The following is a 57,671-nucleotide window of genomic DNA, read 5'->3' on the forward strand; positions in this document are numbered from 1 at the left end:
GAGAGTAGCCTCCCACGCAGTCCCTCGGTCGTAAAAGCCCAGTTCCTCGAGTTCCAGCAACTCGAGGATGGTAAAGGCGTCGTGGATACACGCGACATCGACAGCTGCTGGCTCTAGCCCGGCCGCCTCAAACGTTCGCTCGCCGGCGTGGCGGACACTTGCAATTTCGATTGGGTCGGATCGGTCAGCAATGGCGTGCGTTCCTGTTGCACTGCCGACGCTTGCAATATGCACACTGTCGGCTGTTGGTTCGGCGCTCAGTACGAGCGCTGCCGCGCCATCGCTCATCGGACAGCAATCGTACAATCGCAACGGATCAGCAACAAGTGGTGAGTCACGAACGCCCTCGACGGTGATCTCCCGTTGTAACTGTGCGACGGGATTGGACGCTGCATTGGCGTGATTCTTCACTGCAACCGCAGACAGTGCCTCGCGTGGCGCGTCGTAGCGCTCGAGGTACTGTCCTGCGGCGAGTCCGGCGAATGACGGGAGCGTCAGCCCCTGGTCGTACTCTCGCTCGTGGACCAGTCGGCTCATGGCCTCAGTCACATCAGCGGTTTCGCCGAGTGACATCTTTTCGACGCCGACAACAAGCGCCGTCTGGGAGGAGTCACTTGCGACCGCGTCGACGGCTCGATGGACAGCGCTGGCTCCACTCGCACTGGTGTTTTCGACGCGGTCGGCTCGCACGCCCTCGAGACCAAGACTGGCTGTGACCGCGTTTGCGATGCCACCTTGCGTCTCGAGTGCTTCAGGAAGCGCCGCCCCAACGTGGAGCGAGGTTGCCTCTGAGGGCTCGAGACTGGCATCTTCGAGCGCCGCCACTGCCGCATCCGTCGTGAGTTCAACGACCGACCGATCTGCGCTCGCAGTGAACGGTGTCATCCCGACACCAGTGATGGAAACGCCAGTCATCGATCTTACGTCTCGTCCTCGTTCGTTGAGCCGAAGACGCCTGCAGCTTCTAACTCATCAAGTTCTGCCTCTGAGTAGCCGCGGTCACGAAACACCGCGCGGTTGTGCTCGCCGAGCAACGGCGGTGCCGACTCGAAGCCGCTCTCGACCCCATCGAACTTCAGCGGATGTTCGATCACCGGAACCGTACCGAGTTCAGGATGTTCGATTTCGGTGACGGCCTCTCGGGCTTCGATCTGTGGGTTCGTCAGCGCCTCATCAACGCTGTAAACAGGGCCAGCCGGTACGCCACCCTCTTCAGCGATAATCTCGATCCACTCATCCGTTGTTCGATCAGCCAGCGTCGCTTCGATTTCTGCTTCGAGTTCCTCGAGATGGTCGACGCGGTCAGCGTTCGTCTCAAAACGCTTATCAGCGGGCAGATCCGGTCGCTCGAGTACTTCACACAGTTCCATCCAGAGCTTTTCGTTCAGAATGCAGATGTTGATGTAGCTGTCTTTGGTCTCGAACGTCTGGTACGGTGCAAGCACGGGATCTTTGGTTCCCATACGCGTTGGCTCCCTATCAGCGAAGACCTGTCCCGCCTGTTTCGTCAGCCACGGGAGTGTGGACTCGAGCATGCCGAGGTCGATGTACTCTCCCTCGCCTGTTTGTTCGCGACGATAGAGCGCGCTCATCGCACCGAACCCGGCCCACATCGACGTAATGAGGTCCGTGATCGGCAGACCAACTTTGACGGGTTGTCGATCAGCCTCGCCTGTAACACTCATGATCCCGCTCATTCCCTGAATAAGAAGGTCGTAGCCAGATCGCTCTCGCCACGGACCAGTTTGCCCGAACGCCGAGATGGCGAGGTAGATGATGTCCTCGTTGTGCGACGTGATCGTCTCGTAATCAATATCCAGGCGTTCGGCTGTTCCCGGTCGGTAGTTCTGAATGAAGACATCTGCATCTGCAGCAAGGTCGTACAGCGCGTCCTTTGCGTGTGGATTCTTTAGATCGAGTTCGATGCTTTGCTTGCCGTAGTTGACCGTCCAGTAGTACGGCGATTCACCGTTGATAAACGGCGGGCCGGAATGACGAATTGCGTCTCCGTATCCCGGTTGTTCGACTTTGATAACCTCTGCACCCTGATTCGCGAGCATCGCGGAACAGAACCCCCCAGTCACGAACGTTGAGAGGTCAAGCACCGTTACGCCATCGAGTATTTTGTCTGTGTCTGTCATACGTGTGCGTCGATTCCCAGTGGTTGTTGTTTCACGCTCGTGGGCCGAGCGGATGATCGGTGCCAGTCCCACCCTGGCAACTGCCTCGACCCTGTTTTCCGTACGCTCATATATCGCCTCGAGACGCCCGATTGCGCTGGTCTGGAACGAGACGTGGGTCGGCTGGTGTCAGACTGAGTGATCGGAGTTGACCACTGCGACCAGTTACTGGTGGACTGCTTCGTGTGAAATGATCGGTTCCTCACGATGTAAACCTATCGCCAAGCACAGGAACGGTCCTGCAATCTCACTGTCGACGGAACAGCGACGACATACAGAATCCCATATTTTGAAATCGCGTGGTACTGTACACAGAGCGTCTAAGACAATGCATTAAGTGGTAGTTGCGATTCTTCTATCGAAAATTCACTCCCAGTATGTAGGAGGAAGGAATTACAATCATACTTTCGTAAAATATAGCTAATAGAGGCTATAATTCCTGTAATACCCGATCACACCACAGCCCTCAATCCCATTTTACGGGAGTATTGATTTACAGTGGTACCCTGGTAACGCAGTAGTCAGGAGAGACTAACACTGCACTAGATTAAGTACTGTTGAATATGTAAATATGGTGTCGATTGTGGTACTGTGCATGTTGGTGGTACGGACTAACAGCGCAAATACGTCTGTTCATTCGCGCAATTCGTGACTACTGCTAGTGTCCTTGATCATAGCTACTGGGCAGCAGTACTGCTGTAATAAGCGATTGACTTGTATAATACTTGCTTGAGTTGCTACGTCGAATCTGCAGTCACTGTCGTGACTATCGCCAACCTACGTGCTCGGAGTTACTTTCTGATTTTCGATAATTGACGGCCCAATTAGATTGATCACCAGTTCAATCCATGCACGAGTACGACACTCACAACAACTATTTGACTGATTCAGCAGCAGAACAAATCCGAATATATGGGATTTATTATCTGTGAGTGCTATATAGGCCCATGGTAAACAAAATCGACTCAACGGTCAAAACGACGGAAACGTCGTTTCTGCTCGTCAGGACCATCCGTAATCGTGGGGGTGCAACAATTGAGGAACTCTCGAGAGAACTTGGGCTCTCCGAGAGTACGGTCCATCGCCATCTTGTTACCCTCCGAAATCACGACTACGTCGTTCAGGAGGGAGAACAGTACCAGATCGGTCTTGGGTTCCTCACGATGGGAGGCTATGCTCAACGGCGAGTGACAGCATATCCAAAAATCAAAGCAAAGGTCGACGAACTCGCAGCGAACACCGGCGAGCGAGCCCAATTCATCGTCGAAGAGCACGGCCAGCGAGTCTATCTGTATACCGAAGTTGGCGAGAGCGCAGTCCAAACCGGCGCACACGTCGGCAAGCGTGGCGCAATCTACACCAGCGCAGCGGGGAAAGCAATTCTTGCGAACCTACCAGATCAGCGTATCGAGGCGATCATCGAGGAACACGGCCTCGCGGAGGGAACCAGCGACAGTATCTCAACCAAGGCCGACCTCTACGACGAGTTGGCCACAATCCGCGAACAGGGCTATGCGTTCAATCAACAGGAAACGACCGAAGGCGTCAACGCCGTCGGTGCAGCTGTTCTCGACTCCGATGGCTCAGTCGTCGGTTCCCTGAGCGTCTCTGGCCCGGCAAACCGAATTAAAGACGACTGGCTTACCGAGGATTTGCTCGAGCAGGTCCTCGGCGCGGTGAACGAGCTGGAACTGGATATCAAACACTCTGTCTGAGTTCTGCATCCTGTACCAACCCAGCTGTCACTCGGGAACGCTCTTTCGGCCTGTAACCCGATCTGGGTCGAGTCGGAAGTCATGAAACTCAACCTCATCGCGCGGGCGGTCGAAAATTTCGACAGTTGGGATGTCGATCGCCCACATTCCCTGCACGGCAACCGACTCAGGATGGGCTGTTGCTAACTCCTCGAGCGTTCCTGTCGCGACGACGCTTCGCCAGCCATCGGCCGTGTCACGGTAGGTGACAAAGGAGACAGGATTGTCGAGAAACTCTCGTTTTGATGTGCCAGGTGGGAACGAGAGCCGAAAGTAAAACGTCTCATCACTGTCGTAAAAGCCATACGACACTGGAAGTGAGGCAGGTGGCTCCCCCGAATCGGTCGCAAACGAGAGCACGCCGGTGCCGCCAGTATCCAGAAAGTCTATTCGCTCCTCACGGGGCAGGCTGGTCCAACGGAGTCCCTCCATCCCGATAGCATACACCTGCAAAGATCAAAAACAATGGGGGTGGTTATGAGTAAACAGAGTGCTTGCACAGCGAACAGGCAAACCACGGGACAAGACACTCGGAATGAGACAGCACAGTAGCTCCCCTTCGCCGAATACGATAGTCGTTGGATATACCGACTGTCACGCCATCGTGTGATGCGATTATACACTCTCACGGGATACAACCAGCTATGGCGTCACTTCTCAGACAACTGCTCGTCGTGGTCGGCGGTTCGCTCGTGGCGGGGACCGTCATGACAATCCTGCTTGCACCACCGAATCAGACGGCAGCCGCGCTCACGTTCGGGGTCGTGTTCGTGGCAGCAGTCGTCCTCGCGTACGGAATTGGTAACCTCGGCCTCTCCTGGGCCGATACTGCGTACCCAATGCCGGAGCCAACGAGCAATCCCTCCGAGGCATCGACGGATACCTCGCAAGCCGACCTCGAGGATTTCAAGTGGACCATACGTGAGGGGATTGGCGTCGCGATTGCGTCGTTGTTCGGGCTGATCCTGCTCGTGTTATTCTTGCTCGAAGAGACTGCACTCGCGAGATCGCAAGAGCTCACGGTCGGTACGATCGGTGGGATGGCGCTGTTGGTCGTGCTTACGCTGACGCTTGTGGTGGTCGGTCTCTGGAGTTGGCGCGGTCGATAACGTACATTGAGAGCAGCGTGAGGTACTCTCCAAGAGAAATATCAATATTGCAATACGGCGAGCAACACAGTAACTCACCTCAGAAATGACTGTGTACTGATGTCGAATCGTGTCGAGCCGTGTCGGTCACTTGCTTGTGATACAGCGCGCGAAGGTGTTCAAGAGAGTGCTCAACGGACACCATTTCGCGACGGCGGAGACAGAGATTTCGCAATCGCTGTTGCTCGGACTGGACTCGCTCGAGTGCGTCACACAGCGCATCGATATTTCCAGGTGGGTAATGATAGCCGGTTTCACCCTCTAGAACGGTGTGTGATAGTGCACCGGCATCAACAGCGACGACTGGCGTTCCGCAGGCGTTTGCCTCGAGGGCAACGAGTCCCTGTGTCTCGATTCTCCCTGGAAAGACGAACACGTCGAGTGTAGAATAAAGCGCCGGCAGCAGTTCTCTGTCGAGAAAGCCGGGAAAAATCACGTCACACTCGAGGCGCTGTGCACGTTCTTCGAGTTCGGGACGTGATGGGCCGTCGCCGGCGATAATGGCTGTGAGGTCCATCGCTGCCGCAGCATCGACGAGTTCATCGAGGTGTTTTTCCGGACTATGGCGTCCAGAATAGCCAATTACTGTGGTCTCCTCGTTGATTCCGTACTCGGCTCGAAACAGTGCCGGGTCGATCGGACGAAACAACGCCGTATCGATGCCGTTCGAAACGATTTCGATTGGCGGGCTGGGATCAATTTCAGACCTGAGGCGGCGTCGGGCATCCACAGAAGGGACCGTAATCAGATCGACGGTATCGTAAAATCGACGCTCATAACGGCGACACGCATCTTCAGCCCACGCAGTAAACGGTGAGTGTGGAACGTACTGCTCGAGTCGGTCGGCAAGCACAGTATGGTAGGAGGCAACGACTGGGACCGAACACTGTCTGGCAAACCGAACGCCGGCCATCCCGAGCGTGAACGGTGTGTGAACGTGAACGATCTCGGGATCTGAGACGCTGTTGGGAACCACCGGCGCGCCGAGGCGTTGGCTCCGCTCGGTTGGAATCGGCACACTCGGAATCGGCAGTTCACCGTCTCGAGGCTGGTGAGTTGGCGAGCGAGGATAAACGACATCCATTCGGCCGTAGCGGTCGGTCCAACGTGAGCGCCAGAGGTCAATCGTGTACGTAACGCCGTTGATGGCGGGAAAGTACGTGTCCGTGAATGCCGTGACGTGGTCGATCACTGCCACGGCCTACCACGTCAGACAGTAAATCAGTATGGCGCCGCATCACGAAATGAGATATCGTGTGCCTGCAGGATCGAACGCATCGTGGTGACGCCTCGAGTAGTATTCCATCCCTTTGCTCGGTAATGTTTGATCGGGTGGCGAATCCAGGAGTGTTCCCAGTGGGCGTATGCCTCAACAGCGCTGTCGCTGGCGCGGAACACTGTCACGTGGAGTTGCTTGGGTGCAAGTGGTGACCGCCGGTGAACCCAACTGCCTGCTGACTGACGGCCATCACGATGGCATTTGAGCGCAGCAACTGGTTCCGGGCTGAACCCCATCGATCGAAGATCAGAGCGAAACCGAATGAGTGATCGATCGACAGTGCCGACGTACTCCGAGGGATGCATCGTACACTGGACGTAGCCACCGAACTGTGTCGCAACGTTGTGGAGGGGTGGACAGACGCGTCGGCGAAGGGCCGTTATTCGATCGATTGCAGCGGCGTTTCCTGAGTCGGTCATAGACGATAGCACTTCTAGTGCGTCACTCTACAATATAATATCGAAAATCGCTGAGCCGCGTTGAAAGCCGTTTAGGTGGTGGGGTGTAGCTGGTGGCGGCTTCCAAATAAGGGCGGACACATACCCGCGTCTTCACCGTCGTTATCTGGTCATATTTCAAGAAAGTCGGCGGCATGAGAAGAGGTCACGGTTTTATTCTATCGCGTCGTGGAGTGGAAGGTGATGTCCAAACACATTCTCGTCCCCGTCGATGGGTCACCGCTCTCGAGACAGGCACTCGAGATTGCCTGCGAAGAGTACGATGATGGGAAAATTACTGCGCTGCACGTGATCGATCCAACTGAACCCGGATACAGCGTCTACGGTGTGGATCAAGAGCCCACCACCACACCCCGACAAGGATCTGATAGCTGGTACGAAAACGCACATGCTTACGCAGCGGAGCTATTCGAGGAGTTGTCGGCTGTCGCAGCAACCGCTGGTGTGTCGCTCGAGACAGTCACGACAGTCGGGCGGCCAGATCGGGACATACTCACGTACACGGCTGACAACGACGTTGACCAGATCATGCTGGGCAGCCACAGCCGCGATGAGGAGTCCCCGCTCCTACTCGGGACGATCACAGAAGCGGTTGTGTTTCGATCACCAGTTCGGGTATCCGTCATTCGGTAGCTATCGAGATGTAGCGACGAGTGGGTTCGATCAGTAGTGAATCGACGAAAACGCGCACATGGAAGGTGTCTGTTTAGGGAGGTCTCTAACAGACAGGAATAGCAATGAACGCTGTGCATGGATTATCTCGTCGGCAGATGCTCAATCTTGGGAAAGGTGTAGTACTGCTGACGCTCGTTGCGGGCTGTGCAGATGAAGGCCCGGCAGAGCAAGATGATGGAGAAGAGACGGACGACACCGAACCAGATGGTGCACTCGAGCCCGATACACGAATCCTCTTTGACGCACAGACACCGGGCTGGGTCGGCATCGAACCCGACACAATCGCTGACGAAGAAAATCCCACAATCACGCTGCAAGCAGGTGAACAGTACGAAATCGGCTGGTTCGAAGGTGATGGCGCAACGCACAATATCGAACTCGTCGACGAAGACGACGAGGTTGTCGACGACTACCAGACCGACGATGCGGAAGAAGGTGGAGACGACCAACTCATCCACTTCGACGCGACCGACGAAATCGCCCAGTACGTCTGTCGCCCACACGAGACCACGATGCGCGGCGATATCCAACTCGAGGATTGACAAACTCCACATGACTAAAGTCGTGGGCTTTCTCCTCAATATTCTGTAAGCCTAAGAGTCGAATATGCAGCGATGCGCGCTCGTCAGAACTGCCGCCCGGTCACTGGTTGCCCCCTGTAGAGACGATTTCGACAAACTGCGTGTTCTCACAGACAGCACACTCAGCTGGTGTTTGGTATCGTGCATACACCAGATCGCAGGCGCTGCAGGCATACAACGGTCGTTGTTCGCGCTCACCCGACATGCTGTCGCCTATGAATCGCGCGCAGAAAGCACCTTTCCCGGCAACCTCCGATAAACTTGCCGATGCCCCGTTCGACTGTCAAACCGGGCTAGCGGACGACAACGACCGGCACAGGGGCACGTCGAACGACAGCTTCAGCAATGCTTCCAAGAAGAATTCGAGAAATTCCGTCTCGACCGTGGCTACCCATGACAATCGTATCGTACGCTCCCTCGTCGGCGTAGGCAATGATCTCGTTGTGGGCTTCGCCGATGACAAGGTCTGTCTCGAGGTCGTGGTCTACGGCCTCAGCGAGTGCCAATGCATCCTCGAGAATCGTTTCGCCGTTTTCCGTGGCTCTTCCGATTGCTGGCGTGATCGTCTCGTCACTCCCAAATGCGGCCCAGTATCCCTCAGGAACTGTAACGACGTACAGTGCCGTCACTGTCGCCGAGGGAAACGTTTCGAAACTGTACTCGAGTGCCTCTTGCGCTTGTGGTGAGCCGTCGAACGGCACAAGAATCTGGTTGGCCATATTGTGTCATATGATGTCAGGAGACATAATGGTATCTCGGCAGACACCGTATCCGTCATCGAACGACAACGACTGGCACAGGGGCACGGCGAACAACAGCTTCAGCAACACTCCCGAGAACGACTCGAGAGAGTCCTGTCCGCCCGTGGCTCCCGAGAACGATCACGTCATACGGTTTGTCCGTTGCCAGCGCCACGATACGGCGATCTGGTTTTCCAGTTTCGATCTGTGTCTCGACCTTCCGGCCGTAGGCCCCAGCCACATCGGTTGCGTCCTCAAGGATATCTGCTGCGTACGAACGCGCTCGATCCGTGATCGGAAGTTGAAGTTCCGGCCCCGCAAGCAGCGTCAGATGTCGCTCCGGAATCTCAATTACGTAGAGCGCCGTAATCGATGCGTCTGGAAACCGCTCGAGAGCGAACTCGAGAGCGTCGTCTGCAAGCGGCGAGCTATCGTATGGAACGAGGACACGGTCGGCCATATCGGTACTACAACGAAATGGCAGATAATGGTTGTAACCGAACGCACTGACGTACTGTTTGTACGGACAATCGACTACTAAATCGGTATATAGATGATGTATCTTTTGAATGATATAGAAAGGAAGACTACCTTTATTCGATCACTGTCGGGTATCGAAGAGACAGCACGATCTGGGATCTGTTCAACATAATTGCGAGAGTTTGTTTTCGACCGCGATTTAGAGCGTTAATGTGCATATTTTAATTCTCTATAGAAACATTTTCGACTTTATTGTTTCAATTTTATTCAGAGCCGGTTACTAGGTAGTATCCATATTCCGATCCGTAAGTAACACTCGGTCCTGAGTTCAAACGGCTATGCGCGTTGATTTCGGTTGTACAGGTACCGCTGATGGGCTGTGTGAATCGGTTGCTGAATGAGACAAAATCAACCCATGTTTATGCGAGCTATCCGACTATAGCCACAGTATAACAGATTCCGAACACCTACACATGACCAAATCGCTGTCCGGTGATCTCTACTGGCTCGAGTCGATAGAATTCCATCGACAACTCCCGAAGCGGTTTTTCCGGGTGGATATCGAATGTTGGCATCGTTGCATTTTCAGCAACCGCTTTTGCCGCATGTGGGTGTTTGTCGGGTGGGACCTCTTCAAGAGGGCCACGGGCAACGACGCTTTCTGATGGGGTTTCGGTAAACACTGTGACGGTAGCGATTTCAGTTGTATCGATGAATCGCATTTTCTTACTATCGTCAGCAGCGACAAACTGGAAGTAGAGATAGTCACCGTCATAGCCCACTGAGTGTGGAAGCGCGTATGTTTCTGTTCCGTTCGTCAACGACAAGATACCAGTTCCGGTGTCTGATAGAATAGTGTCTATTGTAGTCCGACTCAGTCGCTCAACCATACCCGCTGATTTATATTGCGGGTGTATATATGTGTGGAGAATACGTATTGGAACGCTTGAGACTCGAATTTAGATCGTTCTAAATCGAAACATACACCAGAGTCACCAAATCGTCCCATACAAAATATAGTAACAACTGAAACTGTTTACACACCAATCGCATGACGGCTATGCGATTGGGTGTGCACTGACTGTCAATGGCTACTATAGATGATGGCCTCATCCGTGTATGCGGCGTCCGTGGTTACCTACCGCTCACAAATTGAACCGGTCAATCGAGACATACATTGTCGTGGACGTGAAAACTAACCTATGGTCGTCTCCCAGCAGTTGCTCGTTCGAACAATTCATGTGCTGGCTGCGGCCGGATTGTTCGGTGGCTCGAGTGCTCTCTGGGCCGTGTTCTGGGCACAACACGGAGCCACTGTTCGACTGCTAATCCGATTCGAAGTTGCGTTCTGGATTCTGCTGTCAGGACTCGTCTTCACGGGGCTTGGAAACCTGGGTTGGTTTGGAGTTCCACACGCAGAAACAACAGCTGGGACACTCCTAGTGGCCAAGTTTCTCATCGTGCTCTGTCTGGTGTTTGGCTCCATTGTTCGCTCGTTCTGTGTCGTTCGACTCTCGAGGGCAACTGTGACGGAAACGAATGCGTCGGTTCTGCGGTGGTGCTATGCACTAACAGGAATCACAGCAGGCGTACTAATCGTTCTTGCGGGGGTGCTTGTCCATGGATAAGCTTCTGGAGGTGCTTACCGTCGCGACGAGTTCCCTATTGATTGCCGTCCTCGCAGTCGTTCTCGTCGCACCGTTCAACCCCGAAATTGCGATAGCGATCAGTGGGCTCGAGACATCGATTGCGCTGATTTGCTATGGCTATCTCTGGCTTTTAACACTTGTCGCTGCGAGTCAGGGAACGCTACTTGATGTCCCGAACGGACAGTACCGACAACTGGTCACCGATTCAGCGGTAGTCGGGGCCGGTGTTACCATCGTCTTCGTAACTGTTCTCTTGATCGTCGAATTTGTGGTCCCAGATCCCATACTGTTTGATCCGGCGTCAATCTCCGTGCTGTGGCTTGTCACTGTGAGTACTATCGCTGGAGGGATTGCTGGGATCGGATTCGGAACGCTGTATCTCTGCTGTGATCGACTTGCAGCGAGTCTCGTTCCACGCGTTGACTGAGAGGCGAACGCAGAGCGCTCAACGAGGCTACTCCAGCAGTCAAACACTCGAGGAGACATAGACTACGTCAGTCGGCACCGAAGCGTTCAGACACCGTCCGTCGGGTGCCGGAAACTCGATACAATAAACAGTATCACTACCTGTTGAGAATTGCCCCCGATACTTTTGAGCAGGGCCTCGAAGAAGCTAGGTATGGATCGACGTTCTATAACTGGGAGACGTCAGTTTCTGGCAGCGACAAGCGTTGGCGCTGCTGGGCTTGCTGGCTGTGCCGACCTGGGTGGGTCGAGCGACGACTCAGAAAACCCGCTTGCGGATTCACAATCACCAGAGCCAACTGGAGAGGGTGTACGGACGGTCTCGATAATCGTACAGCCGAACCCGACTGCGCTTCAAGAGGCCCAAACTGAGGTCGTCTCGAGGCTCGAGGATGGCGACCTCGACCAAGAAGAGGCAGAAGCAGAACTTGCAGACCAAGAACAGGAGTTGATCGAGGCGGCAATTGCGGATGCTATCGCCAGAGTTGATGAAGTCGGCGCCGTCCATACTGATACCGTCGATGTCGAAGGAACGTTGCTCGTCGAGGGCGAAGCCGATGATTTGCTGGATTTGCTCGGGCAGCCCTCGATCAGTGCAATCCTCTCAGAAGAGCGCTTCGAGCAGGCCCAACAGCGCGCTGGTGCTGAAGCAGATGCCGATAGTGGTGCGCTTCCAGAACAGGAAGAGCCTACAGACGGAAACGAATCAACCGTACCGGCACCGAACGAAAGCAACACTTCCAGTACCGACGCAGAGTAACGGTTTGTATTGGGTGCAAGAATAAAACCTCGCCTTTCAGAGCGGGAAGGCTGTCACCCTTCGAGGGCGGCTTCAGCTGCATCCGGAGCGGAAATGGATGGAGTGTCGTCGAACGCTCCAAATATTGTTTGTGTTGTCACGAGCGCTGAGCCATCTCCCTGTGTGACTTCCATTCGAAGGTCAGTACCACGTAATTCGTCCCTTTCGGTGTCGATATACACGTAGTAGACTAACTGTTCAACACCAGTCTGGACGTGTTGTTGCTCTTGGCTCTCGAGTCCAGCAAGCGTCGCGTACTGATCGTCGCTCACATTTACTTCGTACATTGTCGTTTCGGTTCCATCGATCGATTCCGTTCTGATTTGTTCGAGATCAGCATCCTCGAGAGTGCCAACAGCAGTCTCGAGTTGATCGAGTTGTTCCCAGTCGCTCTCGTTGTCGAACGATGTTGTGTCCCAGTTGTCGTCTTCGTTTGTATACTGTACTCCATCATCGATGTACTGTTCTGTGGTCTCAGTCTGTGGACCGTCTCCAACGTCTGTTTCAGTTGTACTGAGCAGCTGGGCCGAATGGGAGGTTCGATCGACTGTTGCCTCGAGAGTTGTGTTCTCAGTGACTGTTGGTGCCTGTAGTGTTCGTGTTGTTTCCATCGTATAGGAGTCAACGTCGTCTGCGTGCGATATCAGGGCATCCTGTTCAATGTCGCTTTCTGTGTCCTCGAAACCAGGGACAAGACCGGAACAGCCGGCAACGAGTGTGACGAGTGTGATGAGGATACTGAGGGCGAGTACCTGTCGAGTCGGGCGAGACACGGATGTGAGATAGTTCGAGAGGGAGCCTGTTAAAGTGTTGCTGTCGTTCCCACCGAGGAGAATGAATATGTATCCGTGTTTTATTATTTGGACTGGATAATGCTTCACAGCCTTCAATAGTACAGGTTTTGATCCTAAGTGTGTACGATTACCCCAACGTTTATACCCTGAACGGAGGAAGCGCTGAGTGTATGGGTAGAAGACGACACTGGATACTGCTGACCGTACTTATCAGTGTCCTGTTACTCATTGGTGTGGGTGCTGTGAATGCCCAAGATGCCAACGAGACGGATGAGTTGCCGGTCGAGCCACCGACCGACGAGTCCCATCCGGGATACGAGTACATCCAGCAGGAAGACGATACGGAAGAGAAGATAGCGCTTGGTGAACAACTGTATTTTGACCCACGAATTTCGGAGACAGGGACAATTTCGTGTAACACCTGCCACAACGTGATGGAGGGTGGCGATGACAGTCGCCCTGTTGCGATGGGTGTCCACGGTGAGACTGGACCGGTTTCCTCACCAACTGTCTGGAACTCCGGATTCCACCACACGCAATTCTGGGATGGTCGTGCCGACACGTTAGCCGAACAGGCTGAAGGGCCGATCGTTGCAGATGTTGAAATGGGGATGCCTGATCACGAGGCTGCACTTGATCGGGTCCGCGCCGTTGATGACTACGTCGAACAGTACGACGACGTCTACGGGGACGATGTCGACGTTGACGACCCCGAAGAACTCGTCAACCTAGAACACACGACCGATGCAATCGCGGCCTACGAGCGAACGCTCGTCACGCCGAACAGTTCCTACGACCAGTACGTCGAAGGGGATGCTGATGCACTCGACGACCAACAACTGGCTGGTATGGAGTCGTTCCAAGAACTCGGCTGTCAGAGCTGTCACTCTGGACCGATGTTCAGCGGTCAGTGGGATGAACCAGAATCGGGAGAGGGCGTCTACCAGGCACACCCTGTCCACGAGGACAACGCTGAGTGTGAGCAGTACATCGACGAGTACGACTTGATGGACCACCCGGGTCGCATGGACGTCACTGACGACGAAGCTGATGAGTTCATGTATAAGGTGCCAACGCTCCGTAACGTCGAGCATACGGCACCGTACATGCACACCGGACAGGTTCCTGACCTCGAGGAATCCATCCGTGTGATGTCGGCATGTAACCTCGATGAGGATCCATCGGATGAAGAAGTTGAGGACATCGCTGCGTTCCTCACCAGCCTGACCGGCGAGTACCCCGACCAGGAGATGCCACGACTGCCGAACCCAAGTGGCGAGTCGATGGTCCCAATGGATGCTGACACCGAGTTCGAAGACATCGAAGAAGAGCGAGACGACGGCACTGACGAGGAAGGAGACGACGACATTCCCGGACTGACGCTTGGAACCGCAGTGATTGCCTTTGCAATCGCCACAGCAGCAGTCCTGATCGGATACAGTCGCAGACTCAACGAGTAACGAATCGGTCTCAGACAACGCCACGGGGACTGCCCCCGTTTTCCGAACGACAATGCTTTCAGCAGGCGCTCGAAATTACGACGTACGTCACAAATGACCCCACGGAAACTTCTAACGATAGTTGTACTTATCGCTGTACTGGGGTTCGGCTACTACTCGATGAATACCGCTCCCGTCTTGAGCGATCACGACTACACCTACCAGGGCGGCCTCGAGTGGCATGAAGACCCGGATGAGGCACTGGCACTCGCACAGCAAGAGGATAAACCCGTGCTCGTCTACTACTGGACGACCTGGTGTACGTACTGCCAGAACTACGAGGACGAACACTATCAGGACGAGGATGTCAGAGATGTCCTCGATGAGTATGTCCTTCTCGCGATCAATCTCGATGACCCGGGCCCCGGAATGAGTCTTGCAGCCGAACACGAAGCGAACTATCCCCCACAACACGTACTGATGACCGCTGATGAACAAGAAATCTCTCGGCTCGGCGGCTATACTGAGCAGGACCAGTTCCTGTCGGAACTCGAGAGCGGAGTCGATGACCAATGAGTCCAGAATCACTGACAATCGGGACGCTATTAATTGCACTCGCAGCGTTTGCCAGCTCCGTCGCGGCAGTGCTGTTGCTGTATCGGTATCTTACCAATAGTGATGATTTTCAACGGCTCACACGTGCTGCAGCAGGAATCTCGACACTGTCGCTCGTCGTTGCCCACGGCTATCTGACGTATCTATTTGTTGTTGGGGACTACACGTATGCGTACGTCTGGCAGAATACGGCAGACTATCTCTCACTCCTGTACCGTATCACGGGCGTCTATGCAAACCACGAGGGCTCGATCCTGTTCTGGGCAACGCTGACAGCTGTTGTCGCGACCTGGACTGTCTACTCGAGTCGGTTTCGAGGACGTGGTTCTCGACTCGTGCAGTCGATCTCACTTGGTATTGTAGCCATCTTTTCAATCATGCTCGTCTCGCAGAGTCCGTTTACCCCGATCGAGACCGCGTTCCCCGATACGCCGTCGGGGTTCGTCCCACCCGATGGTGACGGATTAAATCCGCTGCTCGTCGATCCGTGGATGGCTATTCATCCACCGATTACGTTTGCTGCCTATGCGCTGTTGATCGTCCCGTTCGCACTCGGTATTACACACTTCGTCTCGCTGTTTCGCGGCGAAGAAAGCGTGTTCGACCAGTGGATACACAGCATGATCCAGTGGCTTCGGATCTCCTGGCTACTGCTTACCGCGTCTATCGTCTTTGGAGGCATCTGGGCCTACGGCGTTCTCGGCTGGGGTGGGTTCTGGTCGTGGGACCCAGTTGAAACGGCTGTGTTGATTCCGTGGCTCGCGCTCACAGCGTCGCTGCATGCAATCAACCGCTACGAGAAAACCGGTGAGTACGCAATCTTTGCGCCCGCCTCCGCAGCGTTAATCTTCCCACTCGTCATCTTTGCAACGACGGTTGTCCGCAGCGGCGTCTTTCGGAGCGTTCACTCCTTTGCAGCCGGCGGTATCGGAACGGGCATCCTGTTTTTGCTCGCTGTCACAGGAACCTTAGCGCTTGCCCTTCCGTTAGCGTACTGGCTGTTCAAGAGTGAAGATGAAACTCGTCGCCCAGCAACGGAGACATGGCTGAGCCACCGGACCGTCTATCACGGAGCCGTGCTCTCGTTTGCCGTCCTTGCGTTTATCTCTATCTGGGGGCTGTCGTTTCCGGTGCTTCGTCACGCCGCGACAGGTGTCGAAGTCAGCGTCGGTCAGGATCACTATAACCTCTGGAGCTACCCCGTCGTTGTCTTTGGCTTACTTGCTGGTGGACTGTATGCATTGCTCGATCTTCGTCGACGACGCCTTGCAATCGCCGCAACGGCTGCCGTCGCCATCGTGACACTGCTTGCTGCGTTCATCACACCGTCTGCAAATTGGTACCTGGCCAGCCCAAACCCTCACGATCCGCTTGTCTATCGGCTCGTCGGGAACGCAAGCGTTCTCTCTATCGTGCCCCCAGCTGCGTTTTTCGCTGGCTCGTGGACCGTCCGATACGTCTCTCGCATCCGAGGCGTCCCCTCTCGAGCGTTCAAACTGCGAGAGACCGGTATCGTGCTCTTACACGTCGGCGCTGCAATCATGATCGTCGCCGTCTCGTTTGTCTACCTGTTTACGACGAGTGCGTCCGTTGCCGTCGTCGGCGTCGGCGAGACGGCAAACGGCGGCGAACCCATCGTTGAGGACGTCCCAGATTCGGAGTACACTATCGAGGTGTCGAACTACGAGTCAGTCGAGGAGCCATCAATCGAGGATGCCGCTCGATCACCTGCAGCAGTACTCGAGGTGAGTGAGGACGTCTCACTTGTCAGGGGAGAGATCACCGATACGGAAACAATCGAGAATACGGCTGTTGCTCAACTCGATGAAAGCGATGTCTGGCTCGCCAGTTCCGATGGATCGGCATCGTTTGATATCGGCACCGAGGTAATCGCACGTGGAACCGTTTTCTCGGGTGATTCCTTGGATAGTGAGGCAGCCGCATACGTGTATACTGACAGCCAGAACATGGGGTCACTCGAGGACCCACCGACAGATGTCCACGAGCCACGGATGGTTTCGCACGAAATTGATGTCACCGTCTACGAAGGAGACACGCAAGTTGCACAGGGGTCGATGGCAGAACAAGAGTATCTCCGCGCAGAAATGAACACCAACGACGCGCTCATTGAGCGAGGGATCACTGGCGATACGTACGTCGTTGGGCAGGTTGACGAAGGTGGTGCATCGATCTCTATCGAGACGTATCCACTGGCCAATCAGATCTGGACCGGTGTGACGTTGATGCTGCTCGGAATCACCGCTCTCACTGTTGCGGACCATCGAAGAAAGTCGTAACCGCGACGGCGTCGTTGCTTACCCTTCTACGATATACTCGAACGTCATCCAGCCAGCAACTACCACGAGCGCGTCGTAAACGACCAAGACTCGGAACCAGGCCCGCGCCATCTCGTTTGGGAGCGACGGTTGTGTGAGCTCTGTGCCGGCCAGAATAATCGGGATGACGAGCGGAACGAGCAATACTGGGAGCAACGATTCCTGTAGCTGAGAGTGAAGCATAAGAATCGAGAGTAAGACGCCGACAGCACTGAACCCAATCGCTGCGAGCACAATGGTTCCAAGCAGCGCTGGCAGCGCGTCGAGTGCGAACGTATAATCGAGAAACACCACGACAAACGCCAGACTCAGCGTTCCAATCGCAACAATGAGAACCGCAGTGCTCACCACTTTTCCAAGATAGATCGCCGACCGATCAACAGGAGCCAACAACAACCCACTGATCGCCTCGTTTTTTCCCTCAAGTGCCACAGCATGGCTCATCCCAACTGCGCCACCAAAAACGACGGCCAACCAGAGCGCGCCACGAGCAAGGACCTCTCGAGAGCCAACGGCTTCGCCGAAGACAAACGAGAAGACAACGATGATTAACAGTGAAAACACGAACGCTGCGTTCAGCGTCTGTTTGCTCCGTGATTCGACAAGGAGATCCTTTCGTGCAACTTCATAGACGACGCGAAAGTAGTGCCGGGTCATTGGGAGACACCGGGGTGTCCCTGTCGGCCCATGGAAACGGTCTCGCGACAGTACTCGTCGTACCGTTCGATGAGCGCCTCACTCGAGGCAAGTTCACTAGCTCTGCTGTCACCGACGAGTCGACCGTTTCGTAAGAAGAGAACGCGATCAGCAAGCCGATAGCCACGCTCGAGGTCGTGCGTCGAGACGATCACTGCTCTGTCCTCGAGTGACTCGAGGACACCTGCAATCCGTTGGAGGGATGCCTGATCGAGTCCGGTGTACGGTTCATCAAACAACAGCAGATCCGGATCATGGATGAGCGCTCGAGCCAGCGAGACGCGTTTGCTCATTCCATGCGAGAAGCCGGCGACACGTTCGCCGCCGCGGTCGGCTAACCCGACAGTCTCGAGGAGGTCATCACAGCGTGTGGTGTCGACCCCATGGAGCCGAGCGTGAAGACGGAGGTTCTCACGAGCGGTGAGTTCCTCATAGAGCATCGTCTCGTGGGTTACAACGCCGATCCGAGCGCGGACAGCCGCACTGCCAATGAGTGGATCACCAGCAATTGTGATCTCACCCTCGGTTGGCCGCGATAATGACGCAAGCATCCGCAGGAGCGTTGTTTTCCCGGCACCGTTCGCTCCAAACAGCACGGCCGTCTCGCCTGCCTCGAGTTCGAAAGAGACGTCATCGACGCCGATATGCGCACCGAAGTGCTTCGATACGCCGCTCACAGAGAGGAAGACCATTGACTGAAAGTTAGCGGACGCATGACTTAAGCATTGTAATTCCCAACATGCAATTGATGGAGGTTCCGACGCTGACTGTCGTCCTGCTTGCAGGCGTCGCCACGATACTGACACCGTGCTGTCTCCCGCTGTTACCGCCGTTGCTCTCCGGAAGCGTTGGCCACCGTGCACGACCAGTTGCGATCGTTGCCGGGAGTCTTCTGTCGTTTACGGCGATCGGCGTCGCCGTTGGCTCACTTGGTGCGATCTCACCGGAGACGTTACGAGTCCCTGCGTTTCTCACGATTATCGCGTTTGGGGCAGTGATGATCGACGAAGACTTGCACCGAACGTACTCGAACTACGCTTCAAAGCTCGCAGGCGTCGCTTCACAGCAGGCATCGGTGTTTGACGAGCAAACACATCCACTCGCATCTGCGTTCTCACTCGGGCTCTTACTCGGCGTTATCTGGCTCCCATGTGTTGGCCCCGTCCTCGGCGCAGTGCTCGCTTACGGGGCTGTGACGGGTGCTGCACTCGAGAGTGGGCTGTTACTGTTCGTCTACGGCATCGGCTTTTCGCTGCCACTGTTGGCCGTTGCCTACGGAAGCAAACTTGGTGGTCGGTCAATCGCTGCTCGGATCGGGGTCCTCGAACGGCCCGATATCCTCCGCCGAGTTGTCGGTGTCGTGTTGGTGGCCAGCGGACTTGCATTACTATTCGAACTCGATCGGATTATGCTGTCTGCGCTGTGAGCACGACCACATCGTTTGAGACGATACTGGCCTAGAGCGTCATATACGCTTCAGTAGTCCCATCCCCATCGAACGTATAGATGTCCAGAGGGTCCGCTGTCGGCTCACCCATCCCTGGGGCATGCTGTGGCATCCCTGGAATTGAAATGCCAAGAACAGACGGTTCGTCATCAAAGAGTGCCTCAACTGCCTCGAGTGGAACGTGACCCTCAACGAGATACTCACCGACAACGGTCGTATGACAACTTCTCACCTCGTTCGGAATTTCGAGATCGGTCTTGACTGCAGCAATGTCGTCGACGAGGTCGACACTAACATCGAACCCGTGGGCCTCGAGATAGGCAACGTAGTCATCACAACACCCACAGTCTGCGTCATGGTACTGCTGGAGAGACGAGACGGGAAGCGAGCCTGTCCATGTCCAGCCATCAGTATCGGTCACTGAATCGTCGGGTGTCGACTCGCGAATACCACCGAGACAGCCACTGACAAGGGCACTGCCGACCACGGCGCTCGAGACACATAGCTGACGACGGGTGCGTTGCATATCGGGAGACTGGGCTGGCGGCTACTTATATGACTAACTCACTACCAGACGGTGGGAACAAGGACAATGATTTGATGCTGGGACTCGAAAGGTGGAATACGTAATGGACCGGAAGGTGAAACTACTCGTTGGTGGCGTGGGTATCCTCGTCTTGCTGTCGATCCTAGTGATGACGACGATGAGTTCGTCGGCGGAGTTCGTCACGCCGACGGAGCTATCGGAATCAGATGACTACGACGAAGAGTTGGTCAAACTCGAGGGCCGTGCTGTTTCGCTCGAGGACGACGAGGTGCTCACATTTGACGTCATCGATGAGAACCACACGACGGCGGCGAGCTACGACGGCGAGATGCCAGAAACAATGTCCGATGGACGAATTGTCGTTGCTGAAGGCCACTATGACGGGAATGAACTGGAAGCATCTGACCTTACGGTGCGCGCCCACGAAGGGGAACATCCGGACGGGAACGAGTCCAACCACAGTGCGCACCCAGATGTGGACGGCTTCGAGGGTGACACCCTGTACGAAACGAACGAATCGGAGACAGAGTATGACGAGAATTCATCAGGCTGAATCAGCACTGATGGTCGTTCCCAGTCGCGGATAACGAGTCGGGTGTTTAACTTCGCTGGCGCCTGAGTAGTGGTATGGGAGAGTGCTACGAGGACGACAGAGACGAGCTGTTGTTACTCGAGACCGGAGTCTATCTTATAGAGGTGAGCCACGTATGATCGCGAGACAACGACTACTCATCGCTGGATTGATCGCCAGTGGCGTCTCAGCTGTTGCAACGTCGTTTGCCATCTACGCGACGGGCCAGCAGTTTCTCGTTTCGTCGTTCAACCAACTTCTCTTGGAGTATCTTCCGGGCCAGTTCGTCGCCGCGGTCATCCAACAATTCGGTGACCAGGCGCTTGGACTGAGCCTCGTGTTCTCCGGCGGTGTCCTATCGATTATCTTGGGAGGTGCCGCGGTCGCTGGGTACCTCATCGGGCAGCGAGTGGCACCCGCGTATCAGTGGCTTGTTGGAACCGTAGGCGCGATGGCTGCAGTCTTCGTTCCGGCATTTCTCATCGTTGGCGAAGCCAGTCCAGTCCTCGGGTCTGTCGTCATCGGTGGCGTGATTGCAGCAGGATTCCTGCATATTCCCGAGACGAACACTGGATTCAGTACCGAACGACGAACGGTCGTGACTGCACTTGGGGGCGTTGTGGCGTTCAACGTAGCTGCTCACGCAATTGGGCTCGTCCGTAGAGAGCAGACCCAACGCGCCGAAAGTCAACTCCAGGAACAGGCCGAACGAGCAGGAGCAGAGGTCCTCCTGTCGACGGCCGACGACGCAGCACTCGAGGCAGATGGGCTCAAGCCACTCATTTCCGAGATCGGTGCGTTCTACACCGTCGACATTAATCCAAGCCCACCAACAATTGCTACTGACTCCTGGTCGCTGTCCATCACAGGGTTAGTCGAAACAGAAACCGAACTCACCTATGACGAAATTCGTGAAGAGGAGACCGTCCACGAGTACAAGGCAATCCGCTGTCTGAGCGACGATATCGATGGCGAACAACTCGATACTGCCGTCTGGACCGGTGTCAAGCTTGGAGATGTGCTCGAGCACGCTGGCCCTGAAGGTGAGTATGCGTTGCTAACTGGGGCTGATGAGTACTTTTACTCGATTCCGCTCTCGGATCTCGAAGAGTCCACGCTGGCCTACGGGATGAACGGCCGTGAATTGCCTGTTGAACACGGCTATCCGGTTCGCATGCTCGTACCGGATCGGTGGGGCAAACTCCACGTCAAGTGGCTCACGGATATTGAAATTATTGACGACGAAGAAGGCGGTTACTGGGAAGAGCGTGGATGGAGTGGAATGGGGTCAGTAAACGCCGTCACGAAAATCGATCAGATTAACCGCCCAGACGGGCAGATTCAGGTGACCGGCCACGCCTACGCTGGCGCTCGCGGCGTCGACAGCGTTGAGGTGTCGCTTGACGGAGGCGACACGTGGGAGGGCGCAACGCTCAGCGAGGAGTTACCAGACCCAGATACGACGAGACAATGGATGTTCGAATTCGATCCGAACGATTACGACGGCGATGAGTTCGATATGTACGCTCGAACCATCGATGGCGAGGGAACGGAACAGCCTGCTGAACGCAGTGATCCATTCCCCGATGGGGCCACTGGCTGGGCGCATCGGACACTCAACGCCAACTAGCCACTAACAAGGCTGTGTTCGTCAGCGACGGCGCGCCCATATGACAGGACGCCACTGTTTGAGAACGAGTTTCTTGGAGTGCGTTTCAGTCGTCTCCCTCGAGGGAGTCGATATCGGACTCACGGACGACGTCTTCGAATCGTTGCTCGAGTTCGGTAAGCTGGCTTCGAAGGTGAAAGACGTACACAACGAGTGCGATGAATATCGCACCGTAGCCGGCAAGCAGTAGATATTCCATAGTACTCAGTCACCCCCCGAGGTGTTGTAGGTTTCTCTCCGCATCCGCGTCTTCGCTGCGTTGACGCGAGCTGATAGCTCTCGCATTCGGATCCGACTCCCGAGGAAGTAGATGTACAGGAACAACAGTGCAAGCAGTGAGACAACCAGAACCTCTGCTGAAATCGCAGCCTCGGCGTCGGGATTTCCAATTGAAGGGGCATGAAGCCGTGCTGTCCAAAGCCGGGTTGAGGCATACGATATTGGGACCGTAATGAAGCCAACAACACCATACACCGACGCAAGCCGGGAGACCTTCGCCGTTCCGCCGGCACTCGAGTAAATGATCAGGTAGCCTGCGTAGATAAACCACACGAACAGGAAGGTGACGAGCCGGATATCAGACCAGTCCCACCAGGTATTCCAGATTACGCGTCCCCATGCACTGCCAGTCACGAGGGTCAGTGTCGCAAAAATGAACCCGAGTTCAGCGGAGCCGTGAGCCAGACGCTCCCAGAATCTGGTGCCAGTCACGAGATAGAGAACGCACCCAAGGAACGTGACGGTAAGGGCCAGCCCACCGACAAGTGCAAGCGGGATGTGCCAGTATGCAATGAGGTTAATACCATGGTCAACACCGTACATCGAATCTGAGGCGTAGCCAAAGATGAGTCCTAACGATACAAGTCCAAAGGCAAGTGTCCCAACCGCTGGAATCCGGCTTTGGAACACCCGCCTGAGGGCTGTAATTGGAACTCGTTCATACGAGCGCATAGCTGACGATACAGACCCAGTCGGTAAAACATATACGGTGACTTCCACGCGATAGGAGCGTATGGTCAAACAGCCAATATTATTCAGTATGCATGTTTATATTGGCACGCAGAAATTCATTTACGGGCATACCTATGTAATCCCCTATATGACGGGTTTTTATATGTCGACCTACCTATTCTCGTCACCGACTCGAGAGAGTCTGCTCTAGGGGTGGATGGAGACAGGCTGTCCCGTGACGGTGGGAATCACCACAACATCGAAGTACCGAATATCCTACAGTCGAAATATGAGCCACGACAACGAACGAATGGTAACGCCACCTGAAACGGACGAAGGGTGGTACGTGCTCCACGATTTCCGGACGATCGAGTGGGACGCGTGGCAAACAGCGACCGCCCATGAACGCACGCATGCACTCGAGTCCGGCATCTCCTTTCTCGAGTCCTGTGAAGCTGTTGACGATGCCCCAGATGGGGAGTCAGCTGTATTTACAGTACTCGGACATGAGGCCGATTTGCTGGTCATGCACCTCCGGCCGACACTAGATGAGCTCTCTGCACTCGAGCGCCAGTTCGAGCGAACGGGGCTTGGACAGTACACAAGTCGAAGCGCCTCATACGTCGCGATGACGGAAGTGTCGGGCTACGTGTCCGATGACTATTTTGCCGATGAGGAAGTCAGCCCTGGACTGCAACAGTACATCGATCGGAAGCTTAAGCCGTCGATCCCAGCCGACGAGTACATGTGTTTCTACCCGATGAACAAGCGTCGCGGGGAGCACGAAAACTGGTATACATTGCCCTTTGAAGAGCGAGCCGAGTTGATGGAGAGTCACGGTGCAATCGGGAAACAATACGCTGGTGAGGTGTCACAGGTCGTCTCTAACTCTGTCGGGTTAGATAGCCACGAATGGGGAATCACGCTGTTTGCGGACGATCCAGTTTCGCTCAAGGACATCGTCTACGAGATGCGATTTGACGAAGCTTCGGCGAAGTACGGGGACTTTCCGTATTTTTATTCCGGTCGTCGATTCCCACCAGCCGACCTGGCAGCGTTCTTTGCGGGACAGACAGTTCCGACCGACGATGAGCAAGCAGACTCGGAGCGCTCACAACACGGTGCCAACAGCGACGCAATCGGTGGCCAGAGCGACGAATCAGACAGACACACAGGTCATCCCAGCGAGACGATAAAAACGGAGGGAGCCGACGCTGATGCTGCCTTGATCCGTGACGAACTGGCAGCACAGAATATTTACGCAGGTCAGCCCCACGGCGAAGACGTACACGCAACAGTGATCTACAGCACGGCGTCGCCAGAGACGCTGTTCGACGAAATCGAGGCCCTTCGACCAAACTTCGAGCACTACGAAACCCACGTCAAAACCGCCGTCTATGAGGGAGATACGCAATCGGCTGTTGTCTCACTTTGGGAGACCGCTTCCGCGGCAGAAACGGCAGCCGGCTTCCTCTCAGAACTGCCAGCTGTTGTTGAGCGCGAACGCGAGTCCGGTTTCGGAACGATGGGACTATTCTATACCGTCGTCCCCGAGCATCGAGACGATTTCGTCGGTACATTCGAAGATGTCGGTTCCCAACTCGAGGAGATGGACGGTCATCACGATTCAACACTGCTCGTCAACGTCGAAGACGAACAGGATATGTTCATCTCAAGCCAGTGGGACTCGAAAGCGGATGCAATGACGTTCTTCGGCTCAGATGCCTTCGCTGAAACTGTCGATTACGGGCGTGATATCTTAGCGGATCGGCCACGACACGTCTTTCTCGAGTAAGGCGATTTCCTCTCTCGAGTTCACAGACGAGTCGTGAGCTGTCCTTTGGTGGGCGGATACCACTCGACCGTCTGTCCGGCCCATCCCTTTGGTCGGAGAAGCCTCACAACGCTCCAGTCTCGAGATGATGGCACTCACACACTGAATTGGTCGCCTCCAGAGTCGTTGAGTCTATGTAAACGCAATGATTTGAGCCACTGCTCAGCAGTTGTGGCGTAAACGGTGCAGACATAGTTTGAAAGCGAGGAAGTACGCCATAGTATCGGTACAGAGACATGATCTGGGCCTTTGCGAAATTCCGTGTCGTTTGTCTCTGAACTTGAGCCACTGTTTCTCACAAGTGCCGTTTAGCGAGTGATCGCCGTCGAGGGAAAATACGTCGCAAAGAGATCGTGTTCCGCTAGAAGTTTGAGAAGATAAGAAGTCATTATAATAGTGGTCCCTACTGATTCAAGCGATATATCAAACAACCTGTTTGGTTTAGGGACACAGCGGACAGCCAGTACTACTCATCAATGAGCGAGATCAGCGTTCATCAACCCACCATGGGCCAGGCAGTGGCGAGCCCTTGGCTGTAGAGTGGCTCGGTGGACCCACCTTGCAATAGTCAACTACCCTCACATAGTACGAACGTCTCGAGAGGCAGAACAGTATTCGATAGCGAGAGATCGGCAGAAAGTTGGAGGCTACGGTTCATCAACAGTTGCAGGTTGCCGTATGCTCCACAGAATTCAAATCAATCTGACTGGTGACAACATGACAACTGAAACGAGTGGCGCATTGATCATCATCCGCCTGGCGATCAGGTGACCACTGATTTGCAGTAACTACGAGAGGTCTGAGATGGACATATTCTGGCATGAGCCACGAGAAAACGACACGTTTCAGTCCATCAGCTATAGTAGCCACTGACAGTCAGTGCACACCCAATCGCATGACGGCTATGCGATTGGTGTGTAAACAGTTTCAGTTGTTACTATAGATACGAACACCGCTCGCCGATTCTGTGTCTGTATATAAACACCTGTAATATGTAGCGTCAGGTGTATCTGATTCCACACCAACATTCTGATATGAGCCGTGCATTTCAGCCATCTAGATGCGATTGGCCGCGGCACGCGGCGTTCGAACAACGGTCACATCCGACTCCAACACGCTGGAGGGTCCACCAATGAGTACTGACGACACCGACACCAACCCTGAATCCGTTATTGAAGGCACATCGGTCGACTCTGTGAAAGTATCGATGGTCGTCTCAGAGATCGATACTGCCCAGGAGTTCGTTCGCTGTCTGGAACAACACGATGCAACGGTTCACCCCGAAAGCCTTCGTATCTCACCCCCAACAGCAGACACTGTTACAATCGACACTGACGCCATTACGGTCAAACAATGGGAAGCACTCGAGTTGGCACAGGAGCTAGGCTACTACGAAAGCCCGCGAGAAGCCAATCTCGAGGATATTGCAAACGAACTCTCGGTCTCACGTTCGGCAGTTTCACAGCGACTCCGAGGGGCTGAGTCAACGTTAATTGGGCGTATCGCGACCGAACTTCGGGCGGAACTCACTGAGTCAAGCTAGCCGAGTCAGGGTCGGCACGATCGACAAGTGACACAATGAGTTTTGATTCGACTGCATTCAGTCGCTGTGAAACAGCAGATTCGGTAATCTCGAGGCGATCGGCTAAGTCAGTCAGTGTGATTTCTCGAGGCTGATCGTAGTAGCCGAGTTCGACAGCGAGTTCGATGGCGGTCCATTGCTTGGACGTGATCACAGAGGTGTCGAGTTCAGTTGTTTCCGTGCCCTCATCACTGAACCGAGTGAGGTGGCGAAGCGTGACCGATGCACCACTGTCTGTAACCGCCTCAATGAGGTCCGAAAGCAGTGCTCGCTCTGTGATTGTGACCGTGATGATGAGTGCTCCGTTCTCAACAGCGTCGATACTGTAGACACACTCAAATGCGTCCAAAACTGCACAAATACAGGTTTCCGGTGTTTCCTGTGTGACGTACAGTGATTCACGGTCACCGTCCTCACAGACAGTCGCTGTTCCACGACACGTACCATCGGGTGCGCGATTCTGTGACACAGCTACGGCATGGTGGGTTTGTGAGAGAAGGGCACAGCCTACCGTTGGTCCTGGCTCGACCGCAATCGTCGCCTGCAGTGGCGTCGCTGTCGCTGAAGATGATGAAGACGGAGACTGACGCTGATCAGACACCATACGTTCGCTACGAGCACCGAAATTGTATACCAACAGGGTTCTTCCAGACCGATGGGAACACCGATCGTAATATAGTAGCCACTGCAAGTCACTGCACACCTGATCGCACGACGACTGTGCGATCAGTGTGTAACTAGTTGCAGTTGTTACTATAGAGGACACATCAAGAGTGCCTGGCCCGACTAGAAAGGGAAACCCACTAACCTATTCCGTAGTGCACTCCAACGCAGTGGTATGGATGGCACTGACGGATCGAACACGCGCGAAAACCCAGCGCAGTTGGATCAGGGGAGCCAGTTATTCTACGATATCAGCCAGGCGATTGCAGCCGCTGAAACCGTCTCAGATGGACTGCAGGCTGTACTCTCTGAAGTCTGTGCACTCACAGAGTGGGCCTACGGCGAAGTGTGGGTCCCAAACGAGGATCGAACGAGGTTACGTCATGACTCATCGTATACATTCAAGGAAGGCTTCGATGAGTTCAAACAGATCTCACGCGAGACAACGTTTGCGCGCGACGAGGGACTCCCAGGACGAGTATGGGAGAGCCTGCATACCGAATGGATCGACGACGTCGCAGCCTTGCCACCAGAACAGTACCTCCGAACTGACGCTGCCGAGCAGGCAGATCTCAACGCAGCCTACGGGGTTCCGATCATCGCCGAAGATCGACTCGAGGCCGTCCTCGTGTTCTATCTTACCGAAACGCGACCCGTTGATGACCGGCTGAGCCGGATCGTCGAAACGGTTGCCGAAAATCTTGGCTCGTTTGTCGAGCGGAAACGAACCGAACAGAGACTGCGGGCAGAACGCTCGATTCTCGGCCAGCTGTTCGAGTCGGCCCCCGTCGGAATCGTCGTCGTCGACCCGGACGGTACTGTCGTTCGCACGAACGCGCGTGCAGCAGAGATGCTCGAAACAGCAGAGCAAGAACTACTCTCGTCGGTCTACACGGAGTTCGATATGACAGTCCTGGATCGCACTGGGTCTGTGCTTGCACCGGACCAGCGGCCAATCAGTCGCGTCCTCGAAACTGAATCACCGATCAACGAACTGGAACTCGGACTCGAGCAACAGGACGGATCCAGACTGTGGGTCTCGGTCGATGCAGCACCGCTTTTCGATACCGACGGGCAACTCGAGCGAGCCATCGTCGTCCTCAAAGACGTCACGAACCGCTCAACGCGAGAACGTGAGCTACAGACGTTCAAAGAAGGTTTCGAACAGGCAGGTGCCGCACTATACACACTGACAACAGCGGGTGATATCGAGTACGTCAACGACCAGTTCGAAGTGGCGACCGGCTACGACCGCGACACCGCAATCGGAGCCACGCTCGAGTCGCTCCTGTCAAACGATGACGAGACACTCGATGCACTGTGGTCGACTGTCCGTGACGGAACCATCTGGTCCGGTGAGAGTACCAACCAACGGGCAAACGGCGAATCCTATCCGGTGGCCCGAACAGTAGCCCCGGTAACGACTGCAGCAGGCGAGCGTGCCCGATTCATCGGCATCGATGTCGATATCTCCGAACAGATCGATCGTGAGACGACACTCCGACATCACCGAAACTCGCTGGATCGAACCCGTCGCCTTCTCGAGACTAGTACCGATGCTCACGGCGCAGTTCTTGCAGCCTCGAGCGCGCAAGCAATTCGAAGCGCCGTCTGTGAGTCCCTCGCTGACTCCCCGATGTACTCGTCGGCGTGGGTAGGACAAAAACAGTCAGATGGGACCGTATCCATTCGTAGCGCTGCTGGCGTCAATGAGCAAACACTCGAGGAGTCACTCACTACTGATGGCGTCCCCGACGTGTTCGAGCGCGCATACGAGACACGAACCGTTCAGTCACGACCCCACCCAACTGTTGACGACGATGAAACGGCGGACGATACCACTGATGGTCGGTTTACCGTACACGGGACCCATGCAGTTTGTGCCGTTCCGATCGCAGACGGAACGACAATGGATAGCGTCCTCTGTCTGAGCTCGACCCGTACGACCGCATTCGAGGAACTGGAGCAGCAACTCCTCACCACACTTGGAACACGCATTGCGCTAGATATTGCAGCAGTCACCACTCGTGACGTGCTACAGTCGGACGACAGACTCGAGCTCGAGTTCGAAGTTGGACCGGTAGATCCGCTCGCTGCGTGTACTGATGGCCACGAGTGTCGTCTCGAGTCTGTTCGGATCGTTCCAAGTGACGACAGCCTGGTCCAGTATCTCGCCATCGAGGGTGAACCGATCGACGCAGTCCAGCAGCGATTGGCAGCCTCGCCTGCAGTGACTGGGCTAAGCCGCCACCAAAGCGCTGGTGAGACGGTCCTTCGCTGTCACACAACAACTGCCACGCTGAATGCGACACTCGAGCGTGGTGGCGCAGCGGTGCGTTCAGCAACGTTCGCTGACGGTACTGGACGTGTCATTGTTGAGGTGTCTGCAAAAGACGACCCACAACAACTGCTCGAGGACAGTCGCGACCGGTTTCCGGACGTCGAACTGGTGACAAAGCGAATTAGTACTACTGAAACCCACGCCGTGCCCACCAGTGACGCATTTGATGCGCTTACCGACAAACAAGCAGATGTACTCGAGCTCGCTTATCGGTCGGGATACTTCGAGACACCACGACAGACCGATGGAAACGAACTTGCAGCCGACCTCGGTGTGTCGCCAGCGACTGTGTACCAACACCTGCGACGTGCACAACAGACCATACTCGAGTTACTCCTCGACGACGGGGGCTAGATTATAGGTGTGGATTTCCGTATCGTTTTGAACAGGCTAGTCTATAGGTGTGTAAATTCATATAGTAGCATATATTCTGCAGAGTCGGTGTTGGATATAACCACGATTCTGCCAACTACGCATGAGCAAATTCACAATCCAAAATGGAATTACAGTAGTACATATGTAATTATCTGAGGAGGACAATGGACGCCATTGCAGAGACTATCGGTGGCACCAAATTCCATCAGCAACACACTTCACGCCCATACTACCAAATCACGTCAAATATTCATTATATGTCAGTTCTCGACTTGCTTCGTAGTCAACTGACATTCCTAACTGAATACCAAACAAATCATCGACTGAATCGTCACGTCTCTGTCAATCGGCAAGAACGGTTATCTGGGTCCGGTTGAAGATGGGTGTATGTGCGCTCGAGTCTCCGAGATTATGTCGCGCGATGTCGTAACTGCAGCACATACGACATCACTTGAGGCCGTCGCAAACCAACAGCTCCAACATGGTGTTGGAAGCGTCATTATCACCAACGACGGCGCTCCCTACGGAATTGTCACGGAAACGGACATTGTGCATGCAGCCTACCGGAGTGGCAAGCCCCTGGAGCAGATTCCAACCCGTCGCGTCGCGAGTCATCCGTTGCAGACCATCGATCCAGATCGTCCCGTCAGGTTGGCGATTAAGCGAATGCAAGACGAGGGCATCAAGAAAATCGTCGCAGTTGATAGCCTTGAGGTCGTCGGAATCATGACGACACAAGATTTGATCGACCACTTTGGAGCACTGACGAGCGACCTCAAAGACATTACGCGGGATCGACGAGAGCGTCGAAAGTTCGTTAGAAAGTAAGTACTTTTAAATGAAATTTTTCTGGTGTTTTTGGAGATACCTAAGAGATCTGGTTTAATTTTCCCGCTGTAAAGAAACATGCCAACACATACGTATTGGTGGTCGTAACCTCCGTCCACAATGAGCGACACCGGTGAGTTCGATATTAGCGGTAAGGTTTGTATCATAACAGGTGGATCGGGTGTACTCGGCTCAGAAATGGCGACTGCGATTGGTGAGCGCGGGGCAACAGTCGTACTCCTCGCTCGCGGTGAGGAAAAACTCGAGGCAGCAAGCGATAGCCTCGAGGAGCAGGATATTGAGCATATGACGATCCCAGCGTCAGTACTCGACCGTGCAGAACTAGAGGCAGCAGCTGAGACGGTCGTCGACGAGTACGGTCGTATTGATGTACTAATCAACGGTGCCGGGGGCAATCACCCGGATGCGACGACGGGCGAGGAAACGTCCTTCTTCGACCTTCCGAAAGACGGCCTCGAGCAGGTAATGAACGTCAATTTCGTTGGGACGGTGCTCGCCTCACAGGCGTTCGGCGAGTACATGGTCGAGCAGGGTGAGGGGTGTATCCTGAATATCTCCTCGATGACCGCTGTCACGCCGCTGACCAAGATACCGGGCTACTCCGGTGCGAAGGCGGCAGTGTCGAATTTCACTGAATGGCTGGCAGTTCATATGGCCCAGGAGTATTCACCAGACATCCGCGTCAACGCAATCGCCCCTGGCTTTTTCCTCACCGAACAGAACCGCTATCTGTTGATCAATGAGGACACTGGCGAGTACACCGACCGCGGACAGTCGATTATCGACCACACACCACAGAACCGCTTTGGTGACCCGGAAGACCTCTCAACAACTGTTTGCTGGTTGCTCGCCCCCGGCTCCGCGTTCGTCACTGGAACCGTCATTCCAGTTGATGGTGGATTTTCGGCGTTCAGCGGCGTGTAATTGTATTGGAGCCATCAAAATTCAGCGCTGCTCTGGCGTTCGGTCCACGGTGACTCCGGCCACTCGAGTCCCCCTATTGACTTGCGATCACGAGCGGCCGGATCGCCAGCAGGTGCCAGTGACCGACGGGCCAGTGAGTGGAGCCCAACGCGGGAGCACTGGCCCAGCCGGATGGCACCTATCTGGGTGAACGGTTGCCGGATCTGGTGTGTGCCTCTGACGATGTGGTGATCCGGCATCAGACCATTCGAGTCAGCAGGCCTAACTGTGGGGGGTGACTAGTCAGCCTCGGGTGCACCGTCCATTGAATGCGGACACACAAATCTACTAGCTCTGTCAGCGACTATGAAGTAAAACACAATCAAGAACCCTTCGCTGGCTGAAATAGGTACCCATTACATCTATTGTGGGAATTATATCTGTTTCAGCTATTATAGAATTTTATCACTATGTAGCTATTGCTAGGTGGCGAGGAGGTCCCAATACTTCGCCAAGAGACGCCTAGTCGTCGAGTTTGACTTCGACAACTGGCTGTAAATCTCGGGTGGTGCCCCGAGTATCGAGCCACGCTTCAGCGTCGAGTGCGGCCATGCTCCCAGTTCCAGCGGCCGTAATCGCCTGGCGATAGTCTGGGTCCATCACATCACCTGCACCAAAGACACCCTCGACGGCAGTCTCGGTCGTCATCCCAGGTTCGGTTCGAAGGTAGCCGTCCTCCTCGAGTTCGACGGGCGTCTCCGCAAGGAACTCCGTGTTCGGGACGTGGCCGACACCATAGAAGATGCCGCCAACGTCGACGGTTTCGCGCTCGACTGCGAGACCTGACTCGAGTTTGTCCGTTGGATGGCCATCGGGGTGGTGGACCAGCGTTGCACCGGTAACGCCGTGTTCCTGAGAGCCCTGTATCTCGAGTAGTTCAGTGTTCCAGCGGAACTCGATCGCATCGTGGTCGCGGGCCCGTTGAGCCATGATGTCCGACGCACGGAGTTCGTCGCGGCGGTGGACAACCGTCACGCTGTCGGCGAACTTCGCGAGGAAGAGCGCTTCCTCCATCGCCGAGTCGCCACCGCCGATGACGAGGACATCGTCACCACGGTGGAACGCACCGTCACAGGTGGCACACGTCGACAGGCCATAGCCCATCAGATCATCTTCGCCGTCAGCGCCAACCCAGCGCGCGCTTGCACCGGTCGCGACGATCAGGGCACGCGTTCGCAGCGTCTCACCGGTTGCCAACTCGAGTTCGAACGGGTGCTCCTCGAGGCTGGCAGTCTCGACAGTTCCGTGGGCGAACTCGGCTCCGAAACGCGACGCTTGCTCCTTGCCATTCTGGATGAGTTCCATCCCGCCGACCCCCTCTGGGAAGCCGAGATAGTTCTCGACGTCGGTCGTCAGCGTGAGCTGGCCGCCGGGCTCGGGCCCCTCGAGGACGAGTGGCTTGAGATCTGCACGAGCGGTGTAGACGGCAGCCGAGAGACCGGCAACGCCGGAGCCGACAATGACGACATCTCGAACGTCCGGTGTCGTGTCCGTACTCATTCGCTGTGGGTTTCGATGAGCGTCTGCAGTCGGTCAGCCGGCAACGCACCGGTGTGTTGTTCGACCTGTTCACCGTCGACGTACAGGATCAGCGTTGGGACGCCGCGAACGCCGTACGCACTGGCCAGTTGTGGATGCTGGTCGACATCGACTTTGGCGATGGTCCCTTCCGTCTTTCTCGCGAGGTCATCGAGGACCGGCTCGAGCATCTTGCACGGTCCACACCACTCCGCAAAGAAATCTACGAGGACGACATCGTGGCTCGCGACGACTTCGTCGAGGTGATCTTTTCCGTCAATGTGGAGCGGTTCTACCGGAGATTGTGGCGTTGATCCACTGTTGACATCAGTTGTCATCACTCCTTTCTACGAGCTGAGAGTGTTTAAAGGTTTTGCGTGTATTGCACAATAGAGTGGACAATAGTGCGTCACAATAGACGGCCAGACTGGCCAGAAATACGTGAGGAGTACGCGACTCGAGAGAGGGGTTCCAGAAAGGGGGCACAAAACGCTTGAAAGAGGAGTATGCGCCTGGAGAGGTTGATGGCAATAACACTCTCCTAAATGCATTTCAAAATCCAAGGAGTGGGTGCGAAACGCAGTTGTGTCCAAATTGGGCAACCAAGTTCGGGAGATCCAACGCGACAAACTGCAGCCATCAAGATCAGACCGGCGCGCTCAATCGTGTGGATGGAACCGCTTGCTGGCACGGTCAACTGCATCCGTTTGGCCGAGGAACGTCACCCGATCGCCATCGCGCAGTTCGTGATCGCCCGTCGGGACTTCGGTCGCACCGTCTCGGTGAGTGAGCAAACCGACGATAACACCATCTGGGATTTCAGCATTGAGTTCGGCGATTGTCTTTCCGACGAGGTCCGTTGCCGTTACTTCGATCTCCTGGACGTCACCAGTCCGTCCGAGTTCGTTCATCCACGCCGACAGCGACGGCCGCTCGAGGACGTTCTCGAGTGACCATGCGGTCGCCATCGAGAGGTCAATCGCACGAACACCGAGTGATTCGAACGCATCGACGTTGTCCGGTTGGTTGACTCTCGAGGCAACAGTATCGACGTCGAAGGTCGTCTTCGCAAGTTGGCAAACCAACAGGTTAACGTCGTCATCAGGCGTCGTCGCGATGACCGCTTTCGCGTTGTCGGCAGCCGCCGTCTCGAGGACGGAAGCGTCAGTTCCATCGCCCTCGAGGGCGGTAAGACCACGTTTTCGGGCTGTTTTGACTGCGGTGGAGTCGTGATCGACGAGCAGTACGTTTTCGCCATCCTGTTCGAGCCGTTCTGCAAGCGAGAGGCCGACTCGGCCCCCGCCGATGAGTATCGTACGCATTGGTGAAATGTTGAGGTAGTGTGCGAGTTGTCGTGCGAGGCCGGCCTGAAGGACGACCGTCGCGAAGATGATGAGAAAGACGGTGCCGGCGAGCAACTGCGCCTCTTGTGGCCGACCGAGTGTTTGCAACTCGACGGCAAACAGTGTGGCGACGCTGGCGGGGATAATTCCCCGTGGGCCAACAGCGCTGAGGAACAGTCGCTCATTGCGGGTGAACCGCTCGTTCGTCGTCGAGAGGTAGATGACGGCCGGCCGAAGCACCAACGTGACTGCGATGACGATGGCAATGCCAGCCAGTCCGAGCGCGCGGATATCCGCAAAGTCGATCAACGCCGCCAGCGCGACAAAGACGAACGAGAGGACGACGACCGAAAGATCGTCGAGGAAATCGATTACGTCCTCGTGGTAGGGAAGGTCGACGTTCCCGAGCACGAAGCCGGCCATCGCAGCCGCAGCGATTCCCGTCTCGCTGGCGATCGTTTCGGCCCCGGCATAGGCAACGACAATCCCCGCAAGAACAATCAACCGAGCGTGCAACGGCGCTGCACAGGGCCTGGAACCACCGTAATCGAGGACCAGCCAGACGAGGCCAGCGATAGTCGCACCGACTGCGAGCCCGACAAACAGCCGTGTGATGAAATCACCGACGAGTGCGGCCGGCGTTCCGTTCCCGGCGATGAGAACCTCGAAAACGACGACAACCAAAATTGCCGCTGTCACGTCATTGAGTATCCCCTCGCCCTCGAGTACGGCCGCGACGTGATCCCGGACAGTAACGACCTGCAGGATGGGGCCGATTACCGTCGGCCCGGTGGCGATCAACAGCGCGCCGACCAACAGGCCAACCTCGAGACTGGTCTCGAGGAACACGACAACTGCAGCAGCGGTCCCGAGCCACGTAATCGCCGCGCCGACGGTGACGAGACGGATGAGCGCCGTTGGACTCTCACGCAGTTTCTCGAGACGGAGGTGATAGCTGCCCTCGAAGAGGATGATCGCGACACTCACGCCGACCATCGCCGAGAGGCCGCCACCGAACGTCTCTCGAGAGACGAGTCCGAGCACTTCGGGACCGATTGCGATTCCGGCGACGATCAGAAAGAGGACACTCGGAATCTGGAGTCGGTCTGCAAGAACTCGAGAGGCGACGCCGAGGGCGAGCACGAGCGCGACCGTCGCGACGAGCATCACGAGTGACTACGCCCGTTTGTGGCGTTATCAATCGCGAAATCCATGCTGTTCATCACCGGAGACATCAGTCACCACTGTTGGAAGTTGGCTGCGTCCGTGTATCGTCCTCGTTGAGCGACGTGAACACCTGATAGAGAATCATCAAGGCCACAAAGAACGACGACCCAACGAGCAGGAGGACGCTGACCAGATCGAGCGCGCCCGTCCCTAGCCAGTTCGCGAGTTCGCTGAGGGCAATACCGACGCTCGCGAGCACCATCATTAGTCCGAAGTAGATGATCACGTCGTCCTCGTCGACGATTGTGGTCGCTGCCGAGCCGATTCTGGCACCGAGTGCGCTGCCGACCAGCAGCAGGGAAACGACTGTCAGGTCGACACTACCGGACATGCCGTAGGTGAAGGTACCGAAGGCTCCTGAGAACAACCCGGCAAACAGGCTCGTGCCAACTGCGGCCGTCAACGGCGTCCCGATGAGATAGTAGATCGCGGGCATACGGATGAATCCGCCGCCAACGCCGATCAGGCCCGATACGAGACCGACGCTCCCACCGGCCCCCGTAATCGTCCACACGGATGCACGACCGCCCGAAGACAGCGAAATCATTGGAGGGACGGTGTACGACTGTATTTTTGTGGCGATTGGAGGGATCTCTTCGTCATCGACGTCGTCCTCGTCAACATCGTCATCGATGTTGTAGGCTCGTCGCAAGAACAGCGCACCGATACCTGCAAGCAGGACGACGTACGCAATTCCCGTGACAAGGTTGGCGATTCCAAGCGCCTCGAGACCGAACACGAGTCGACTCCCAAGTTCAATCCCGACCGAGAGGACGACGAACAGAATCGCACCGAGTTTGTAATCAACCTGCCCGACGTCGTAGTGTTTCAACACGGCGATCACGGACGTGCCAAAGTAAAACGCCAACCCACTACCGATTGCGACCGACGCGGGATAATCAAGCAACAGCAGCGTTGGTGTGATCAGGAACGATCCACCCATACCGAAGAATCCGAAGAGGACACCGACCATAAAGCCGAAGCTGACGAACAGCACCAGCAGGGTCAAGCTGAGTCCCAGTAATTCCATCGATTAGGCGTCCATGACGGTTTTGAGCAGTGGCTGTGCGATTCGCTCGAGGATGCCGTAGCCGGCATAGAGGAGAACCGCCTGAACGAAGACGGCACCAACGAGGAGTGTGGCCTGTACTGGCCCAGGCAAGGCAGCGGACTCGATCATGCGTCTCGACCTCCGAGTTCTGTCGGTTGTGTGCAGATCATGGATTGCTACTCACCTATCACTACCCGGAGCGAGTGTATAACGCTTTTGGGATCACAGAGCAATATTACTGCAACCTATGTAACGGCTATCCAACGGAAATATCTCCATACGTTATTGAAATATAGGGCCTACGTGAGACGACTCGAGATTCTATAGCGCGACATCCCAGATCAAAACCAACGTGTTCCTCAATGTATCACCGGTGATTACAGTACAGCACACACGCTCGAGTGGGTGAGGCCTACATCTGTATTGACTAACCCAAACAATATTATATCGTCAGTGCTTAGAGCCGGTATGAAAGCGGTACTCGCTACTGACCTCTCTGCTGCCAGCGAGGCAACTATCGAGAACGAGACCTGTCTCGAGTGTCTGGGCCGAATCGGGGTCAACGAGATGCATCTTGTGACCGTGATTCCGTCGAACGTCCATCGCGGAATGCCCGGGATTGACTTTGAGAAGCGGCGACGGAACGCAATCAGAAAATACGAACGAGTCATCGAAGACGCCGGCTTCGACGTTGAAACGCACGTCGTCCGCGGCACGCCACATCGCCGCATTCGGGGAATCGCCGAAACGATCGGGGCAAGTCTCACGCTTGTCGGCTCGCGCGGGAAGAGTCCACTCGAGAACCGGGTCATTGGGTCGACGGCGCGCAACCTCGCGCGGACGACCGAGACGCCGTTACTCGTCAATCGAATCGAGAGAGAAGCTGAGAATCCAGCTGTCGTCAGACAGCACCTCTTTCAGCGCATGCTGTACGCGACGGACTTCTCCACAAACGCAGACCATGCGTTCGAGACATTTTCTTATCTCCGACACGCAACCCAAGAAGCAACCCTCGTCCACGTCGAGACACCAAAAGATCCGGATCCATCAGATGCCGATCCCACCGCACGACTCGAGGAGTTAGCAACCCAACTCGAGGAGTGGGATATCGAGACGCGAGTCGAACGTCGACAGGGTGATCCAGCCGACGAAATCCTCGCTGTCGAAGACGCTGTTGATCCCACGACGATCCTCGTTGGTTCGCGCGGGCATAGTCGACTTCGCCGACTCCTGCTCGGGAGCGTTTCAGAAGATCTCGTCGCTCGAGCAACCGGCAACGTGATGCTCGTTCCGCCTGCGTAACCGTTGGACAGCCATACTGGCCCTGGTTTTGCCCTCTTTCCACAATTACATGCGATAGAAAAGTCTCAAATATATCCATAGCATCGTCCAAATCCGCTATTTGACCAGTTCGAGACCAGTAGACAGGATAGTATTGCTCTCAAGAGATCCCGTTGGATGCCCCCTTCATAGAATTGGGAAGAGTGCACAACACTTTTGTACTGGGGCAGCCAACGCAGTATTGTATGTCAACAGAAATCCAGAGGTCCATGGCGTTCGATTACGACTGGGAGTACTCGCCGCGCGTAGCAACGTTATTCGGAGCCTTCGCGCTTGTTGCAGTTATTGGCTGGCTCGTGACAGTGATGCTGACAGCGATACACTTGTTCGCTATCCCCGCAATTCCAGCTGACGCACCGGTGCAAGGGAGCATCGAAGTGATCACGAGTCCATGGGCCTACGTCTTCGGCATTCCACTGGCAACCCTCGGTGGCTTCTACTACCTGACAACGATCGGGCTCGCACTCTGGTGGTTCGACACCCGACACCCGCTGCTCATCAAGATCCTGACGCCAATTACGGCAAGCGGCGTCGTGTTCTCGACGTACTTCGTCTACTTGCAACTGGGCGTCATCGGTGAGATCTGCCCGTTCTGCATGGTGTCCGCCGCGGCGACAGTCATCTTGTTCGCCCTCGAGATAGTGATCCTCCGTAAGAGCACAACGCCGTCACTGTCCAGTATGAGCAGCGACCTAGGTCGCGTCCTCGCGGGGACGAACTACGCAATCGTGCTCGTGCCAGTCTTCATGGGACTGGTGACGATTGCCGGAATGTTCATCGTGCCCCTGCTCCCACTGCCGGACGCCGTCCAGTTCGTCTAGACGGTCTTTCAGGCGTTTTCGGTCGATCAAATTCTCGCGAGCCATTGCTCTCGAGAGTCGAGTACGGGAGCGGCGAATCCGTGTCGGTCGTCAGAACGTTACGATGGAACGCACCGTCAAACTCACGCGTCTTCGTGACCAGTCGGTTCTGCGTTCGGTCGCGGTGCCCGATCGGAATCACCTGTTCCGGCTGCGGGAAGCGTGATCAAAATCGTCGTTCCCTCGCCGGGTTCGGAGTCAACCCAGATCCGGCCACCATGGCGCTCGACGACTCGTTTGCACAGTGCCAGGCCAATACCGGTCCCGGCGTGTTCCTCCTGTGTATGAAGTCGCTGAAACACCTCGAAGATTCGCTCCTGATCCGCTGGATCAATACCGATCCCGTTGTCGCTAACAGCGATGACCCAATCGTCGCTGCCGATGTTGACAGTGTCGTCGGGCTGTTGTGAAGGCCGTGGCGACTCACCTCGCTTCGCATCGATCTCAATCCGTGGCGACGCGTCCTCCATGTTACTGTACTCGATCGCGTTCGTGAGGAGGTTTTGAAACAGTTGCCGAAGCTGTCTCGCATCGCCGTCAACACGTGGCAGTTCGGACCACTCGAGTTCAGCGTGAGATTCCTCAATACAGAATTCGAGGTCCTTGCAGACATCGTCGAGCACCGCCTCGAGCGAGACGGGTTCGAACGGTTCTCCCTGTGTATCCACCCGCGAATACTGGAGCAGACCATCGATCATTTCTGTCATTCGTTCGGAACCGTCGACCGCGTACTCGAGGAACTCCGTCGCGTCCTCGTCCAGCTCGTCACCATAGCGCTTGTCGATCAGTTGCAGATAGTTCGAGATCATCCGAAGCGGTTCCTGGAGGTCATGGCTCGCAGCGTAGGCAAACTGTTCGAGTCGCTCGTTTGAGTCCTCGAGGCGTGCCTGTACCTGTTCGAGTTGTCTATTTTGGTGCTCGAGTTCGAGTTCTCGGGTCTTCGCACGCGCGTCGAAAGTACCAACGGCGAAGCCGGCAACCCCAGCGAATCCGGTGAGAATCGGCAACGATCGCTGCGGTTCGGAGAGGCCAATCCCAGGCTGAACGTGATAGAGCGCGAGAATAGCGAGCATCACGGCGATTCCAGCGAGTGTACGACTGAAGATATCATGATGGAACTGCGACGCAATATCGGTTTGTGGAAGACGATACCCACCGACTATCAGGACGAGACCGGAACCGGTGATAAAGGCGAACGTTACGAGGACAGAACTGAGCGACTCGTCGTGTGAGGTGGGAACAAATGCGGTCACGATCGCAACGAGAACATAGAACACCCCGAGCGCGTAAACAAGGTGTTTCCCGCTGATCGAAATAGACCACAGAGACATTAGTTATGATTATTGGAGGAGGATCAGTATAACAGTTGTGTGCGAGTTTTATCGACGGCCAAGGCGAAAACCCCGAGGCGATTCACGGGGTGGGTGAATGGGCCGGTCAACCGGCAGACAGCTCGGTAACACGTTATCGACGAGCAACGACTGCTAGCGTCTCCGGACGGTTATGAATTCGCTCGACAGTAAAATCTGCATCCTCGAGGTGTGCGACAACGTCGCTGACATTAAATCGCTCATCAATATCAGGTCCGTCGTCTCCTGTTCCATCGCCAGACCAGTCAACAGTCACAAGACGGCCATCCGGGCGGATCACCCGGGCGAGTTCCACCATCGTCTCATCCGTGGCGTACTCGTGATGGGTCATCGTCGAGAACGCACCGTCTAGTTCGTCGTCATCGAATGGCAGTGAGTCAACACCGGCTGTCACCAGTTCAACGTTCTCGAGCAGACCCGCTTCGCGGTGATACTCGTGCATCGCTTCCTGGACGTCGACTGCATACAGGGTATCGACAAACGGAGCCACATCGCGCGAGTAGAATCCAGTTCCTGAACCCAAGTCTGCAACGACAGCGTCGGAATCGAGTCCAAGCATCTCGAGTAGTTCCTCGCGTGAGCAAAAGCGGTATCGCGATGGGTCCTCGAGTTTGTCGGCACGTTCGATTGGAAACGTATGGAATCCCATGTGCATGCATTTGGGCTCCATGCACAAGAATGCATGTTTGTCTGATCGAGGAGAGAAGTTGCTCCGCAACTGTTGTCGTTCGGTATCGTGATCCGACTGGCCAAACGAGATCCGGAAAACGCTACACCCCTCTGTATTAGCCATCGAAAGCGAGTAGCCGCAACCCAATTAGACTGACGAGGACGGTCGATCCCTCATGTCCAATCACTGCAATTGGGAGTGGAATACCGGCGGTGAGAATTGCGATTACCATAACCGCAATTGCACCGAACGCGATAGCGAAATTGATGTACAGTGTGCGTTTCGTTTCGTTGCTGAGTGCAAACGCGTAGGGGAGGCGATCGAGTTTGTCCGACATAAGGACGATATCGGCCGTCTCGAGAGCGACATCGGTCCCAGCCCCACCCATACCAATGCTGATATCTGCCGTCGCAAGCGCAGGCGCATCGTTGACCCCATCACCGACCATCGCAACGGCCTCGTGGCGTTCCTGTAACGCTTCGACGTGTTCGACTTTCTCTTCGGGGAGTAACGCTGCGTAGACCTCGTCAATCCCGAGTTCGTCAGCAATGTACTGAGCGACTCGCTCGTTGTCCCCAGTGAGCATGACGATCTGTTCGACGCCGCGCTCGCGGAGCTGGTCGATCATCTCGGCCGCATCAGGCCGGATCGTATCGGTGAAAGCGAGCCAACCGAGGACGGTACAGTGGTCATCAGCGGGTTCGCGTACGACAAGAACGCTCGTCTTTCCGTGAGATTCGAGATCACGGACGGCCTCGAGTCCAACCTCTCGGCCGTCTATCGAGCATCCGCCCAGAACGGTCTCGATGTACCGTGGATTTCCGATATGAATCGTCTGTCCGTCGACGGTTGCATGGACCCCTTTCCCGACGACTGCGTCAAACTCACTCGAGTCGGGAATCTCGAGATTGCGCTCCGCAGCTACCTCAACGGTTGCGTCAGCAAGATGGTGTTCCGATCGTGACTGGACAGCTGCTGCAAGCGCCAACAGTTGATCATCGGTCGACATTCCGCCGTCAACCCACTCCTCGAGCAAATTGGGTTCAACAGAGCCTCCATCAGTGGCAGGAAAGGCGGCCTCACGTGCGGTCACATCGGTGAGACGAGTGTTCCCTTCGGTCAGTGTCCCTGTCTTATCGAATGCGATTGCGTCGACGTTTCCAGCAGTTTCGATGTGCTCACCACCTTTGAACAAAACACCCTGTCGGCCACCAGCAGAGATCGCCGATAGAACGGCTGCTGGCGTCGAAATGATGACTGCACACGGGGATGCGGCGACCATGAGCGTCATCGCACGGTAGAACGTCGGCTCGAACGCGTGATTCAATAGCGTGAGCGGGAGAGCAATCGCAACCACCGTCATTGCAAAGACGCCGAGCACGTAGGGTTGCTCGAATCGGTCGATGAGTTGCTGTGTCGGTGCTCGCTTCTCTTGGGCTCGCTCAACCATCTGGATCAGCCGGGAGATCGCCGACTCCGTCGCCTCTCGCGTGACCCGTACCTCGAGACTGCCCGTCTCGTTGATCGTCCCGCTGAACACCTCGTCACCGGGCGATTTGGCCACGGGAATCGATTCACCAGTGAGCGAAGACTGATCGACCGTACTCTCACCGGTTTCGACGACGCCATCGAGAGGCAGTCGATCACCTGGTCGAACAACGAACACGTCTCCGATGTTGACGTCGTCGATCGGTGTCGTTATTTCCGTCCCATCACGAAGGATGCGGGCCGACTCTGGTCGCATCTCGACCAGTGACTTGATCGCGGTTCGTGAACGACCGATGGCGTACTCCTCGAGAACGCCAGACAGGGAAAACAGAAACAACAACATCGCGCCTTCAAACGGCGCACCGATATAGAGCGCACCGAGTGCGGCGACGATCATCAACAGGTCGATCTCTACTGCAGGCTCTCGCAGTGCCGCAATGCTTGCTTTGAGACCGTACCAACCGCCAAAGACGTACGCACCGGCGTAACAGCTCCAAACAACCCACAGTGGCGCACCGGTCCAACTCCCAACGAGCCCGCCGATCATCCCCAAAAACGTGAGAGCAACGAAAAGCCCCTGACGCCTGATGTTCAGGCGTGCAGCCAGCCCCTGTGACTCGTCAACGCCAGCTGACGTGGGACTCGAGTGTGTCTCCATACGGCCTGTTCGGAGCCAGTATGAATAAGCGTTAACGTAGGTTGATACGCGTTGGAACTGCCAAAACGAGGCTGTCAATCACTTCGGACGGTACAGTCTTGTCCACACCACACAATTTATGGGCAACGAGTCCGTACAGTTGCGTATGAGCGACTCACTCGAGGATGAACGAGCGCAGATTCGTGAACAGAAAAAACGAGAACTCCAGCAACGCCTCGAGAACGGTGGTGAGTTGGGAGCAGACGAACCCGCCACTACAACGCCGTCCGAGCCAATTTCAATAAAGGGACAGTCCCATTTTGAGGAGGTCATCAACGCGCATACCGTCGTCCTCGTCGACTGTTATGCCGATTGGTGTGGTCCCTGCCAGATGCTCGAGCCAACAATCGAGGCGCTCGCCGAAGAAAGCGATGCCGCCGTCGCGAAGGTCGACGTCGACCAGCATCAAGTACTTGCCCAGCAACTGGGTGCACAGGGCGTGCCGACCCTTGTACTCTATGCCGATGGCGAGCCTGTCGAACGAACAGTTGGGGCACAAACGAAAGGACAACTCGAGGGCCTGATCGAGCGCCACAGCAGCCAGCAGTGATCGGTACTTATAGTAGCCACTGAAAGTCAATGCACACCTGATCGCACGACGGCTGTGTGATCAGTGTGTAAATAGTTTCAGTTGTTACTATAGTCGGATCGATACCGAGTCGGATACAAAATGAGCAGTAACGGACACTAGTCAGCGCTTGCCGGGGACGCTTCCGAGGCAGTACGCTGGCTGCGCCAGTAGCCCTGAAGATACGCGCCAATGAACAGTGGCTATTCAGGTACTGTGTAGCGTTAGTCACCAGCCAACGATTCCTGGCTGGCAGCGCAGTTGTTCGGCCCGAGCTCGAGTTCGAACGCTTCCTCGTCATCGGTCTCCTGCTGGCCAAGGTTCGTCGCGATGATCTCCTCATAGTTGGCCGGACGAGGCGGCATGTCCGAGAGGATCAGTTCGACGAACTCGGCTTCATCCATCGTGAGCGCAGCCATGTTTGCCTCGAGGTCGCCGATCGTAGCTGTGTAGGTGCCGTCGTCGGCGGGAACCGCCGAGTCGCTGACGTGTGCCCCGCCGATGAGGGTATCTTCGGGTAGTGAGAGCACGCGCTCTTGCAGTGATTCATAGAGCTGTTTCGCAGCGTTTTCAGCGCCCGCATCACCCTCTTCGAGGTCGGGGCGGGCAACACTTTCAATGAACAGCCCGTCACCAGTGAGGAGCGCTTCGCCGTCGATCAGGTACGAAGTCATCCCGGAGGTGTGGCCAGGCGTATAAATAGTCTCGATCGTCACGTTACCCACCTGGAACTCGTCGCCATCGTCGGCCACCGTTACATCGTCAGCGTAGGTGACTCCCCGGTCGACTGCGGCCGCTGGAACAACACCTTCAACACCCGCTTCGGCCAGATTTCGAACGCCCGAAATGTGATCTGCGTGGATGTGCGTGTCAATTGCGTATTCCAGTGCTGCACCGAGTTCGTCGGCGTCCTGTCGAGTTTGCGAGACAGGGTTCGCGGAACTCAGTTCTGCGGTGTCCTCGAGATACCGATCCGTAAACGCACGAAGTGGATCGATGACAGCCGCTTCGCCGCCATCGACGACGAGGTAGCCGAGACAGCCAGACGACGGGCGCTGATACTGATACAGCGTTCCGCCGCCGTTGTAGCGTTCGACCTCGACACGCTCGTAGATACGTGCCCAGCCGTTCATTCCCTCCTCGAGGTGATTCACATCGTAGCCACGCTCTTTGAGCGAACCGGCGACGAACTCGCTGGCACCACCTTTCGCACAGAGTACCGTCACTTCACGGTCATCGGGAACCTGTGCGAGAACGTCGTCATCGATATCCTCATCGAGGAAATGAAAATACGGCACATTGATTGACTCAATGTTTTCACCATCAATCTTCCACTCATCGTAGTTCGACTTCATTCGCGCGTCAAGAAGCGTAACAGACGTTCCCGAGTCGATACGGCTTTTCAATGTAGCTGGCATCACCGATTCGATGTCGACGTCCGGCGTTGGGAAGTCCATGTCGTCCATGTTGTACCTCCTCAGTACCATCCGTAACTACTTAATTCTTTGTGTAGTATTCCCCAAATTGAACAATATAGGAGCACCTATCAAAACAGCCAATCTGTGGGAAATACATCCCTGTACACCCGCATAGAGAGTGTCAACACTCTCAAACACCACAGAAACAGAACCGTTACACAATCATAGAGATCCTTTTATAGAGCGAGGTCGATATTGTGGATTAGTACCAATACAGGACAGATATACACCATGAGTTCGGAATACGAGACAACGGAAACACTCCTCGAGCATACCGAACCGAACGGCCTGTACACCCACTACGTCAAAAAGATCGCATAAGGCCAGAAACCCCAGTTAGTGTACCATGCCAGCGCTTGGAGTGGAACACGGGTAGTCATGACGTATTTAAATGTACAGTAGTACCGAATTTTTATATAGAGGAATCCGTTATGAGTGACTGTGACCTCCCAAACGGCGAAAACCACTGAACAATCACTGGCTATCATCGAGGCCATTCAAACCCTGGGCGGTGCGACACTCGAGGAGTTGACTGACGAACTCGATCGCTCGAGAAGTACAGTCCATCTCCACTTACGGACACTTCTCGATGAGGGGTACCTGACAAAAGAGGGAGCAGTGTATCATATCGGATTGCGATTTCTCAATCACGGCGAGTACGCCCGCTCGAGGAAAAAGGCCTACACGCTGGCAAAACAAACAGTGACGCAACTGGCTGATGAAATCGACGAGGAAGTCGAGTTTGTCGTTGAAAACAATAACCGTGGCATTCTCGTCCACGAATCGTTTCACCCAGATACTCACATTCCATCCAAAGAACGACACCTCTCAACGTCGCCCAGCGCTGCCGGGATCTATTACTATCTTCACAGCGTGGCAACTGGCAAAGCAATTCTCGCGGACCTCCCCGAGGAGCGTGTTAACGCGATTCTAGACGAAAGCGGACTTCCCAAGCAGACTGCCCAGACCATCACAGACCGGGAGGAACTGTTGGCAGATCTCGAGGCGGTTCGCGACCGCGGGATCGCATTCGCCGACGAAGAGTACGTTGACGGCCTCAGGGAGGTTGGTCGACGAGTCATGGCACCGGATGGAAGCGTCATCGGTGCGATTGCCATCATCGGCCCAACATACCGGTTTACAGATGACCGGTTCCGAAATGAATTGCCAAACATTCTTACAGAGCACGTCGATACCCTCGAGGCAGAAATTTCGGAGACTTATCTGGACGATTACCGGAAATAAATCAACCAGGCTGAATAAAACAAATGTCAACCTCGATCCTGAATATCAATATTTCTAACCTGAAGACTACCTTCACGCCAGGGACTGACCGAGAACCGCGAACCGTGTCGGGCAGTGTATCCTTGACTCAGAATCTATTTGTTCGGCAATATCAGACTTTTATTACAACAGAGTGGCTAATGCCGTTATTCCACCATCAAGAAGGCATCAGTGTAGGGGAGACAGACCAGTTGAGAGATATCAGGTCAATAGATTCGGATATTGATTACATACATACGATTGTAATGTACACTGGTAGTAAGATCGATTGGAGGACAATTGTGTCCGATCATAGTGGACCATTAAGAGTATCCGTGATCGATCGCTGAGCTGGCGGCTCGTTCCAGTGACCGATATGCTAATTATGACCGGACCCGCATCTGTTTTTACAGATGGCCATGGGAGAGTATGACCAGCATGAGTACGAGCGACGCGAACAAACAATCGGAGACATCGACTCGAGTGCCGACGAACGCGCCACCGAATTTCGCGGTTCGATCACCTTCGAGATGAGTGAGTCCGCCTCTGACCTCCTCGAGAATTTCCGGAAACTCACGGAAGACGACGCGTGACGAGACAACGCACGCAGACCAAACGATTTATCGCTCCTGACTGGATAGAGCAGCACATGGCGCTCGATACCGTCCTTAGTGGTGACCAGCTTACAGGCCGTCAGGCTGCGATTATATTCTTCGCTTGGCTTGCACTGGTAATTGCAGCGGGGGTTGTCCTCTTGCTGTTCACCCGGACAACGATCGGCTAAACAAGCGACAAGAGAGTATCGTCTCGAGACGAGGCATTCAAATCAGTCCTCGCAATAGAGGCGGGTATGGAAAACGACGATTCACGCGACCACGTTGTGCCGGGAAGTGAAGACGAGGTACAGACAGCAGATGTCCGCGGCTATGATTTCCGCGGCGAATTCAGCTTCCAGGACCTGATGTCGTCCTACGAGACGACTGGTTTTCAGGCTACCCAACTCGCCGAAGCCGTCGATATCGCCGAGCAGATGCAAGACGAAGAGGCAACGATCTATCTGACGGTCACCTCGAATATCATCTCTTCGGGACTTCGTGAAGTCGTCGCCTATCTGGTTCGTGAGGGATACGTTGACGTCCTTATCACGACCTCCGGGTCACTAACAGAGGACGTAATCAAGACGGCAAAACCATTCAAAATGGGCGAATGGGACGCTGACGAAGCGGCCCTTCGTGATCGTGGAATCAACCGACTTGGGAATATCTTTGTCCCATCCGATCGATATGTGTGGCTCGAGGAGTACCTCTATGACTTCTTCGAGGACTTCTTTGCGGAGGAGAAGGTTCGGACGCCGACAGCATTCGCTCGAGAATTGGGGGCAACACTCGAGGATGAGGATTCGGTCCTGAAACAGGCCGCGGATAACGATGTGCCGATCTACTGTCCGGCGTTGACGGATGCAGAGGTTGGAAACTTCCTCTATTACTACCGGCAGGGCTACGATTCGGAAGTCGGAATCGAAATTCTAGACGACTATGACTCGCTCATTGAAGACGGGTTGCTCGCAGATACCACGGGGCTGATCGCTGTTGGCGGGGGGGTGCCGAAACACCATGCGATTATGACGAATCTGTTCCGTGGCGGCGCAGACTACGTGATCTACATCTCGACGGGCATGGAAGGAGATGGCTCGCTTTCGGGAGCACCGCCAAACGAGGCTGTCTCCTGGGGCAAGATCAAAGACGGCCAGACGAATTATACACAGATCGAAGCCGAAGCAACGCTCGTGTTCCCACTGCTCGTCGCGAGCGCGTTTGCCTAAGTAGTACGACAGGGGCGACTGCTAGGAGGTGGCCAAAACTGTCCCAGGAATTGTTCACATATGTGGCAATACTATGAGCTGAAGAAGGGCATATACATCAGATTCGAGAGAGGAAAAGCAGTTCTCACCCATCGACAGAGACGAACGAGCACGCTATCGGTTCTCCCGATGGATTCAGCTCAGACCTCAACGACAAGGTCGCCGTCTTTGAGGACTGAGCCGACGACGTTCTCGTCATACCTGTACGGCAGATGTCGGTACGATGGTGCCTCGAGGACGACGAGGTCACCTGGCGCACCGGCCTCGAGCGTGCCCACGCCATCAGTTCGGTTGAGGGCGGCAGCCGCCCGATCGGTGATCCCGCGAACGGCTTCGCCGGGTGTCATGCCCATGCCGACGCAAGCCAGCGTCGCCGCGAATCCCATTCGCTTGGCATAGCAGTTCGGATTGAAATCACTGCCGATCGCTGGAATGGAATTTCGCTCGCGATACGGCTCGAGGCTGGGGTACTCATCACCAAGGCCGAACGCCGTTCCCGGAAGCAAGACCGGCGTCACGCCCGCCTCGAGAAGATCGTCGATATCGTCAGGGGTCGACTGGAGCAGGTGGTCCGCGCTTGCGGCCTCGAGAGAGGCCGCCAGTTCTGCCCCGCCCAGATTTTCGAACTCGTCGATGTGGAGTTTCGGCGTAAGTCCGTGTTTCACACCAGCCTCGAGAATCGCTCGGGACTGGGACACGGAGAAGACATCTTCCTCACAGAAGACGTCACAGAAGGTCGCGATGCCCTGTTTCTCAACGGCAGGGAGTTGCTCCTCGATCACCGACTCGGTATACTCGTCGGCGTCCATGCCATCCGGAACGGCGTGAGCGCCCATGAACGTCGCCACGATATCGATCGGGTGGCGCTTGTCAGCGCGATCGATCGCAGACAGTAATTTGAGTTCGGTCTCCGTATCGAGTCCGTAGCCGGATTTGATCTCGAGGGTGGTCGTCCCGGCTGCGAGCATCGAGTCAAGGCGCTCGAGCAGGCGCTCGGTAAGATCGTCTTCGCTTGCTTCACGGACGGCACGGACAGTTCGGAGAATGCCGCCGCCGTCGGCGAGGATTTCCTGATAGTTCCGTCCACGGAGTTTCGCTTCGAACTCGTCGGACCGGTCACCCGCAAACACGGCGTGCGTGTGCGGATCAACGAATCCCGGCAGCACACACTGACCGCTCGCATCGATCGCCTCGGCAGCGTTTTGGACCGGGTACTCACGCGTAAGGGCCTCACTCGAACCCGTCTCGAGGACAATACCATCCTCGAGGACGACTGCAGCGTCAGAGTGAACCTCGATAACGGGATCATCGGGTGGGTCGGAAGCAGCGTTCGCGGCGCTGTCAGTTGCATCTGCGTCTGTGCCCGTATCCGTGCTAGTCGCCGGTCCAGTGATCAGTTCAGTCGCGTCGTAGACGATGGTGTAGCTCATGAATTGGCCTCCAGAACGCCGCGAATTGCGTGAGCGACCGTCCGTGCGGCGGCGTCGACGGTTCGGCCGTTCGTGTCGAGTGGCGGCGCACACTCGACGATCTCAACCCCTGCTAGACGCTCGTCAGCAACGAGTGCACCCACTGCGGCGAACAGTTCTCGAGTCGTAAGCCCGCCCGGTGTCGGCGCGCTTACGCCCGGGGCAGCGCTCGCATCCAGTACGTCACAATCGACGCTCAGATAGAGCGTATCGACGGTCGCGAGTGCATTCTGGACCGTCTCGACAACGGCACGTGGCCCGTCGGCGAACGCGTCCGCCGGTACGATCGTCCCGCCCTGTTCGCGGACATACTCGACGTAGCGACTCGAGGTCTCGAAATGACGCGCCCCGACGGCGACGTACGCCTCGAGTCCGGCCTCGTGTAACTGCCGGTAGGGTGTTCCGCTTGTGGGTTCGTGATGAACCTCACGACAGTCCAGATGGGCGTCGAAGTTGATGACGCCGACGTCGCCACCGTCCTCGTTCTCAAGCAGCGGCACGACGTTTCCGTAGGTCAGCGAATTATCCCCGCCGAGGAAAATCGGAACCGCATCCAGTTCGTAAATAGCTGCAGCGGCCGTTCGGACGGACGCTTGGACATCAGCAACGCCCGAGCCTGGCAACTCGAGGTCCCCAAGATCGCCGATGACAGCCATCGATTCGTCGGGAGCGTTCGACTCTCCCTCGAGTGACGGGGCACCCGCCGAAAGATGGGCAGCCTTCGTCGACGCAAGCGAGCGACGGATCTCGAGTGGGCCCTCGCGAGTTCCTTTACGGCCGATCACCGCGCCGTCGTAGGGTTCACCGACGAGGACGATTGGGACGTCCGTTGTCTCCGTTGGCTCGAGCGCGGCGGTGATATCACCGAACTGGCGGTCGTTCGGATCGCTCGAGGTCCCCTCCCAGCCGTCCCAGTCAGGGTGGGTGAACGTCCCGTGCACTAGTCCTCACCCATCGGAATCCGGACGTTCGATTGGCGTGCCTCATCCAGTGCCTCCTCGTAGCCGGCGTCAGCGTGGCGAATAACGCCCATGCCAGGATCGGTCGTGAACACAGCTTTTGCTTTCTCAGCGGCGAGGTCAGAACCGTCGAGGACAACGTGGTTGTTCGTATGCAGCGAGTTGCCGATCCCGACACCGCCGCCGTCGTGGACGCTGACGATATCAGCACCGCCAGCACAGTTGACTAACGCGTTCAGAATCGGCCAATCGGCAACGGCATCAGTGCCGTCTTTCATCGCTTCTGTCTCTCGATTCGGGCTGGCGACGCTTCCCGCATCGAGGTGATCTCGAGTGACAACAATTGGGGCGGAAATCTCGCCGTCGGCAACGAGTTCGTTGATCCGGAGCGCAAAGCGAGCACGCTCGGTGTGTTCCTCGCCGTCGGTCGCGTAGCCAAGCCAGCAGACCCGACTCGGCAGTCCCTGGAACTGAACTTGCTCCTGTGCGAGGTCGATCCAGCGCCGAAGGTGGTCCTTTTCTGGGAACAACTCGAGGATGGCCTCGTCAGTTCGGTGGATATCGTCGGGGTCACCCGAAAGTGCAGCCCAGCGGAACGGCCCCTTGCCGCGACAGAACTGCGGGCGGATGTACGCAGGAACGAACCCGGGGAAGTCAAACGCGTTCTCCATCCCACGATGATCCTGGACCTGCCCGCGGATGTTGTTCCCGTACTCGAAGGCAATAGATCCACGCTCTTGTAACTCGAGAATTGCATCGACGTGGCGTTCCATCGTATCGAGACTTTCCTCGAGATACGCATCCGGGTCATCCTCGCGCAGTGCGTCGGCGTCCTCGACCGTGTAGCCGTCGGGATAGTAGCCCTCGAGTGCATCGTGTGCGCTCGTCTGGTCTGTAATCACATCCGGGACATACCCTTGCTCGAGCATGGTCTCGAGCAGTTCCGCTGCGTTGACGTGGACACCGACACTGTAGGGTTCGCCGGCGTCGCAGGCTTCTTCTGCGCGCTCGATTGCCTCCTCGATGTCGTCGGCTTTTTCCATACAGTAGCCAGTCTCGAGACGCCGGTCGATCCGGTCTTCGTCGACTTCAGCCGCGATACAGACGCCCTCGTTCATCGTTACCGCCAGCGGCTGTGCACCGCCCATGCCGCCGAGGCCAGCCGTAACGACTGTCTTGCCGGTCAGGTCGCCATCGTAGTGCTGGCGAGCGAGTTCGGCAAGCGTCTCGAACGTCCCCTGTATAATCCCCTGTGTGCCGATGTACGCCCACGAACCCGCGGTCATCTGGCCGTACATGATCTTGCCTTCAGCCTCGAGTTCGTGAAAGTGATCCCAGTTGTCCCAGTTGCCAACGAGATTTGAGTTCGCGATCAACACTCGAGGCGCGCGCTCGTGCGTTGGAAATCGCCCGACTGGCTTGCCCGACTGGACCAGTAACGTTTCATCGTCTGCGAGCGAGCGCAACTCGGCCAAGATGGCATCGTAGGCGTCCCACGACCGCGCCGCTCGGCCTGTGCCACCATAGACGACCAGATCCTCTGGCTTTTCTGCAACGTCTGGATCGAGGTTGTTGTTGAGCATCCGCAGCGCCGCCTCCTGTCGCCACCCTTCACACTCGAGGTCCTGTCCAGTCGGCGCGCCCTGGTACTCGTACCACTGCTCGCTCGGAGCGCCATCGCCGAGAGTCGGTTCAGTTCCCATGTGAGTAATAAGCACGCGACGAACCAATACCCACGGTGTTCCAATCGGAATATGATTTATATACAGTCGCCGCATATCGCCGCTATGTACGAGGCGACGTTTTCGATCAGCGACTCGAGCGCCTACACCGGTCCGACCGGTAACGCGGACTGCCGAATCGAACTCTGGTGTAACGACCACTCGGACCTGCTGTACGTCTCCGGGAGCGAGATTGATCCACTGTTGTCACAGATTCGCACCGATATCGGCATCGAAGCAGAACTCCGGCGTGAGGAAGAAGCCGTCGTTATCACGAGTTCGTGTCTCAAACAACACGAAGTTACCCACATCGAGCGCTATCTTCGAGCAAACAACTGCCTGTTGTTGCCGCCGCTTCGATACGAAAACGGCGAAAAACAGTGTCGTATCCTCGCGCTTGAGTCCGCGAATCTCACCACCCTCTATGCCGACCTCGTCGCGGATGAGTTCGAAATCGACGTCCGAGCTAAACGCGAAATCAGTACGCCGGTACAGTCAACTCCGCTCTTGACCCTCGACGATGTCATCCCAGACCTAACCGAACGCCAGCGCGAGGTACTCACACTCGCCGTCGATGCCGGGTACTACGACCTTCCTCGAGAGACAACGACAGCAGCGCTCGCCGACGAAGTCGGGATCAGTCGACGGGCAACAGAAGACCATCTGCGTCGGGCCGAACGAAAATTGCTCACCTCACTCGTCTCGTATCTGTACTAGCTCAAACGTATGCCCCGGTGCCTTAGAGCAAGCCAAGCGCCGCAACAGCGTGCGTGATCACCGTGATGACCGGGATGAGGATGATCGTTCGCATGACGAACAGCAAGACGAGATCACGGAACCGAATCGGGATATCGCTGAACATATCCATCATCATCGGCGCAGTCGCCGAGAAAAAGATCAGCTGAGAGATCGACAGCAACGCGATGAAAAATCGCGCCATTGCATCGGCTTCAGCGACCAACAGTGCCGGGATAAACATCTCGGTGATGCCGATGATCGACGCCGGTGCGACGACCTCAGCGTCCGGAATGCCAAGGAGTTCGAAGACCGGAATCAGAGGCTGTGCGATAATGTCGAATACAGGCGTGTTCTCAGCGACGATGACCGCCGCAAGACCGATCGAGAGGATCGTCCCTAAAATCAAGATGGCGAGTTTGATTCCGTCAATGAACCCGCGAACCGACGCACCGAGAATCGTTCCACCCTCCTCAGCCTTCTTGACGGCTTCTGAGAGGCCAAACCGGAAGTAATCCCCTGGAGACCCTCGAAACGGCGTCTCGGGATTTGGCTCAGCGATGTACTCCTCCGGGACGTTACTCAACGGCGGAATCCGAACGAGGATAATGCCTGTCACCGCAATGCAGACGAGGTACGACAGGAAGATTACTGGGAACAACTCGAGGAGATCGACCGTTGCAGCGACGACGCCGACGAACCCGATCGAGACGGTTGCGAAACAGGTGCTGATGATGTAGACGTCCTGCTTCGAGTACTCACCACGATCGAAGACGTTTCGCGTCACGTAGAGTCCGACGCTGTAGGAACCCACCCACGAGGCGACGCTGTCAAGGGCTGACCGGCCAGGGATTTTGAACAGTGGGCGCATGATCGGACGTGCCATTGTGCCAACGAACTCGAGGCCGCCGAGTTCGACGAAGAGATTGATGAAGATTGCACCGATGGGGATGATCACCGCGACGCTCAGAATAAGCGTGCCCCAGACGAGACCGCCAGTGGCAGGACCAACGAGCCACTCGGGACCGATTTCGAAGAACAAGACGGGCGCGAGGACAGCACCAGCGACTCGGAAAAACCAGAACGGGGTAGAGGTCTCCCAGTAGGGAAGCGCCAGTTGTTCGGTCCGGTTGTCGCTGATCGAGATGACTCCGCGCTTTCGGAACTCGGCAAGCGTCGTCAAGAGCCCGCCGGCTGCGATGAGGCCGAGTGCGTAGACTCCCGCAAACATCGGGTACGTTCCCGTGATCCAATTGACGGCGATGTCAAAAGGGACTGTTATCTGGCCGTCCCAGGGTACTGGGACGAGAAAAAAGAAAAAGCCAACCGCAAACGCCACCACGAACTTCGAAATCGGCCCACCACGGATTTCAGCGAGATCGATATCTTCGATTGTTTTTGTTTCTGGTGCCGTTTCCACCCGTTTTGTATCCTGGTCCTCCCGAGACCATGCTGTTTCGTCAAACACACCCAAAGATTGGGGTGCCCGCTAACAAGTGTCATATGGTGCCATATGGTAGGTGATTTATATACAAATATCAGAGTCACCAAAACAGTGAGTGTTGAGAACGAATAGACTCCGCAAAAATATAAAACGAGAGTTGTAATGTTCCAGCCATTCCTCAAGGGCGAGCAGAATTGTTTGATTAATAAAATACTCGATGGCTCGAGCGTCTGAGGAGAGGATGGTATCAATTGAGGAGAGAAATATGAGAACTTATATAATATCCCGTCAAAATTCACAGATATGATGATTTTATTTCCTGTAGTATAGATTAGATATTGATACTTGAGTAGAACAGTAAATATTCATACTATGTAGTACTGGCAGACAGCGTAGTGGTGGACAGCACAAGAATGAGTAAAAGTAAATACTATTTGACACACATAATATTTTGTGAGTTGTCATTTGATATCTCACAATCATGTAATCTTCAGCACAACATAGTTTGTATATGAATCAATTGAATTATCATATAGTCAGGACCCGTTCTGAGATGAGATTCTGCTATACAGTTAGTGAGCAGTACTATTGATTGATTTCGTCATAACTGGGCACACGGATTCATGATTAGTTGAGAATTGACAATATCAATTATGCGGCTGGATCTCAGAACACACTATACCCGTTTTCGTACGGCCTAATTCGGGGGGATTCACCTTCCACCGTTTCGATGTACTCGAGAAGACGCGCTTGGAGGTCATCAGCGATGGATCGGAAATCAGGTCGGCCAACTAGGTTGACCTTTTCGTGTGGGTCCCGTGCGAGGTCATAGAGATACCGTTCAACGTACGTGTCAGATGATTTCGTTCCACTTCCACCTCGCCATCCGGTCGAAGAAGTTGCGGCAACACCGTATTTCCACTGATCGGTTCGGAGCGCTCGACCAACCTGAGACTCACTAATTTGGATGAACGCATCACCGCCGGTATCGGGTCTGTCACCGTGGGCAATCGGAAGAAAGCTATCCCCGTGCATCGCATCGGGAATATCAATTCCAGCGGCAGCAAGCAACGTCGGCGGAAGGTCGACAAGACTCGTCGGCGTCTCGATAGCAGTACCCATGTCGAATTCGGGGCCAGCTAAAACAGCAGGGACCCGGACAGCAGACTCGTGGGGTGTTCGCTTGTACTCACCCGGTCGAGTACGGAAATGACAGCCGTGATCCGCAGTATAGGCTACAATCGTTTCGTCTTCGATATCCCGGGCAGAGAGTGCTTCCAAGAGGTCGTCGACACACTCGTCAAGGCGTTTGACGGTCCCATAGTAGTCTGGGAGCTCTTCGTACCAGTCACCAGGTCGATTACGGAGGTCCTCGGGAACATACGGCCGCTTCTTGTAGGGTTCTGCATACCCATCCGGAGCGGCGTACGTCATCATATCGTTCTGATTGTGCGGTTCGAGATACGCAACGACGAGAAAAAACGGCTCCGAGAGAGACGCGATGGCCTTGCATGCAAAGTCAGTGAACGCATCTGCACGATACGAATCAAACTCGACAGGCTCGTTGTCAGGACCGAACAAGTGTCCTTCCATCGGATAGGACGTGAATTCCGGGACGTCAGCAGCAATCCAGAAATCTTCGTACGCACCACGGAGATTTTCGGGAATAGGATCATCGAAGGTCCCTGAGATATGCCAGTTGCCGACATACCCAACGTCGTATCCAGCCTCTTTGAATTGTCGAGGGAGACGCAACTCGTCGGTCGAAATGGGCATCGTATCTCGCCATACGTCGACCTCACTGGCATACTTCCCACTCTGGAACATCGCACGGAACGGGCCACACAGCGGTTGTGGAGTGATCGCCTGTTTCAAAACAGTCCCGCGCGTTGCGAGTCCATCGAGTGTTGGCGTGAGATTCAGTGGGCATCCGTATGCACCAAGCGTATCCCAGCGCTGTTGGTCCGTCAAGACCATGAGCACGTTCGGATGTTCATCGGCGGTCATTACCACTTCCTGTAGTGGGGAGCGTATATTTGTTTCCGATATTTCTGTCTCAAGACACAGTAGTAAACAGCCTCGGGCGCGGTGGCCCGGGGCTTTTGTTGGTTCCCTCAGCTGTGTGCTAGCACTCCCTGCTCGGCAAGCGAGCGGGATGAGGTTGGGCGGCTTACGCGCCCCGACCCGGACAGACGCACCAACCGCACCTGCGGCTGGGTTTTGTGAGTCCGGTAATCTGTAGTATTACTGTCAATTTTCGCCTTCTCGCGCCACGCGATGTTCACCGACGCATTCCGGTCGGCGTGGTCTTGCGCCACGTCACACTCGTCGTTCGGACATCTGAACCGCCGACCCTGCCGATACCCACGCTCACCACAGCACGAACACGTCTGCGAGTTGTAGTAAGCGTCCACCGTATCCGTCAGAATCTCCCGCCACGTCGCCTTGTACGAGACGAACTTCTCAAATTTGTGGAACGGCAGTTTGTGCAACCGGCGGTTCATATACGACCCGTACTGCATCTCCTCGCGGATACCACTCATATCCTCGAACACGATAACCAGGTTCGGGAACTGCTCTGCGAACTTTACGACAGCACGGGAAAGACGGTGCAACACCCACTCGGTGAATCGCTCTTCTTTGTCACTGAGTTTCTGGTGGATGCTCGTCTTGCCGTATTCCTGACAACGTTTCGTAATGGTGTGGTAGCGTTGGCGTTCCTGCTTCA

The 57,671-nt window shown here is 55.5% G+C and carries 55 protein-coding genes and 1 pseudogene (2 of these 56 running past the window's edge); 26 read left to right on the top strand and 30 right to left on the bottom strand.

The window, feature by feature from the left end:
• Both G6M89_RS16930 and G6M89_RS16935 read right to left on the bottom strand, forming a co-directional pair.
• A protein-coding gene (locus G6M89_RS16930; protein WP_165163058.1) for a thiolase family protein crosses the window boundary here: on the bottom strand, positions 1-915 show its 5' portion. The gene continues 228 nt to the left of window position 1, outside the view; the window shows 915 of its 1,143 coding nt (coding positions 1-915); it begins with the start codon at positions 913-915; the stop codon falls past the left edge of the window.
• Positions 916-920: 5 nt separating this feature from the next.
• Complete coding sequence (locus tag G6M89_RS16935) at positions 921-2,141, bottom strand: CaiB/BaiF CoA-transferase family protein (RefSeq protein ID WP_165163059.1); 1,221 nt, start codon at positions 2,139-2,141, stop codon at positions 921-923.
• 986 nt (positions 2,142-3,127) lie between these two features.
• Here G6M89_RS16935 and G6M89_RS16940 point away from each other — a divergent pair.
• On the top strand, positions 3,128-3,895 hold the full coding sequence (locus tag G6M89_RS16940; protein ID WP_165163060.1) for an IclR family transcriptional regulator: 768 nt from the start codon (positions 3,128-3,130) through the stop codon (positions 3,893-3,895).
• A gap of 27 nt (positions 3,896-3,922) precedes the next feature.
• On the opposite strand, the gene G6M89_RS16945 is transcribed toward G6M89_RS16940, so the two are convergent.
• Positions 3,923-4,366: a pyridoxamine 5'-phosphate oxidase family protein gene (locus G6M89_RS16945; protein WP_165163061.1), complete on the bottom strand. Its 444-nt coding sequence runs from the start codon at positions 4,364-4,366 to the stop codon at positions 3,923-3,925.
• A 212-nt stretch (positions 4,367-4,578) separates the two neighbouring features.
• Here G6M89_RS16945 and G6M89_RS16950 point away from each other — a divergent pair, with 212 nt between their 5' ends.
• Positions 4,579-5,043, top strand: a complete 465-nt coding sequence (locus G6M89_RS16950) for a hypothetical protein (protein WP_206335599.1) — start codon at positions 4,579-4,581, stop codon at positions 5,041-5,043.
• A gap of 79 nt (positions 5,044-5,122) precedes the next feature.
• Here the strand turns inward: G6M89_RS16950 and G6M89_RS22815 are convergent, their stop codons facing one another.
• Both G6M89_RS22815 and G6M89_RS16960 read right to left on the bottom strand, forming a co-directional pair.
• Positions 5,123-6,280 carry a glycosyltransferase gene (locus G6M89_RS22815; protein WP_343162656.1) on the bottom strand — a complete coding sequence of 386 codons (1,158 nt, stop codon included), beginning with the start codon at positions 6,278-6,280 and terminating at the stop codon, positions 5,123-5,125.
• Positions 6,281-6,303: 23 nt separating this feature from the next.
• The gene (locus tag G6M89_RS16960; protein ID WP_165163062.1) at positions 6,304-6,780 is read right to left on the bottom strand and encodes a hypothetical protein; all 477 of its coding nucleotides are present in this window, start codon (positions 6,778-6,780) and stop codon (positions 6,304-6,306) included.
• A gap of 222 nt (positions 6,781-7,002) precedes the next feature.
• Here G6M89_RS16960 and G6M89_RS16965 point away from each other — a divergent pair, with 222 nt between their 5' ends.
• Complete coding sequence (locus G6M89_RS16965; RefSeq protein WP_165163063.1) at positions 7,003-7,452, top strand: universal stress protein; 450 nt, start codon at positions 7,003-7,005, stop codon at positions 7,450-7,452.
• A 104-nt stretch (positions 7,453-7,556) separates the two neighbouring features.
• A complete protein-coding gene (locus G6M89_RS16970; RefSeq protein WP_165163064.1) occupies positions 7,557-8,036 on the top strand; it encodes a plastocyanin/azurin family copper-binding protein in 480 nt (159 codons plus the stop codon).
• Positions 8,037-8,368: 332 nt separating this feature from the next.
• Here the strand turns inward: G6M89_RS16970 and G6M89_RS16975 are convergent, their stop codons facing one another.
• The 3 genes from G6M89_RS16975 to G6M89_RS16985 all read right to left on the bottom strand — a co-directional run bounded on the left by G6M89_RS16975 (position 8,369) and on the right by G6M89_RS16985 (position 10,185).
• Positions 8,369-8,794 carry a universal stress protein gene (locus tag G6M89_RS16975; protein ID WP_165163065.1) on the bottom strand — a complete coding sequence of 142 codons (426 nt, stop codon included), beginning with the start codon at positions 8,792-8,794 and terminating at the stop codon, positions 8,369-8,371.
• Between the two features lie 55 nt (positions 8,795-8,849).
• Positions 8,850-9,275, bottom strand: coding sequence for a universal stress protein (locus G6M89_RS16980; RefSeq protein ID WP_165163066.1), 426 nt, complete (start codon positions 9,273-9,275; stop codon positions 8,850-8,852).
• Between the two features lie 487 nt (positions 9,276-9,762).
• The gene (locus G6M89_RS16985) at positions 9,763-10,185 is read right to left on the bottom strand and encodes a pyridoxamine 5'-phosphate oxidase family protein (protein ID WP_165163067.1); all 423 of its coding nucleotides are present in this window, start codon (positions 10,183-10,185) and stop codon (positions 9,763-9,765) included.
• A 312-nt stretch (positions 10,186-10,497) separates the two neighbouring features.
• On the opposite strand from G6M89_RS16985, the gene G6M89_RS16990 reads away from it, so the two are divergent.
• From G6M89_RS16990 to G6M89_RS17000, 3 genes are all read left to right on the top strand, one after another.
• Positions 10,498-10,923: a DUF2214 domain-containing protein gene (locus G6M89_RS16990; protein ID WP_165163068.1), complete on the top strand. Its 426-nt coding sequence runs from the start codon at positions 10,498-10,500 to the stop codon at positions 10,921-10,923.
• Positions 10,916-11,371, top strand: coding sequence for a hypothetical protein (locus G6M89_RS16995; RefSeq protein WP_165163069.1), 456 nt, complete (start codon positions 10,916-10,918; stop codon positions 11,369-11,371). Before G6M89_RS16990 ends, G6M89_RS16995 begins: the two co-directional genes overlap by 8 nt.
• Positions 11,372-11,563: 192 nt before the next feature.
• Entirely contained in the window at positions 11,564-12,169 is a 606-nt protein-coding gene (locus tag G6M89_RS17000) for a hypothetical protein (protein WP_165163070.1), read from the top strand.
• Positions 12,170-12,222: 53 nt separating this feature from the next.
• Here G6M89_RS17000 and G6M89_RS17005 read toward each other — a convergent pair whose 3' ends face one another.
• Positions 12,223-12,981 (bottom strand): hypothetical protein, encoded by a 759-nt coding sequence (locus G6M89_RS17005; protein WP_165163071.1) that lies wholly within the window; start codon positions 12,979-12,981, stop codon positions 12,223-12,225.
• Positions 12,982-13,172: 191 nt separating this feature from the next.
• Here G6M89_RS17005 and G6M89_RS17010 point away from each other — a divergent pair, with 191 nt between their 5' ends.
• The 3 genes from G6M89_RS17010 (at position 13,173) to ccsA (ending at position 17,353) form a co-directional block, all read left to right on the top strand.
• Entirely contained in the window at positions 13,173-14,462 is a 1,290-nt protein-coding gene (locus G6M89_RS17010; RefSeq protein WP_165163072.1) for a cytochrome-c peroxidase, read from the top strand.
• Positions 14,463-14,555: 93 nt separating this feature from the next.
• Positions 14,556-15,017, top strand: coding sequence for a thioredoxin family protein (locus G6M89_RS17015; protein ID WP_165163073.1), 462 nt, complete (start codon positions 14,556-14,558; stop codon positions 15,015-15,017).
• Positions 15,014-17,353, top strand: a complete 2,340-nt coding sequence (gene ccsA, locus G6M89_RS17020; RefSeq protein WP_165163074.1) for a cytochrome c biogenesis protein CcsA — start codon at positions 15,014-15,016, stop codon at positions 17,351-17,353. Before G6M89_RS17015 ends, ccsA begins: the two co-directional genes overlap by 4 nt.
• Positions 17,354-17,371: 18 nt before the next feature.
• Here the strand turns inward: ccsA and G6M89_RS17025 are convergent, their stop codons facing one another.
• Both G6M89_RS17025 and G6M89_RS17030 read right to left on the bottom strand, forming a co-directional pair.
• On the bottom strand, positions 17,372-18,049 hold the full coding sequence (locus G6M89_RS17025; RefSeq protein ID WP_165163075.1) for a heme exporter protein CcmB: 678 nt from the start codon (positions 18,047-18,049) through the stop codon (positions 17,372-17,374).
• Positions 18,046-18,780, bottom strand: coding sequence for an ABC transporter ATP-binding protein (locus G6M89_RS17030; RefSeq protein ID WP_165163076.1), 735 nt, complete (start codon positions 18,778-18,780; stop codon positions 18,046-18,048). Before G6M89_RS17030 ends, G6M89_RS17025 begins: the two co-directional genes overlap by 4 nt.
• 56 nt (positions 18,781-18,836) lie before the next feature.
• Between G6M89_RS17030 and G6M89_RS17035 the strand changes: the two genes are divergently transcribed.
• Positions 18,837-19,514 (top strand): cytochrome c biogenesis CcdA family protein, encoded by a 678-nt coding sequence (locus G6M89_RS17035; RefSeq protein ID WP_165163077.1) that lies wholly within the window; start codon positions 18,837-18,839, stop codon positions 19,512-19,514.
• 31 nt (positions 19,515-19,545) lie between these two features.
• Here the strand turns inward: G6M89_RS17035 and G6M89_RS17040 are convergent, their stop codons facing one another.
• Complete coding sequence (locus G6M89_RS17040) at positions 19,546-20,061, bottom strand: DUF411 domain-containing protein (RefSeq protein ID WP_165163078.1); 516 nt, start codon at positions 20,059-20,061, stop codon at positions 19,546-19,548.
• Between the two features lie 103 nt (positions 20,062-20,164).
• On the opposite strand from G6M89_RS17040, the gene G6M89_RS17045 reads away from it, so the two are divergent.
• Both G6M89_RS17045 and G6M89_RS17050 read left to right on the top strand, forming a co-directional pair.
• Positions 20,165-20,635 (top strand): cytochrome c maturation protein CcmE, encoded by a 471-nt coding sequence (locus G6M89_RS17045; protein ID WP_165163079.1) that lies wholly within the window; start codon positions 20,165-20,167, stop codon positions 20,633-20,635.
• A gap of 154 nt (positions 20,636-20,789) precedes the next feature.
• Positions 20,790-22,283 (top strand): molybdopterin-dependent oxidoreductase, encoded by a 1,494-nt coding sequence (locus G6M89_RS17050; RefSeq protein ID WP_165163080.1) that lies wholly within the window; start codon positions 20,790-20,792, stop codon positions 22,281-22,283.
• Positions 22,284-22,368: 85 nt separating this feature from the next.
• Here the strand turns inward: G6M89_RS17050 and G6M89_RS17055 are convergent, their stop codons facing one another.
• Positions 22,369-22,521, bottom strand: a complete 153-nt coding sequence (locus G6M89_RS17055; RefSeq protein WP_165163081.1) for a CcmD family protein — start codon at positions 22,519-22,521, stop codon at positions 22,369-22,371.
• A gap of 5 nt (positions 22,522-22,526) precedes the next feature.
• Positions 22,527-23,273: a cytochrome c biogenesis protein gene (locus G6M89_RS17060; protein ID WP_165163082.1), complete on the bottom strand. Its 747-nt coding sequence runs from the start codon at positions 23,271-23,273 to the stop codon at positions 22,527-22,529.
• A gap of 310 nt (positions 23,274-23,583) precedes the next feature.
• Here G6M89_RS17060 and G6M89_RS17065 point away from each other — a divergent pair, with 310 nt between their 5' ends.
• A complete protein-coding gene (locus G6M89_RS17065; RefSeq protein WP_165163213.1) occupies positions 23,584-25,068 on the top strand; it encodes a heme-binding protein in 1,485 nt (494 codons plus the stop codon).
• Between the two features lie 1,171 nt (positions 25,069-26,239).
• Positions 26,240-26,650, top strand: a complete 411-nt coding sequence (locus G6M89_RS17070) for a helix-turn-helix domain-containing protein (protein WP_241175388.1) — start codon at positions 26,240-26,242, stop codon at positions 26,648-26,650.
• Here the strand turns inward: G6M89_RS17070 and G6M89_RS17075 are convergent.
• Complete coding sequence (locus tag G6M89_RS17075; RefSeq protein ID WP_206335600.1) at positions 26,634-27,293, bottom strand: helix-turn-helix domain-containing protein; 660 nt, start codon at positions 27,291-27,293, stop codon at positions 26,634-26,636. The genes G6M89_RS17070 and G6M89_RS17075 overlap by 17 nt on opposite strands.
• Positions 27,294-27,527: 234 nt before the next feature.
• Between G6M89_RS17075 and G6M89_RS17080 the strand changes: the two genes are divergently transcribed.
• The 3 genes from G6M89_RS17080 (at position 27,528) to G6M89_RS17090 (ending at position 31,841) form a co-directional block, all read left to right on the top strand.
• Positions 27,528-30,047, top strand: a complete 2,520-nt coding sequence (locus G6M89_RS17080) for a PAS domain S-box protein (protein ID WP_165163085.1) — start codon at positions 27,528-27,530, stop codon at positions 30,045-30,047.
• Positions 30,048-30,455: 408 nt separating this feature from the next.
• Positions 30,456-30,896 carry a CBS domain-containing protein gene (locus G6M89_RS17085; protein ID WP_165163086.1) on the top strand — a complete coding sequence of 147 codons (441 nt, stop codon included), beginning with the start codon at positions 30,456-30,458 and terminating at the stop codon, positions 30,894-30,896.
• 120 nt (positions 30,897-31,016) lie between these two features.
• A complete protein-coding gene (locus tag G6M89_RS17090) occupies positions 31,017-31,841 on the top strand; it encodes an SDR family oxidoreductase (protein ID WP_165163087.1) in 825 nt (274 codons plus the stop codon).
• A 501-nt stretch (positions 31,842-32,342) separates the two neighbouring features.
• Here G6M89_RS17090 and G6M89_RS17095 read toward each other — a convergent pair.
• From G6M89_RS17095 to G6M89_RS17115, 5 genes are all read right to left on the bottom strand, one after another.
• Positions 32,343-33,380 (bottom strand): NAD(P)/FAD-dependent oxidoreductase, encoded by a 1,038-nt coding sequence (locus G6M89_RS17095; RefSeq protein ID WP_165163088.1) that lies wholly within the window; start codon positions 33,378-33,380, stop codon positions 32,343-32,345.
• Positions 33,377-33,736 carry a thioredoxin gene (gene trxA, locus G6M89_RS17100; RefSeq protein WP_165163089.1) on the bottom strand — a complete coding sequence of 120 codons (360 nt, stop codon included), beginning with the start codon at positions 33,734-33,736 and terminating at the stop codon, positions 33,377-33,379. Before trxA ends, G6M89_RS17095 begins: the two co-directional genes overlap by 4 nt.
• Positions 33,737-34,057: 321 nt before the next feature.
• Positions 34,058-35,908: a cation:proton antiporter gene (locus G6M89_RS17105; RefSeq protein WP_165163090.1), complete on the bottom strand. Its 1,851-nt coding sequence runs from the start codon at positions 35,906-35,908 to the stop codon at positions 34,058-34,060.
• Between the two features lie 67 nt (positions 35,909-35,975).
• Positions 35,976-36,998, bottom strand: a complete 1,023-nt coding sequence (locus G6M89_RS17110; RefSeq protein ID WP_165163091.1) for a sulfite exporter TauE/SafE family protein — start codon at positions 36,996-36,998, stop codon at positions 35,976-35,978.
• Between the two features lie 3 nt (positions 36,999-37,001).
• Positions 37,002-37,148 (bottom strand): hypothetical protein, encoded by a 147-nt coding sequence (locus tag G6M89_RS17115; RefSeq protein WP_165163092.1) that lies wholly within the window; start codon positions 37,146-37,148, stop codon positions 37,002-37,004.
• 339 nt (positions 37,149-37,487) lie between these two features.
• Between G6M89_RS17115 and G6M89_RS17120 the strand changes: the two genes are divergently transcribed.
• Together G6M89_RS17120 and G6M89_RS17125 are read left to right on the top strand one after the other, a co-directional pair.
• Complete coding sequence (locus G6M89_RS17120) at positions 37,488-38,321, top strand: universal stress protein (RefSeq protein WP_165163093.1); 834 nt, start codon at positions 37,488-37,490, stop codon at positions 38,319-38,321.
• Positions 38,322-38,545: 224 nt separating this feature from the next.
• Positions 38,546-39,181: a vitamin K epoxide reductase family protein gene (locus tag G6M89_RS17125; protein WP_165163094.1), complete on the top strand. Its 636-nt coding sequence runs from the start codon at positions 38,546-38,548 to the stop codon at positions 39,179-39,181.
• A 122-nt stretch (positions 39,182-39,303) separates the two neighbouring features.
• Here G6M89_RS17125 and G6M89_RS17130 read toward each other — a convergent pair whose 3' ends face one another.
• The 3 genes from G6M89_RS17130 to G6M89_RS17140 form a co-directional block, all read right to left on the bottom strand.
• The gene (locus G6M89_RS17130) at positions 39,304-40,551 is read right to left on the bottom strand and encodes an ATP-binding protein (protein WP_165163095.1); all 1,248 of its coding nucleotides are present in this window, start codon (positions 40,549-40,551) and stop codon (positions 39,304-39,306) included.
• 133 nt (positions 40,552-40,684) lie between these two features.
• Complete coding sequence (locus G6M89_RS17135) at positions 40,685-41,239, bottom strand: class I SAM-dependent methyltransferase (protein WP_165163096.1); 555 nt, start codon at positions 41,237-41,239, stop codon at positions 40,685-40,687.
• Between the two features lie 136 nt (positions 41,240-41,375).
• On the bottom strand, positions 41,376-43,406 hold the full coding sequence (locus G6M89_RS17140; RefSeq protein WP_165163097.1) for a heavy metal translocating P-type ATPase: 2,031 nt from the start codon (positions 43,404-43,406) through the stop codon (positions 41,376-41,378).
• A 145-nt stretch (positions 43,407-43,551) separates the two neighbouring features.
• On the opposite strand from G6M89_RS17140, the gene G6M89_RS17145 reads away from it, so the two are divergent.
• Complete coding sequence (locus G6M89_RS17145; protein ID WP_165163098.1) at positions 43,552-43,995, top strand: co-chaperone YbbN; 444 nt, start codon at positions 43,552-43,554, stop codon at positions 43,993-43,995.
• A 242-nt stretch (positions 43,996-44,237) separates the two neighbouring features.
• Here G6M89_RS17145 and G6M89_RS17150 read toward each other — a convergent pair whose 3' ends face one another.
• Positions 44,238-45,479, bottom strand: a complete 1,242-nt coding sequence (locus G6M89_RS17150; RefSeq protein ID WP_165163099.1) for an MBL fold metallo-hydrolase — start codon at positions 45,477-45,479, stop codon at positions 44,238-44,240.
• A 453-nt stretch (positions 45,480-45,932) separates the two neighbouring features.
• On the opposite strand from G6M89_RS17150, the gene G6M89_RS17155 reads away from it, so the two are divergent.
• The 4 genes from G6M89_RS17155 (at position 45,933) to G6M89_RS17165 (ending at position 48,576) form a co-directional block, all read left to right on the top strand.
• A complete protein-coding gene (locus G6M89_RS17155) occupies positions 45,933-46,736 on the top strand; it encodes an IclR family transcriptional regulator (protein WP_165163100.1) in 804 nt (267 codons plus the stop codon).
• A 431-nt stretch (positions 46,737-47,167) separates the two neighbouring features.
• Entirely contained in the window at positions 47,168-47,347 is a 180-nt protein-coding gene (locus G6M89_RS17160) for a DUF5786 family protein (protein WP_165162741.1), read from the top strand.
• Between the two features lie 56 nt (positions 47,348-47,403).
• Positions 47,404-47,538 (top strand): hypothetical protein, encoded by a 135-nt coding sequence (locus tag G6M89_RS22615; protein WP_255488388.1) that lies wholly within the window; start codon positions 47,404-47,406, stop codon positions 47,536-47,538.
• A gap of 66 nt (positions 47,539-47,604) precedes the next feature.
• A complete protein-coding gene (locus G6M89_RS17165; RefSeq protein ID WP_165163101.1) occupies positions 47,605-48,576 on the top strand; it encodes a deoxyhypusine synthase in 972 nt (323 codons plus the stop codon).
• A 179-nt stretch (positions 48,577-48,755) separates the two neighbouring features.
• On the opposite strand, the gene hutI is transcribed toward G6M89_RS17165, so the two are convergent.
• From hutI to hutU, 3 genes are read right to left on the bottom strand one after another with little or no spacing between them, the layout of a single operon-like run.
• The gene (gene hutI, locus G6M89_RS17170) at positions 48,756-50,045 is read right to left on the bottom strand and encodes an imidazolonepropionase (RefSeq protein WP_165163102.1); all 1,290 of its coding nucleotides are present in this window, start codon (positions 50,043-50,045) and stop codon (positions 48,756-48,758) included.
• Positions 50,042-51,025: a formimidoylglutamase gene (gene hutG / locus G6M89_RS17175; protein WP_165163103.1), complete on the bottom strand. Its 984-nt coding sequence runs from the start codon at positions 51,023-51,025 to the stop codon at positions 50,042-50,044. The genes hutI and hutG overlap by 4 nt, the downstream gene beginning before the upstream one ends.
• Entirely contained in the window at positions 51,025-52,746 is a 1,722-nt protein-coding gene (gene hutU, locus G6M89_RS17180) for a urocanate hydratase (protein ID WP_165163104.1), read from the bottom strand. Before hutU ends, hutG begins: the two co-directional genes overlap by 1 nt.
• Positions 52,747-52,830: 84 nt before the next feature.
• On the opposite strand from hutU, the gene G6M89_RS17185 reads away from it, so the two are divergent.
• A complete protein-coding gene (locus tag G6M89_RS17185; protein WP_165163105.1) occupies positions 52,831-53,481 on the top strand; it encodes a helix-turn-helix domain-containing protein in 651 nt (216 codons plus the stop codon).
• 22 nt (positions 53,482-53,503) lie between these two features.
• On the opposite strand, the gene G6M89_RS17190 is transcribed toward G6M89_RS17185, so the two are convergent.
• From G6M89_RS17190 to G6M89_RS17200, 3 genes and pseudogenes are all read right to left on the bottom strand, one after another.
• On the bottom strand, positions 53,504-54,967 hold the full coding sequence (locus tag G6M89_RS17190) for a YjiH family protein (RefSeq protein WP_343162657.1): 1,464 nt from the start codon (positions 54,965-54,967) through the stop codon (positions 53,504-53,506).
• A 642-nt stretch (positions 54,968-55,609) separates the two neighbouring features.
• Complete coding sequence (locus G6M89_RS17195; RefSeq protein WP_206335602.1) at positions 55,610-56,950, bottom strand: sulfatase-like hydrolase/transferase; 1,341 nt, start codon at positions 56,948-56,950, stop codon at positions 55,610-55,612.
• Between the two features lie 107 nt (positions 56,951-57,057).
• Positions 57,058-57,671: pseudogene (locus G6M89_RS17200) on the bottom strand (RNA-guided endonuclease TnpB family protein) (it continues 744 nt past the right edge of the window).

Origin of the sequence: Natronolimnobius sp. AArcel1 (assembly GCF_011043775.1) — an archaeon.
GTDB lineage: Archaea > Halobacteriota > Halobacteria > Halobacteriales > Natrialbaceae > Natronolimnobius.

Bases quoted from the DNA above. Each gene is read 5' to 3' on its own strand.
- G6M89_RS17110 (WP_165163091.1), bottom strand. From the start codon at position 36,998: ATGGAATTACTGGGACTCAGCTTGACCCTGCTGGTGCTGTTCGTCAGC.
- G6M89_RS16965 (WP_165163063.1), top strand. From the start codon at position 7,003: ATGTCCAAACACATTCTCGTCCCCGTCGATGGGTCACCGCTCTCGAGA.
- G6M89_RS17015 (WP_165163073.1), top strand. From the start codon at position 14,556: ATGACCCCACGGAAACTTCTAACGATAGTTGTACTTATCGCTGTACTG.
- hutU (WP_165163104.1), bottom strand. From the start codon at position 52,746: ATGGGAACTGAACCGACTCTCGGCGATGGCGCTCCGAGCGAGCAGTGG.
- G6M89_RS16935 (WP_165163059.1), bottom strand. From the start codon at position 2,141: ATGACAGACACAGACAAAATACTCGATGGCGTAACGGTGCTTGACCTC.
- G6M89_RS17045 (WP_165163079.1), top strand. From the start codon at position 20,165: ATGGACCGGAAGGTGAAACTACTCGTTGGTGGCGTGGGTATCCTCGTC.
- G6M89_RS17185 (WP_165163105.1), top strand. From the start codon at position 52,831: ATGTACGAGGCGACGTTTTCGATCAGCGACTCGAGCGCCTACACCGGT.
- ccsA (WP_165163074.1), top strand. From the start codon at position 15,014: ATGAGTCCAGAATCACTGACAATCGGGACGCTATTAATTGCACTCGCA.
- G6M89_RS16945 (WP_165163061.1), bottom strand. From the start codon at position 4,366: ATGGAGGGACTCCGTTGGACCAGCCTGCCCCGTGAGGAGCGAATAGAC.
- G6M89_RS17165 (WP_165163101.1), top strand. From the start codon at position 47,605: ATGGAAAACGACGATTCACGCGACCACGTTGTGCCGGGAAGTGAAGAC.
- G6M89_RS17035 (WP_165163077.1), top strand. From the start codon at position 18,837: ATGGAGGTTCCGACGCTGACTGTCGTCCTGCTTGCAGGCGTCGCCACG.
- G6M89_RS17125 (WP_165163094.1), top strand. From the start codon at position 38,546: ATGTCAACAGAAATCCAGAGGTCCATGGCGTTCGATTACGACTGGGAG.
- G6M89_RS16950 (WP_206335599.1), top strand. From the start codon at position 4,579: ATGGCGTCACTTCTCAGACAACTGCTCGTCGTGGTCGGCGGTTCGCTC.
- G6M89_RS17135 (WP_165163096.1), bottom strand. From the start codon at position 41,239: ATGGGATTCCATACGTTTCCAATCGAACGTGCCGACAAACTCGAGGAC.
- G6M89_RS22615 (WP_255488388.1), top strand. From the start codon at position 47,404: ATGGCGCTCGATACCGTCCTTAGTGGTGACCAGCTTACAGGCCGTCAG.
- G6M89_RS16985 (WP_165163067.1), bottom strand. From the start codon at position 10,185: ATGGTTGAGCGACTGAGTCGGACTACAATAGACACTATTCTATCAGAC.
- G6M89_RS17055 (WP_165163081.1), bottom strand. From the start codon at position 22,521: ATGGAATATCTACTGCTTGCCGGCTACGGTGCGATATTCATCGCACTC.
- G6M89_RS17065 (WP_165163213.1), top strand. From the start codon at position 23,584: ATGGTAACGCCACCTGAAACGGACGAAGGGTGGTACGTGCTCCACGAT.
- G6M89_RS17105 (WP_165163090.1), bottom strand. From the start codon at position 35,908: ATGCTCGTCGCGACGGTCGCGCTCGTGCTCGCCCTCGGCGTCGCCTCT.
- G6M89_RS17060 (WP_165163082.1), bottom strand. From the start codon at position 23,273: ATGCGCTCGTATGAACGAGTTCCAATTACAGCCCTCAGGCGGGTGTTC.
- G6M89_RS17195 (WP_206335602.1), bottom strand. From the start codon at position 56,950: ATGACCGCCGATGAACATCCGAACGTGCTCATGGTCTTGACGGACCAA.
- G6M89_RS17130 (WP_165163095.1), bottom strand. From the start codon at position 40,551: ATGTCTCTGTGGTCTATTTCGATCAGCGGGAAACACCTTGTTTACGCG.
- G6M89_RS17140 (WP_165163097.1), bottom strand. From the start codon at position 43,406: ATGGAGACACACTCGAGTCCCACGTCAGCTGGCGTTGACGAGTCACAG.
- G6M89_RS17090 (WP_165163087.1), top strand. From the start codon at position 31,017: ATGAGCGACACCGGTGAGTTCGATATTAGCGGTAAGGTTTGTATCATA.
- G6M89_RS17160 (WP_165162741.1), top strand. From the start codon at position 47,168: ATGGCCATGGGAGAGTATGACCAGCATGAGTACGAGCGACGCGAACAA.
- G6M89_RS17085 (WP_165163086.1), top strand. From the start codon at position 30,456: ATGTGCGCTCGAGTCTCCGAGATTATGTCGCGCGATGTCGTAACTGCA.
- G6M89_RS17010 (WP_165163072.1), top strand. From the start codon at position 13,173: ATGGGTAGAAGACGACACTGGATACTGCTGACCGTACTTATCAGTGTC.
- G6M89_RS17120 (WP_165163093.1), top strand. From the start codon at position 37,488: ATGAAAGCGGTACTCGCTACTGACCTCTCTGCTGCCAGCGAGGCAACT.
- G6M89_RS16940 (WP_165163060.1), top strand. From the start codon at position 3,128: ATGGTAAACAAAATCGACTCAACGGTCAAAACGACGGAAACGTCGTTT.
- G6M89_RS16990 (WP_165163068.1), top strand. From the start codon at position 10,498: ATGGTCGTCTCCCAGCAGTTGCTCGTTCGAACAATTCATGTGCTGGCT.
- G6M89_RS17030 (WP_165163076.1), bottom strand. From the start codon at position 18,780: ATGGTCTTCCTCTCTGTGAGCGGCGTATCGAAGCACTTCGGTGCGCAT.
- G6M89_RS16975 (WP_165163065.1), bottom strand. From the start codon at position 8,794: ATGGCCAACCAGATTCTTGTGCCGTTCGACGGCTCACCACAAGCGCAA.
- G6M89_RS17150 (WP_165163099.1), bottom strand. From the start codon at position 45,479: ATGGACGACATGGACTTCCCAACGCCGGACGTCGACATCGAATCGGTG.
- G6M89_RS17000 (WP_165163070.1), top strand. From the start codon at position 11,564: ATGGATCGACGTTCTATAACTGGGAGACGTCAGTTTCTGGCAGCGACA.
- G6M89_RS16960 (WP_165163062.1), bottom strand. From the start codon at position 6,780: ATGACCGACTCAGGAAACGCCGCTGCAATCGATCGAATAACGGCCCTT.
- hutI (WP_165163102.1), bottom strand. From the start codon at position 50,045: ATGAGCTACACCATCGTCTACGACGCGACTGAACTGATCACTGGACCG.
- G6M89_RS17145 (WP_165163098.1), top strand. From the start codon at position 43,552: ATGAGCGACTCACTCGAGGATGAACGAGCGCAGATTCGTGAACAGAAA.
- G6M89_RS16980 (WP_165163066.1), bottom strand. From the start codon at position 9,275: ATGGCCGACCGTGTCCTCGTTCCATACGATAGCTCGCCGCTTGCAGAC.
- G6M89_RS17025 (WP_165163075.1), bottom strand. From the start codon at position 18,049: ATGACCCGGCACTACTTTCGCGTCGTCTATGAAGTTGCACGAAAGGAT.
- G6M89_RS17070 (WP_241175388.1), top strand. From the start codon at position 26,240: ATGAGTACTGACGACACCGACACCAACCCTGAATCCGTTATTGAAGGC.
- G6M89_RS16995 (WP_165163069.1), top strand. From the start codon at position 10,916: ATGGATAAGCTTCTGGAGGTGCTTACCGTCGCGACGAGTTCCCTATTG.
- G6M89_RS17095 (WP_165163088.1), bottom strand. From the start codon at position 33,380: ATGAGTACGGACACGACACCGGACGTTCGAGATGTCGTCATTGTCGGC.
- G6M89_RS17075 (WP_206335600.1), bottom strand. From the start codon at position 27,293: ATGGTGTCTGATCAGCGTCAGTCTCCGTCTTCATCATCTTCAGCGACA.
- trxA (WP_165163089.1), bottom strand. From the start codon at position 33,736: ATGACAACTGATGTCAACAGTGGATCAACGCCACAATCTCCGGTAGAA.
- G6M89_RS17050 (WP_165163080.1), top strand. From the start codon at position 20,790: ATGATCGCGAGACAACGACTACTCATCGCTGGATTGATCGCCAGTGGC.
- G6M89_RS16970 (WP_165163064.1), top strand. From the start codon at position 7,557: ATGAACGCTGTGCATGGATTATCTCGTCGGCAGATGCTCAATCTTGGG.
- G6M89_RS17115 (WP_165163092.1), bottom strand. From the start codon at position 37,148: ATGATCGAGTCCGCTGCCTTGCCTGGGCCAGTACAGGCCACACTCCTC.
- G6M89_RS17080 (WP_165163085.1), top strand. From the start codon at position 27,528: ATGGATGGCACTGACGGATCGAACACGCGCGAAAACCCAGCGCAGTTG.
- G6M89_RS17040 (WP_165163078.1), bottom strand. From the start codon at position 20,061: ATGCAACGCACCCGTCGTCAGCTATGTGTCTCGAGCGCCGTGGTCGGC.